Here is a 57,671-nt window from a genome sequence, read left to right as displayed (position 1 = left end):
AGAACTCGGAACTGTCGGTAATGCATTATTAGAACCAACAAAAATCTATGCAAAACCAGTTCTTCAAATGCATAAAGAATTAAATGTTCACTCAATGGGGCATATTACGGGTGGCGGATTCTTCGAGAATTTACCGCGTATGTTACCTGAAGGATTCGCAGCTACTATAGATTTAGATTCATGGCCAGTTCTTCCAGTATTCAACATGCTAAAGGAAAAAGGCGAGCTATCTGATAAAGATTTATATAGTGTTTTCAATATGGGAATAGGTTTTGTTGTTGCATTACCAAAAGCTGATGCTGATAAAGCGATTCAAATTGCCGCTGAACATGGTGAACAAGCATTTATTATTGGTCATGTCGCAAAGGGTGATGGCGTCGTATTTAACGGTAGCCATGACGGGAGCCTTACGAAATGATTCAGAAACCTAAAATTGCCGTTTTCGCATCTGGAAGCGGCAGTAATTTTAGCGCACTAGAAGAAGCGTGTAGTGTTGGGGAATTAAACGCGGAAGTTGTACTTATGGTGACGAACAAACCTGAAGCTTATGTTGTTGAACGTGCAGAACAAGCAGGAATTCAAGTTGCTTCATTTCAACCGCAAACATTTGAAACGAGAGAAGCTTATGAAGAAGAAGTTCTGACCGTACTTCATGAAGTAGGTGCTGAGTGGATTGTGCTAGCTGGTTATATGCGTCTTGTAGGTCAGACACTTTTGTCTGCTTATCCTTCACGTATTGTAAATATTCATCCGTCACTTCTTCCTTCATTCCCAGGAAAAGACGCCATTGGTCAAGCTGTTGTACATGGCGTGAAAGTGACTGGGGTTACTGTACATCTAGTTGATGAGGGTATGGATACTGGTCCTATTCTCGCGCAGCGTGCTGTTGATATTGTAGATGGAAATATAGAAAAAACGGCGGAAGCTATTCACGCTGTAGAACATGACTTGTATAAGGAAGCATTAAACGAGCTTTTTGGTCGTTAATAAAAGAAGACAATTGGAGGATTTTATTCGTGAATAAACGTGCATTGCTTAGTGTGTCAGACAAAAGTGGTATTTTAGAATTTGCGCAAGAACTTGTTGGTCTTGGTTATGAACTATTATCTACAGGTGGAACGATGAAACATTTAGCGGATAACGGCGTTGCAGTAACGGCTGTAGATAGCGTAACTGGATTCCCTGAAATTATGGAAGGGCGCGTAAAAACACTTAACCCGATGATTCACGGAGGACTACTTGCGAAGCAGGATAATCCGGCACACATTGCTCAAATGAAAGAACATGGTATTCAACCAATTGACGTTGTTTGTGTAAATTTATATCCTTTCAAAGAAACGATTTCAAAGCCAGATGTATCTGTTGACGATGCGATTGAAAATATTGATATTGGTGGACCAGCAATGCTTCGTGCATCTGCAAAAAATCATGCGTACGTTACAGTTATTGTTGATGCAGAGGATTATACTCAAGTTCTTGTAGAACTAAAAGCAGATGGTAAAACAACAGATGAAACACGCAGACGACTTGCGGCAAAAGTGTTCCGTCACACAGCGGCATACGATGCACTTATTGCAGGTTTCTTGACTGACCTCACAGGTGAGGAATTCCCAGAGACAATTACAAATACATATGAATTAAAACAACCACTTCGTTATGGTGAAAATCCGCACCAAAAAGCTGCTTTTTATAGCCGTCCACTTGGTTCAGATTTCTCTATCGCATATGCGAATCAATTACATGGTAAAGAACTTTCTTATAATAATATTCAAGATGCTAACGCAGCGATTCAAATCGTTAAGGAATTCGATCTTCCTGCAGCAGTTGCAGTTAAGCATATGAATCCTTGCGGAGTAGGTACAGGTGAGACAATTTCCGAAGCTTTCAATAAAGCTTATGAGGCAGATTCAATGTCAATATTTGGCGGCATTGTTGCTTTGAATCGTGAAGTAGATGTGGCAACAGCTGAAAAACTATCGACTATATTTCTTGAGATTGTAATTGCACCATCATTTACAGAAGAAGCACTTGAAGTATTAACAAAGAAACAAAACATTCGTCTATTAACGATTTCATTTGATCAACATAAAAAAGATCAATGGAATACTGTTTCAGTTGAAGGTGGCTTACTCATTCAACAACCAGACGCTTACGGTTTTAAAGATGCAGATATTCGTGTAGCAACAGATCGTGAACCTACTGAAGTTGAGTGGGAAGCACTAAAACTAGGTTGGGCAGTAGTGAAACATGTAAAATCAAATGCAATTGTTGTAACTGATAGTCAAATGACGCTTGGTGTTGGCGCGGGTCAAATGAACCGAGTTGGCGCAGCAAACATCGCACTTACACAAGCTGGTGAACGTTCTAAAGGGGCGGCGCTTGCTTCAGATGCATTTTTCCCAATGGATGATACGGTTGAAGCGGCAGCTAAAGCTGGAATTACAGCAATTATTCAACCAGGCGGATCGAAAAAAGATGAAGATTCTATTAAAAAAGCAAATGAATATGGCATAACAATGGTGTTTACAGGCGTTCGTCATTTCAAACATTGAGGAGTGAATTCATTGAAGGTCCTTGTAATTGGTAGTGGAGGTCGTGAGCATGCGATTGCTAAACAATTTAACAATTCTCCGTCTGTTGCCAAAGTATTTGTAGCACCTGGTAATGACGGTATGGAAAGTGATGCCGAATGTGTAAATATAGCGATTAATGATTTTAAAGGACTTACTTTATTTGCGAAACAAAATGATATAGATTTAACATTTGTTGGACCTGAGCAGCCACTTTCGGAAGGTATCGTTGATTACTTCAATGATAAGGGATTGAATGTTTTCGGTCCTACGAAAGCGGCTGCGCTAATAGAAGGAAGCAAGTCATTTGCAAAAGAGTTAATGAAAAAATACGATATTCCAACTGCTGGTTACGGCACGTTTACAGATGCTGAAGAAGCAAAGGCATTCATTAGGGAACAAGGGGCACCTATTGTGATCAAAGCGGATGGTTTAGCGGCTGGTAAAGGTGTTATCGTTGCTATGACGCTTAATGAAGCACTTGATGCTGTCGATGATATGATTGGCAATCAAAAGTTTGGGGAATCATCATCCAAGGTTGTCGTTGAAGAATTTCTTGACGGTGAAGAGTTTTCTTATATGGCTTTTGTTCATGAAGGTCAAATTCATCCGATGGTTATTGCACAAGATCATAAACGTGCCTTTGACGGTGATTTAGGTCCGAACACAGGCGGAATGGGTGCTTATTCACCTGTTCCACAAATCTCAGATAGTATTGTGGAAGAAGCATATGAAAAAGTCCTCGTTTCAACAGTTAAAGCGATGATTGCAGAAGGCACACCATTCACGGGGATTCTATATGCAGGATTAATATTGACTGACGACGGTCCTAAAGTGATTGAATTTAATGCGCGTTTTGGAGACCCTGAAGCACAAGTTGTGCTACCAAGAATGGCGTCAGATTTTGGTGAATTCATGACCGCACTAATGGCAACTAAATCATTCGAATTAAAATGGCATGATGAAGCAGTATTAGGAGTTGTCATTGCATCTAATGGATATCCAGGAGATATTGTAAATGGCGCATCGCTTCCGAATTTAGATGGTTTGGCAGACGTTGAACTTGACGTGTTCCATGCAGGCACAAAATTTGATGGTGAACATTTCATAGGCAATGGCGGACGTGTTATTCTTATTACCGCAAAATCAAATACTTTAAAAGAAGCACAGCAAAAAGTATATAAAGGATTGTCTCAACTCGAGTGGGACGGATTCTTTTATCGGAAAGATATTGGTTGGCGCACGTTTGAATGAAAACAGGCGATTTCCCATTTATGGGGAATCGCCTGTTTTGATGTTCGGTTTTTATAACTTAAAAGTTCCAAGTAATTGAGGGTCTTTTTAGATTCCCTTTCAAAGCGTATTACTCAACGGCACCTATACTTTGAATATCCATTTTAAAATCGATATTGAATTCTAAATCCGGATATATCTCTTCCCACTTTTTAACGGAATTTTTGTTATTTAATCTAGTTGCTCTATACCTGAGGCCAAAACCGATTGGGTCTAGTCCTTTTTCCTGCGCGGATGTAAATACATCCATGACTACTTTTTTCAAATCTTCAGCAGCTAACTTATTATACTCATCTAATTTGTGAATGGATAAGCGTTTACTTGATTCAATTACATTTGCGGTAACATTGATTTTAATATCAGCTGTTGGCGGTCGACCTTTTTCTGTTTTAATTTTATATTTCATTTTAAACTTACTAACATACAACAACAATGATTTGTCATCTAAATTTGCCTTATAACTATATCCAGTTGCATCATTTACAAGAGAATTATAGTAAAGCGTTTGGATTGAATTATATTCAAATGGTTCGTGACTTTTTTTGATAATGACTGCTTTATTAATAATTAACTCCGTCTTTTCTTCATTCGCTTCAACTATAGGAATAACAGCATCTATTCCGTCTGCAAAAAAATCACGTCTAAATTCAAAAAGAAATGTTGTTAAGATGAAAGGACTATCTGTACCGTTATTATCAAAGAAGTTAAATAACGCTACAGTTGCTGCAGATTCAGTTTTAGGTTCCACTTTTAAAACCTCTTCTGCCGTAGGTTTTGCAGCGGCTACCCATGAAATAAGCTGAATATCACCCCTTCTTGTAAAATAATCCATGAAAATTCCGATATTATCAGCACTTTCAGCTAATACCTTTTCATTGATTACGATAAGTCTTGTGTGCCCAAAATCGATTACTTTATCGTTATGCGTTTCCATCATGCGAATAGCATCTGACATAGAATCACTTACATGTGACATATAGGCATAAGCGGGACCGGCGGATTGCTTAATAGAGCCAATAGGTAGTGCAAGCTTTAAAGTGACTTTGAATTTCCCCTTTTCATTTTCGGCAGGATCAATACCAATTGCCACTACGAAACTTCTTTTATCAATATCTTTGAAGCTACAGCCAGAAAGAAGGAAACTTGACAGTAAAATAATAGAAGAGAAAAGGATGGTCATAACTTTACGAGAACTAGACATTATGATTTTGCCCCCCTATTTACAGCTAAGATAGATATTAAAAACAAAACGACAAATATAGGCAGTGTATTATAAAAATACCTTCCGTATTGAAAGAGTTCAGTTGCAGTTATTTCTTTAGTTATGATTATTGAAATTATGATAAATAATAAAGTAAATAAATGTAGAGTAAGATTTTTATCTTTCCACTTTAATTTCTTAAATTGAAAGATACTTTTTAGTAATTGAGCGCTTATATGCCAATGAATGACAATACTAATAAATGAAATCGACACGAAAAAGAACATAAAGATAAAAACAAGTCGTTCAATAATACCAAATCGCATCCTGACTGAATCGGTAGTTGAAATCCAGGGATAAAGTAGTTTGTCTATATTATCGAATCCACCTAATCCTATTGGCATAAAGTACGTTGTAAATAGGACGAGTAAACCTAATAAACTAACGAGGGTTAGGTGTTTCATGCCTATAGATTGCTTCTTCAAAAAGTAACGATTAAAAATAAATAGATTGAAGACACCCATAAATAGGAATGTTGAAGCCGTAATAGAGCTGAAATCTGGATAATTATTGACATGCATCATGGCTACTTTTACAAAATCCCAGCTAAACTGTTTGCTACTGTATGCTTTTAAAAAAATTAAAACACCAATAGGAATATACATGATTAGTATAATTTCAATCGTGTGTAGTAAGTTTTTTGATTTTATTAAGACGCCGTATGACGCAACTATCAAAAAAGGAAGCGTCATAACAATGAGTGACATTTCAGGTGTTAAAAAAGTGATTAACATAAAGGTATAAGTAATAAGTGTAATGAGACCTGCGAGATACCACGTGATTGCAAAGTAAAAAAGGATAGGTGTATAAAACCATTTAGGTGTATTCATTTTCATTAATTCTGGTAAACCTTTACCCGGGTACTTGTTGAAGAAGAGAATAACGATATATATTAGAATCAGCCCTGTGACTAAGCCTAGTCCCATGGAGATGATTGCGCCATTTTTGCTTTTAGCAAGTAAAACCCTTGGCACGACAGATGAAATGTTCGATATCATATTGACGAGGATTATATAATAAATAAATCGATTCATCCGCTATTCACCTTTTTTTCTTCATCTTTATTCTTGTTAAAAAATTGTAGATAAGGTTCTCCGAAACTTTCGAAATTTACGAGATACATGATGATAAATACAAATCCGAGAATCAATCCAATAATTCCAAATAGTGATGAGAAGACAATCAGTATTAATCTAACTACTCTAACAGCAAAACTTAATTCATTAATAGGGATTACAAACGTTGCTATCGCTACAGCAGCTACAACGATAATCATGATGTTCGATGCAAGTGCTGCTTCAGTTGCTGCCGTGCCCAATATTAGACCACCAACAGTTGTAGCAGTAGCACTTATCGCTTTTGGAAGACGTATACTTGCTTCAGTTAAAAGTTCCATAAAAATGAGCATGAAAAGTACTTCAATATAGGAAGGATAAGGAACACCAATTCTACTTCCTGTAACGGTTAATGCAAGTTCTGTTCGAAGAATTTCTGGAGAAAATGAAGTGACTGCTACATATACACTTGGTAAAAGTACGCAAGTGAATAGTCCAAAATAACCAAGAACAGTTCCAAATAATGAAATCCAATACGTATGGTAGTTATCTTCCATAGATACCATAAAATCAAAAAAGACGACGGGCATAATAATGGCGTGAGGACTACCATCTACTAAAATAATGACTTTCCCGGCTGTCAAATTATAAATCATGCGGTCGGGACGTTCGGTTAATATAGTTGCTGGAAAAAGATTGAACCTTCCATTAGTTAAAAAGAGGTTGAGTTCTCCTGCGGATTGCACAAGTGGAGCGTCTAATTTATTCAGTTTGTCTTGAACTATTTTTAAAACCTTTCTGTTAACTGTTGTTTCATCGTAGAGAATTGCAATAGCCCGATGTGATTTATCTTTTAGCTCCATTACTTCCATGGCCAAGTTAGGTGTGTGATATCTTTGTCTTAATATATTTATATTTGTTTCTAAGCTTTCACTTAGCGCAAGCTGTGGTCCATGGATTGTTGATTCCATAACGGTATCTAAAACAGTGTCTGAGTTAACTTTTTTTAAATCTAGAAGAACAAGTCTGTCTTGTATTACTATGAGAACGAAACCTCTTGTTAGTCTTAAAATAAGTTCCTCTTTGGGTGGTATATCTGTTTTATCTGGAAGTAAATTGATATACGTTTCAAAATGTTCTTGTGAAGACATTTCAAAAAAAGGCTTTATAATCATGTCCTGTATTTTATCGCCATCAACTACCGATTTAAGGTAAAAGAGAAATGCCTGTTTTTCATCTATTTTTAAAGGGATTTGAATAATATCAATTGTAGGTTGTAGTTCAGCAACTAGGTCTAGTACTAGTTGTGGTGGTTTTTGTTCATCTGTAGAACGATTCATGTTTAACAGACCTCCTGTCGATATACCTTTTTTCTGCCTGGAATTAGTTCAACATAAATAGGTTGTCCGAAATTATAGAAATTCAACCCTAAATAGATAGAATCGGGTTAAAAAAGTCACGACTTAATGACATAAAAAAGACTTTAAGTTATTAGGATTAAACAGTGAAGTACTCTACTTTTATGATGACTGCTATGCTACTATTGAAGAGAATGAAGTAGATTAAAATGGATTCTTCTTGATTAAAATTATCAGGGTAGTGTTAGACATGGTGTAATAAAAAATACATTTTCCGATTACGGAAAGATTGGGGAAATCATGAACAATAAAAGGGGCCTGTGGATTTACATAATGATTGTAATGCTTTTATTGGTAGCTTGTTCAAAAGAAGAGCAAGGGGAGAAGCCTGATCTATTACCTCCAAATGATGAAAATGTAATAAAAGATCAAGAGGAAGCAGAAGAGCCTGAAGAAGCAGGACTTAAATATATGGCGCCTCTTACAGGTGTGATGACAGATAAAGAAAATAAAATGCGTCCAGTACTTGCGACAATTAATAATCATCCCGAAGCAAGACCGCAATCTGGCATAAGTGATGCAGATATAGTTTATGAATATCTTGCAGAGGGAAATGTTACCCGTCTACTCGCTTTATACCAAAGTGAATTACCTGAAGAAATCGGACCAATTAGAAGTGCGCGTGATTATTTTATTTATACTGCAAAAGGTTTAGATGCATTTTACGTGGCACATGGTTATAGCCCTGACGCGTTGGAACTCCTTCAATCAAAATACGTTGACCATATAAATGGTATGCAGCATGATGGGACACTGTTTAAAAGGTCGAAAGAACGTAAAGCACCACATAATTCTTATACATCAAATGAAAGTATTCTTACTGGTATGAAAGACTTGGATGTATCAATGGAAATAAGTAAGATGCCATCTCTTTCTTTCCATGAAGCGCTTGGAAGTGTTAAAATAGGTGATAGTGCGAAAAGGATAGTTGTTAAGAACGGAACGCATCCGAATTACACGAGTACATATACGTATGATGATGCGATTGGGATGTATAATCGGTCAGTAAATGATATTTTAACGATAGACAAAGCAAATAATAAACAGGTGGAACTAGCAAATATTCTAGTTTTTGAAACAAATTATAAAACCATTGATACGGAAGGGCGCCAAGCTGTCGATATTGAATTAGGCGGCAAAGCGTTGCTATTCCAAGCAGGGGTTACAACAGAATTAGATTGGGCAAATATTGACGGCGTTCTCGTGCCGATTGAAAATGGGGTACCTGCAAAACTTGTCCCTGGAAAGACATGGATCCATATCATTTCAAATACACCAGGTACTGAATCAGCCGTTTCTTTCACCCCTTGAAAAAACCAAATAGAGAGAGGGAGAAATCATGCAAGTAGATAAAATACGCGGACCTCATACTGACCAATTATTTAAAGCAATTCTTGAACTAAAAGATTTAGATGAGTGTTATCAATTTTTTGATGATCTCAGCACAATTAGTGAAATTCAATCGCTTACACAACGCTTAGAAGTAGCGCGTATGTTGATGACGAAAAAAACATATGATACTATCCAGCATGAGACAGGTGCAAGTACAGCTACAATCTCACGAATACGTCGCTGTGTCGATTATGGTTCAGGTGGATATGAAAAAATATTAACTAGACTTTCTTCAAATGATGAAGATTTAAATACTTAATAGCGACAATACCTATTTGAAATAACAGCCGGACGGGTCAAGAATCCGTTTGGTTTTTTTGTTATAATAAGGAGAGGTTACTAAAATTGGAGTATACAACATGGCGTCATGCCTTTAAATTAGATCCTGCTAAGGAATTATCAGATGAAACGTTAGAACAAATTGCTGAATCTGGTACTGACGGAATTATTGTTGGCGGAACTGATGATATTACATTAGACAATGTGCTTCATTTACTCGTTAGAATTCGTCGATATGCCGTTCCAGTTGCATTAGAAGTATCGACTGTTGATTCGGTTACACCAGGATTTGATTTTTATTTTATTCCAACAGTGCTGAACGCAACAAAAGTTGAATGGATTAACGGTATTCACCACAGTGCGCTTCGGGAATATGGACATATGATGAATTGGGATGAAATTATAGCTGAAGGGTATTGTATTTTAAATCCTGACTGCAAAGCTGCAAAATTAACTGGTGTTCAAAGTGTACCGGATGAAGAAGATGTTATTGCATATGCACGCATGGCGGAACATCTTTTCAAGTTACCCGTCTTTTATATGGAGTATAGCGGAACTTACGGCGACCCAGAAATTGTACGAGCCGCTTCGAAAGTGTTGAACAACACGAAGTTGTTTTACGGCGGTGGAATTAGAAATGTAGCTGATGCTAAAACGATGGCTAAAATTGCAGATACAGTTATAGTCGGAAATGTCGTTTACGAAAATTTAAAGGATGCACTCTTAACTGTTGAAGCTGTGAAATCTATTGCTTTAACTGATTTCAGCGGGGGGTAAACCCCGCTAAAAGCAGTTAAAGCCTCCGGAGAGGAATGAAACCCAATTCCTCTTGGATGTCACAGATTTTCAGGGGAGATTTGGAAGGTAGTCTAAGCTCGCGACATCCTGTCGCAACGACTGCATGACCTACTTCCTGTAGTCCTCAAGCTCGAAAAAAATCTGGACGCAATTAAGCCAAAGCGTAATTGATTTTATAAGTAAGAAAGTATACAATAAAAGAACAAATGTTCCGAAAGGGCGATATAATATGAAAACAATTGCAGAAAACTTACTTATAGGTATGAATCCTGAACAAGCACGTGCAGTGAAAAAGACAGAGGGCCCCCTCCTTATTATGGCAGGTGCAGGTTCTGGGAAGACACGCGTACTTACGCATCGCATTGCTTATCTCGTCGTTGAAAAGGAAGTGTATCCCTCTAATATACTTGCCATTACATTTACGAATAAAGCGGCGCGTGAAATGAGAGATAGAATTGATGGGCTACTAGGTTCAGGAACGGGCGAGCGGATGTGGGTCTCAACATTTCACTCTATGTGTGTCCGTATTTTACGTCGTAATATTGACCAAATAGGCTTTTCAACATCATTTTCAATCCTCGATTCTTCGGATCAGTTGACAGTCGTTAAAAATGTTTTAAAGGAATTAAACTTGGATCCAAAACAAAATGAACCGCGCACTATGCTCAACGCCATTAGTTCTGCAAAAAATGAATGTATGGATGCAAAGGCGTATCGTGCACAAATTAATAACTTTAATCCATATGAGAAAACGATTGCTGATGTCTACGATGCTTATGCTAGAAGATTGCGTCAAAACCAATCACTCGATTTTGATGATTTGATTATGATGACTTTAGTTTTATTTGAAAGTATTCCAGATGTACTTCAATTTTATCAAAATAAATTCCAGTATATACATGTTGACGAGTATCAAGATACGAACAATGCGCAGTATCGACTTGTGAATATGTTAGCGTCGAAATTTAATAATCTTTGTGTAGTTGGAGACTCGGATCAGTCAATCTATAGATGGCGTGGTGCAGATATTGGCAATATCTTATCATTCGAAAAAGATTATAAAGATGCTGAGGTTATTATGCTGGAACAAAATTATCGTTCTACAAAGCGGATATTACAAGCAGCAAATGACGTAATTACTAATAATAGGACACGTTATGATAAAAAACTGCATACGGATAATGACGAGGGTGACTCGATTTACATATACAAAGCGAGTGATGAAAAAGATGAATCACAATTCGTTGTAGGAAAAATTTTAGAACTTCAAAAAGAAGAGCAGTTGAAGCTTGATCAGTTTGCTATTCTTTATAGGACAAACGCTCAGTCTCGTCAAATTGAGGAATACCTAGTGAAATCGAATATTGACTATACGATTGTTGGTGGAACAAAGTTCTATGAGAGAAAAGAAATTAAGGACTTACTATCTTACTTACGGCTTATTGCGAATAACGAAGATGACTTGGCATTAGCTCGTGTTATTAATGAGCCAAAGCGTGGAATTGGTGCGACTTCATTTGAGAAAATGGCACACTTTGCGATTATGCAGGACCGGTCTATATTTGATTCGCTTCAAGAAATCGACTTCATGGGCGTAACAGGAAAAGCAGCAAATGAAACTGCAAAATTCCGCGATTTGATTGCTGGATTTACAAAAATGCAAGAATTTTTATCGGTTTCAGAACTAGTTGATGAAGTACTTGATAAGTCCGGTTATCGCGAGGCGCTTCAACGTGAGAAAACAATTGAATCTGAAAGCAGACTTGAAAATATTGAAGAGTTTCTTTCGGTTACAAAATCATTTGAAGGCAACGCTGAAACAGAGGATAAATCACTTGTTGCATTCCTAACAGACTTAGCACTTATCGCAGATATTGATTCACTTGACGAAGAAGAAAATAAAAATGCTGAAAAAGTCGTCTTAATGACAATGCATGGTTCTAAGGGACTTGAGTATCCAGTCGTATTCATTATTGGAATGGAAGAGAATGTGTTTCCGCATTCCCGTTCAATGGGTGATGACGAAGAAATGGAAGAGGAGCGCCGTCTTGCTTATGTAGGGATAACACGTGCAGAGCAGAAGTTATACTTGACATCTGCAAGGTATCGAACACTTTACGGTCGTGCAAGTTATAATAGACCTTCACGTTTCATAGCGGAGATATCTGATGATATAACAGAAGAGATTTCAGAAAATGATGGCTTTGCTAGTAGTAACAAGAAGCCGGGACGACAAATTTCTACTGAAAGACGTTCCGCAGTTACAAAACCTGTATATAAAACGAGTGGTGGAGAGAAGATGGGATGGAATGCGGGTGACAAAGCAGTCCATAAAAAGTGGGGCACAGGCATGATTGTTAGCGTTAGAGGATCTGGCGAGGAAGTTGAGCTTGATATCGCGTTTCCTGAGCCTGTAGGTGTAAAGCGACTGCTCGCAAAATTTGCCCCAATCGATAAGGCATGATTTGCCAAGGAGGAGATAGGTAAATGGAAAAGATTGAACTTGAAAATCGAGTGGAAGAGCTAAATAGTCTCCTCCATAAGTATGGCCATTCATATTATGTACTAGATAAGCCGCTCGTTCCAGACTCAACTTATGATGACTATATGCAAGAATTACTTAGAATTGAAGCCGAGTTTCCAGATTTAATATTTCCTGATACCCCGACTAGTCGTGTTGGGGGGGAAATATTAACTGGATTTGGTAAAGTGACACATGAAACGCGTATGCTAAGCTTATCGAATGCATTTAATGAAGCTGACATACGTGATTTTGATAGACGTGTTCAAGAAGCTACAGGACCTAAAGTGTCTTATATATGTGAGTTGAAAATTGATGGACTTGCGATTTCACTTAGATATGTAGATGGGGTATTTACACAAGGTTCAACGCGTGGTGATGGTGCTATTGGTGAGGATATAACCGAGAACTTGAAAACAATACGATCGATACCACTTCGACTAGCTGAACCCGTATCAATCGAAGTTCGTGGAGAAGCTTATATGCCGAAAAAGTCTTTTGTTCAATTAAACGAAGCACGTGATGAGGCAGGCGAAGAACCATTTGCTAATCCTCGAAATGCAGCGGCTGGCTCACTTCGCCAGCTCAATCCAAAAATTGCTGCAAGTCGCAACTTAGCAATTTTTGTTTATGCAATCGGTGGGGATGCTAGTGAATACGGATTGGATGGCCATTTAGATGCACTTAAGTATGTAGATAGGTTAGGTTTTGAAACGAATAAAGAACGACAGCAATGTCAGTCAATTGATGAAGTAATTAAATACATTGAAAAATGGACTGAACATAGGACATCTCTTAATTATGATATTGATGGGATTGTCATTAAAGTAGAAAGTTTTGAAGACCAAGAACAGCTCGGTTACACAGCGCGTAGCCCGAAGTGGGCAACTGCATTCAAATTTCCAGCAACTGAAGTATTGACAAAATTACTTGATATTGAGCTAAGTGTTGGACGGACAGGTGTTGTCACACCGACAGCGATACTCGAACCAGTTCTCGTTGCAGGATCGACAGTTGGACGAGCTTCTCTTCATAATGAGGATTTGATTAAAGAAAAAGATATCCGTATAGGAGATACCGTTATTATTCGAAAAGCAGGAGATATCATACCAGAGGTTGTTGCACCTATTATTGATAGTCGAACTGGCGATGAAAAACCGTTTACGATGCCAGAGGTATGTCCAGCATGCGAATCTACACTTATTCGTTTTGAAGAAGAAGTCGCGCTTCGTTGTGTAAACCCTAAATGTCCCGCACAAATGAAAGAAGCGATTTTTCATTTCGTCTCTCGAAACGCAATGAATATTGAAGGAATAGGGGAACGAGTAGTAGACCAGTTGTATAAGGAAAGTCTTGTTCATGATATATCTGATTTATACACTTTAACAAGGGAACAGTTGATTGAATTGGAGCGAATGGGTGAGAAGTCGGTTTCTAATTTATTGACAGCAATTGAAAGATCTAAAGAAAATTCGCTAGAAAAGATGTTGTTTGGATTGGGTATACGGCATGTGGGTGAAAAAGCGGCAACTATTCTTGCTGAAGAATATGGATCACTTGATATGCTCATGCAAGCTACACCAGAACAACTAATTTCAATTCACGAAATCGGTGATAAAGTTGCAGAGTCTATTACAACTTATTTTAGTAATGAAGATGTACTAGAAGTTCTGCGGAAGTTAGAATCATATGGATTGAATATGGCATACAAGGGGCAACTTAGAGAAAATGTACCAACAGATGGTGTCCTTGCTGGGAAAACGATTGTTTTAACAGGAAAGTTATTTGAGCTAACACGTGGAGAAGCTAAAAAAAGAATTGAAATGCTTGGTGGAAAAGTAACGGGCAGTGTTAGTAAGAATACAGATATTGTAGTTGCAGGAGAAGATGCTGGTTCAAAACTTGTCCGCGCCGAAGAATTAGAAATTACAGTGTGGAATGAAGAAAAGTTACTTGATGTACTAGGTAAAAAGGAGTCGGATTAATGAAGAAAATTAGTGTGTTACTAGGATTAATCGCTGTACTCTTATTAGGTGGATGTATTCCATCATTCGGTGAACAAGATAAAGAATTGATTCAAGACAACGAAGAAAGTGTAGAAGAAACGGTAATTATTCCAGATATACAGCTGAAAGAAGAATTTTACCGTACGCTTTTACCATTTAAGAAAAGTGCAAGTCGTGGCTTAATACTTAACAATGTTCGAACTAAGTACGATATTCAAGAGTCAGAAGAAGGTTTGTTACGCCTTTCTACACAACATTTTGATCCTAAGAACCACTTTTTCCAAGAAGGGCAACATATTGATGAAGAAATGGCAACCTCTTGGCTGAGAAGAAAATCTGCCGACAATCGAGAAGGACTGAATCCTGAAACAACTGAAAAAATGTCAGAAGAAGAAATTGCGGAAGAAGCACCGAATTACCTTGCGCATATCGTCGAACAAAATTTCCTTGTGATGACAGATGATAAGAAAGTTAGATTAGACGGTATATCAATCGGTCTTGCACTTAATTCAATCTATTATTCGAGAAGTGGAAAAGAAACCGATATTCCCGATAAAGTATTAGAGGAACAAGGAACATTAATAGGAGAAGAAATTGTAAAACGGTTACGTTCACAAGAAGGCCTCTCAGAAATACCAATCGTCATAGGTCTATTTAAGCAAGAAAGCCGAGAATCAATTGTTCCGGGCTATTATTTTGCAACGACATATGCTGAAAAAGGTAAGGCACCATCAGGTTGGAAGCTCGTAGACGAGAAATACGTCCTTTTTCCAACTGGGAATAATGATGAGAAATACCGAGAAATGAACACTTCATTCAAAAACTTTAAGCAAGCAATTGATGATTATTTCCCTAGCTTTGTAAATACAATTGGACGTGGATTTTATAAAAATGGAACAGTCAATTCTTTAGAAATTGAAATCCCAATTCAGTTTTACGGAACAAGCGAAACAATTGGCTTTACACAATACTTAACAGGGCTAATTATAAAATATTTCCCGAATATATATACAGAAGTTAGTGTGACGTCTGTAAATGGACCAGAAGCGCTAATCGTTAAAAAAGTCGGAGAAGATAAACCGTTTGTCCATATATACGGCTACTAAAACAGTAGGACTTTCCATCATATTTTTTTGATGCTATAATTGAACGTACAATGCAATAAAGAGGAGGAGAAGAAATGACTAAATTTACAAAAGAAGAACTACTAACTGTTGCTGGTTTTAGCTTTATATTCATCTCAGATGAAGAAGCAGAAGTCTATACAGCACAGTTGGCACCTAAAATAAGTAATCATCTAGATAAAATGAATGAACTCGATACAGAAGAAGTCATTCCGATGATGCATGTGAAGCAAAATGTAAACGTGATGCGTCAGGACATAGTCGCTGAAGTACTAGACCGTGAAGAAATGTTGACAGGCATTATTGAACATAAATCTGGCGGGATTAAAGTACCAGCGGTTCTTTAATCAGTAGAAATAGGAGGGAAAAAGATGACATTATTTTCTAAAACAGCAACAGAACTTCAGTCGTTGTTACATAATAAAGAAGTTTCCGTTAAAGAATTAACAGAGGAATCATTATCTCGCGTTGCGAAAATTGATGGCGATGTAAAGGCGTTTTTGTCCGTGAATGAAGGACAAGCTTTAGCGACAGCAGAAAGATTAGACAATGAACCTATGGAAAACCGCGGACCACTTTTCGGTTTACCTATTGGTATAAAAGATAATATTGTAACAAAAGGAATTATTACAACAGCTGCAAGTAAAATGTTGGAAAACTTCATGCCTATATATGATGCAACAGTTGTGGAGAAAGTTAACGCGGCAGGGCTCGTAACAATTGGGAAATTAAATATGGATGAATTTGCAATGGGTTCTACTACAGAAACATCAGCATTCCAAAAGACACATAATCCATGGAATTTAGATTACGTTCCAGGTGGTTCTTCAGGTGGTTCAGCTGCAGCAGTTGCTGCGGGAGAAGTTCTATTTTCACTCGGAACAGATACAGGTGGTTCTGTAAGACAACCAGCTTCATATTGTGGTGTAGTAGGAATGAAACCTACATATGGTCGTGTTTCGCGCTTAGGCTTAATTGGGTTTGGTTCTTCTTTAGATCAAGCAGGACCGATAACTCGTACAGTTGAGGATAATGCACTACTTCTTAGCGCAATTGCTGGTTTCGATAAAAGAGATAGCTCGTCATCAAATAAGGAAGTTCCGAATTATAAAGAACAACTTACTGGCGATATTAAAGGCTTGAAGATAGGCGTTCCAAAAGAATATATGAGTGATGAAATGGGAGAAGAAGCTAAACAGGCAGTACTTGATGCATTGAAAGTACTCGAATCACTAGGTGCTGTTTGGGAAGAAGTATCTCTTCCACATGCATCATATGCACCTTCTGTTTATTATTTTCTTTCTTCAGCAGAAGCATCATCGAATCTTGCACGCTTTGACGGTGTTCGTTTCGGTTACCGTTCTCCAAATGCAAAAAGTTTAGATGAGGTTTATAAACTATCTCGAAATGAAGGTTTCGGCGAAGAAGTGAAACGACGTATTTTACTTGGCACATACGCTTTAGGTGCAAATCAATATCATCCTATTTATAAAAAATCACAGCGTGTTCGTGCATTGATTGCACAAGATTTTGCGGATGTATTTGCAAAATATGATCTCATTATCGGACCAACTACACCAACGCCTGCATTAAAATTAGGCGACAAAACTGTTAGCGAAACAATCCATAACGCTGGTGATGTACTATCTACACCTATCAATCTTGCCGGCGTTCCAGCAATTTCAGTACCGTGCGGATTTTCAAACGGATTACCACTTGGCTTGCAAATTATCGGAAACCATTTCGATGAGGCAACGATTTATAAAGTGGCACATGCATATGAAAAAGCAACTGATTTTCATACCCGCACTCCGGCCATATGGGAGGAGAAGTAAATATGAATTTTGAAACTGTAATTGGACTAGAAGTCCATGTAGAACTTAAAACAAACACTAAAATATTTTCATCAGCGCCATCTCATTTTGGTGCTGAACCAAATGAAAATATCCATTTAACAGATCTTGCTTATCCAGGGGTTTTACCTGTACTCAATGAGGCGGTTGTTGAATTCGGAATGAAAGCATCAATGGCTCTAAACTGTGATGTTGCAACAGATATGCACTTTGACCGCAAACACTACTTCTATCCAGACAACCCGAAAGCTTATCAAATTACACAAGAAGATCGTCCAGTTGGTAAAGGTGGATGGGTTGAGATTGAAGTAGATGGTAAAAAGAAGAAAATTAGACTAAATCGAATTCATTTAGAAGAAGATGCAGGGAAACTAAACCACACAGATTATGGCTATTCACTTGTCGATTTAAACCGTCAAGGAACGCCACTTATTGAGATTGTTTCTGAGGCAGATATCAGTTCTGCAGATGAGGCATATGCTTTCCTTGAAAAGTTAAAAGCAATTATTGAATATACAGGCGTTTCAGATTGTCGTATGGAAGAAGGATCACTTCGTTGTGATGCGAATATTTCCCTTCGTCCGGTTGGACAAAAAGAGTTTGGTACAAAGACAGAGATTAAAAACATGAACTCATTTAATTTTGTTCGTAGAGGTATTGAAGTTGAAGTTGAACGTCAAAAGCAACTGTTATTAGCAGGAGAAGAAATCGTTCTACAGACGCGTCGTTATGAAGAGGCTACTGGAAAAACGACACTAATGCGTATTAAAGGTTCATCCGATGATTATCGCTTCATTAATGATCCGGATCTTCCAGAAGTTCATATCGATGAAGAGTGGATGGCGCGTGTCCGTGCTGAAATTCCAGAACTTCCTGACGCTCGTAAAGAACGTTATATAAATGATTGGGATCTACCAAAATACGATGCTATGGTTCTAACTTTAACGAAGGAAATGGCTGATTTCTTTGAAGCAACGGTTGAAGCCGGTGCTGATCCAAAACTTGCTTCCAATTGGCTTATGGGTGAAGTGTCTGCGTATCTTAATTCAGCACAGAAGCAACTTGCTGAGACCGCATTAACTCCTGCTGGATTAACAAGTATGATTAAGCTCATCAAAGACGGTACAATTTCTTCGAAGATTGCGAAGAAGGTATTTAAGGAACTTATCGAAGAAGGCGGAGACGCTAACGATATCGTCAAAGCGAAAGGTCTTGTTCAAATTTCAGATGAAGGCACACTTCGAACAATGGTTTCTGAAACACTCGATGCAAACCAACAATCGATTGCTGACTACAAAGAAGGAAAAGACCGTGCAATTGGCTTCCTCGTTGGGCAAATTATGAAGGCGTCGAAAGGTCAAGCGAATCCACAACTCGTCAATAAAATTCTTTTAGAAGAAATAGGGAAACGATAACCTTTTAGAAACGTTCTATGTAGTAAGCAGAAGCTTGCGACATAGGGCGTTTTTTTATGTTAAAGAAATTAAAATCAGTCATAATTCTGTTTCAAGAATTTGCTACAATCAGTTTGGAATCGTACAATAAAAGAAAAGGAGTGTGTTTGTTGAATGAAGTCAGAAAAACAATATTTCGATGAAGCAATATCACTCGTAACATATATGACTAAAATGACTACACATAAGGACAATTCTTTATTGATATACGAACAATTTGAATGTCCAGAGGACGATGAATTTATTGCAACATTAAAAAACGTTAAGCCAAATATCCTTGTCATTACGGAAGATTGGTGTGGTGATGCGATGATGAACAATCCAATTCTAAGGAAAATATCTGAAGCTTCTAATTTAGATGTCCGCGTGGTATATAGGGACGAAAACCCTGATTTAATTAATCGACATTTAACGAATGGTGGTAAGTCAATACCGATATATTTAATGCTTAATCCTGAAGGGGAAGTCATTGCGAAGTGGGGGCCACGTGCTTCATTAATTCAAGACTACGTACTAGAATTGCGCAAATCATTACCAGCGGCTGATGCCCCTGAATATAAAGATGAGCAACAAAAAATTATTAAAAGAATTACGGCAGAATATACATCCAAACCTGAATATTGGTTAACTGTTTACGAAGATATACGTAAAACATTTTTTCCGGTATTACAAAAGGCTGTTTAACATAACTATTTAATTTAAAAGTCACTAATATAGTGAAGAGAGAAAGGGAATTCTTATGAAACGTGCTAGAATCATTTATAATCCGACAGCCGGTCGTGAAGCTTTTAGAAAGAATATAGGCGATGTATTAGAGAAGTTAGAGCTTGCAGGCTATGAAACATCATGCCATGCAACAACGTGTGAAGGCGATGCTACAGAAGCTGCAAAAGCTGCAGTAGAAAGAGGCTTTGACCTTATTGTTACGGCCGGTGGAGATGGAACGTTGAATGAAGTGATTGCAGGTGTTAGTCCATTTGAAAATCGACCGAAGATTGGACTTATTCCAATGGGGACGACAAATGATTTTGGACGTGCGTTAAAGATACCCCGCGATATTGATAAAGCGCTAGATATTATTATTAAAGGCGACTCAATCCCGGTAGATGTTGGACTTATGAATGGTCGTCATTTTATTAATATTGCTGGTGGTGGAAGAGTAACGGAGCTTACTTATGATGTGCCAAGTAGATTAAAAACAGTACTAGGACAGCTTGCGTATTACTTAAAAGGGATTGAAATGTTACCTTCAGTTAAATCTTCTCGTGTAAAAATAGAATATGATGGAGAAGTTTTTGATGACGAAGCGATGTTGTTCCTTGTAGGATTAACGAATTCAGTCGGTGGATTTGAACGACTTGCCCCAGATTCAAGCTTAAATGACGGTAAGTTTACTTTGCTTATTTTAAAAAAGTGTAATATTGCGGAATTTATACGTATTGTATCGCTTGCATTACGCGGCGATCATTTAGATGATCCGCTTATTATTTCTAGTAAAGCAGAAAAAATTACAGTAACATCACCCGAGAAAGTGCTTTTGAACTTGGATGGTGAATACGGAGGACAACTGCCAGCTGAATTTCAAAACTTGTGCCGTCATATTGAAATGTTTGTACCATTGGATAAAATACGAAAACAAGATTTAATATAAAAAACTGCATGTCCGTGAGTATTCACGGGTACATGCAGTTCTTTTTTTAAAGTATAAGCGCGATAGCTTGATCTTGATTTAACGCAAGTTTAGGGAGTTCACTAATGGGTACAAAATAATGGCAATAGGTTTGTTTAGCATCTTTCCCATCGCCTTCAACACGGTATTCCCATTCTGTGCGATTCTCTCCTATATAGGAGAGATGAAAAATGGTTCGTTCGTATATTTTATTTTTACTCTTAGGATAGTGATTTGTTTTATTTACTTTTCCTTTAAGTTCAAGCTCGTTCCGAGTAATCCCAGTTTCCTCTTCGATTTCTCTATAGAGGGCATCAATGATTAACTCATCATTTTCAATGGTACCACCTGGAACTTGCACTCCAGCTTCTTCATTATCCTTATGCTTGAACACAAGGATTTCCAAATTCGGTTCTTCACCTCGGGTAATGTAACCTAATACTTTTCTTTTTATTTCCAATATGTTCACCTCTTTTACTGTGTTATTACATATTACACAATATTTCAAATACTAACAAGTAAGAAGTTCATACAAAATTCATTGAACCTTACTTGAAAGGTCATTATTTATCGTTATATTAAGGTGGAAATGGGTATAAATTAAAAGAGAGCTTGTTACTGAAAGGAAGTGCAAGATGTATAAGGTGCATGAAAAACGCCTAATGTGGCTCGCATTTATCATAGCGGGAATTATATTACTTTCAATAGTCGGCAGACTGTTTTGAAAATTAAGGAGGTTTATTCCTATGGGAAACGAGGAAGCTGTATTTTTTTCACGTGTTTTAACTGAATTAACCCTTTCATTTCATATTATTTACGCCACAATAGGTGTTGGTGTTCCACTTATGATTATGATTGCTCAGTGGGTCGGAATAAAGAATAACGATGAACATTATATATTGCTCGCAAGAAGATGGGCACGTGGATTTATCATAACAGTGGCAGTTGGTGTAGTAACAGGAACAGCAATTGGTTTGCAGCTATCGTTATTATGGCCAAACTTTATGGAACTAGCCGGAAATGTTATTGCGTTACCGCTTTTTATGGAAACTTTTGCATTCTTTTTTGAAGCTATTTTTTTAGGAATATATTTATACACATGGGATCGATTCGAAAATCAAAAAAAACATTTGCTTATATTGATTCCAGTCGCAGTTGGGGCATCTTTTTCTGCAGTATTCATTACGATTGTAAATGCATTTATGAACGCACCTCGAGGATTTGATTTAGTAAATGGCGAATTAATTAATATTAATCCGCTGCTTGCGATGTTTAATCCTGCGATGCCTACTAAAGTGGCTCATGTTGTTGTTACAGCTTATATGACATCTGCGTTTGTACTTGCATCTATTGCAGCATTTAGATTATTAAAAGGTTCCAATCATGAATACCATAAAAAAGCACTTTATCTAACGATGAAAGTTGGGCTTGTGTTTGCTATTGCGACCGCACTTATCGGTGACTTATCAGGTAAGTATTTGGCAGAGTATCAGCCCGAAAAGCTAGCGGCAGCAGAATGGCATTTTGAAACTGAAAAAAATGCACCACTTATTTTATACGGTGTACTATCTGATGGTGAAATAAAGTATGCGATTAAAATACCTTACGCGCTTAGCGTTTTAGCGCATGCTAACCCAACAGCAGAAGTAATGGGGCTAGATCAGTTTCCTGAAGATGAGGTTCCGCCGCTTTATATTCACTACTTATTCGATATTATGGTAACGATTGGTATGTGGATGGTATTATTGTCTGCGGTATTCTGGTTCGGTACGAAACGTCGTTGGAAAATGGTTACGACGAAGTGGTTCCGTTGGTTAATCTTTTTCGGAGGCCCACTGTCAATCTTAGCAATTGAGACTGGCTGGTGGTTGGCTGAAGTCGGCAGACAGCCTTGGATTTTACGAGGCATTATGAAGACGTCTGATGCAGCAACGACGAGTGGTCAAGTGAGTACAATGCTTGTATTGTTTGCATTGCTTTACCTTGTTCTCGGAGTCGGTAGCATCGTAGTTCTAAGACGGATGTTCCGTAACAATCCAGTTGAACGTGAAATAGAAGATCGTGAAATGGAAAAAGGCGGTGACGTAAGATGACACTTGAAATTATAGGAATAACAGTCTTATGGACTTTCTTATTTGGTTATGTACTGGTGGGTGCAATCGATTTCGGTGCAGGTTTCTTCAATGCATATAGTGTACTAACAGGTCGCCAGAGAATATTAACAAATATTATTCAGCGCTATTTATCACCAGTATGGGAAGTTACAAATGTATTTCTAGTTTTCTTCTTTGTAGGCATTATCGGTTTTTTCCCGAAAACTGCTTTTTATTACGGAACGGTCTTGCTAGTCCCAGTCAGTTTTGGGATTATTCTGTTAGCAATACGCGGTTCTTATTATGCGTTTGAAAATTATGGTACACGAGGGCATAAAGGATATTCATTTATGTATGGACTTGCGGGAATATTAATACCTGCCTCTTTATCAATTGTGTTGACGATATCAGAAGGTGGTTTCGTAACAATTGTGGACGGTAATCCAGTGCTTGATTACTGGTTGTTATTTACAAGTCCGCTTACATGGGCAATCGTTGTGTTAAGTGTAGCAGCAACATTATATATTTCAGCAGTGTTTTTAACTTGGTATGCAAATAAAGCTCGAGACGTAGAAGCAACAAATTTACTACGTAAATACGCGCTTATCTGGGCATTGCCAACGATGATTACAGCGGGCGGTATAATATTCGAATTAAGAAAACATAATCCTTTACACTACGAAAATATACAAAACTTTTGGCCGATGTTCTTAATTTCATTTCTTATGTTCATTGGAACAGTAGTACTAATATTACAACGTCGTAAATACGGATTTGCTTTTTTATTACTTGTAGGGCAATTTATTTTTGCTTTTTTCGGATACGGTGCATCACATTATCCGTATTTGTTATATCCTTATTTGACGATATACGATAGTTTTACGAATCCCGCAATGGCGATTTCCTTAATCGTTGTATTCCTACTAGGACTCGGGTTATTAATTCCATCACTATACTTGCTCATGCGTTTATTCTTGTTTGATAAAGATTATGTCCGCGGAAAAGGCGATTACCACGCATAAAGGAGGAGTCATTTATGAATCACTTTTTAATGTTCTATGCACCTTTTCTTGTCTTATTTCTAGCAATCGCTTTTGCCTTCTTCATTGCGCCTAAAGACGAAGCTGTTTTGAAGCAAATTGAAGAGGAAGAATAAGTAATATACAGGAGGAGCATCGCATTACGCGAAGCTCTTTTTTATATATTTACTTTGTTCTCGTTTGAAGGATATTAATTGATAAATTAACTTTTTTCTGCATTCAATCTGATGCTTATCGTAATGCTAAAATTAATCCAGTGTCTGTTTTTTAACCGAAGGCGTGGTAAACTAAAGACATATGAAATATGGAGGAAAAAATATGTCTTTTATAGTAAAACGAAATGATCGTTTAAATGTAATAGTTGAAGATTTGACGCATGACGGTGCAGGAGTTGCGAAGGTAGAAGGATACCCGCTGTTTATTCCAGGTGCTTTACCAGGTGAAGAAGTTGAGATTCATGTGCAAAAAACAATGAAAAATTATGGTTTTGCGCGGTTAATAGAAGTAACGAAAGCATCGCCAAATCGTGTGGAACCACCTTGTCATGTGTTTTCTGAATGCGGCGGATGCCAACTTCAACATTTATCTTATGAAGGACAACTTATCCAAAAACAGAAAACCGTTCGTGATGCTCTAGAGCGTATCGGAAAATTACCAGACGTGCCGGTTCATGCTGTGAAAGGGATGGACAATCCTTGGCGTTACCGCAATAAATCACAAATACCTTTTAACGAACGTGAAGGCAAAGTGGTCGCTGGATTTTATCAAACGCGTACGCATTATATTGTCGATACTGACGTGTGTATCATTCAAGGAGAAGAAGCCGATGAGCTGATGGCTACTTTGAAAAATGAACTGCATGCGATTGGTATGGATGCTTATGATGAGAAAACGAACCGCGGTCTATTACGCCACTTAATCGTACGTAAAGCGCGTGCAACGGGCGAATTAATGGTCGTCCTTGTCACACGCTCTAAAAAGTTTAAGCAAAAGGAAGAAGCGATAGCACTTATTAAACGTGTTGTACCTGAAGTCACTTCTATTATGCAAAACGTAAATAGTCAACAAACGAATGTCATTTTTGGTGATGAAACGATTTTACTTGATGGAAAGTCATTCATCGTTGATACAATCGGCGGCATTGACTTTGAAATTTCTGCGCGCTCATTTTACCAAGTAAATGCAGAACAAACTGAAGTTCTATATAAACAAGCGCTGAATTATGCTGGTTTAACAGGGGACGAGTCTGTCATTGATGCGTTTTGTGGTATTGGCACAATCTCTTTATTCCTCGCTCAGCAGGCAAAGGAAGTATACGGTGTAGAAATCGTTCCACAAGCTATTAAAGATGCGAAGCGTAACGCTGAATTAAACGGTATCCAAAATGCATTTTTTGAAGCAGGTCCAGCAGAAGTTGTCATTCCAAATTGGTATGCAGAAGGAAAACGGTTTGATGTCCTTGTAGTAGATCCACCGAGAAAAGGCTGCGATGCAGAGTTATTAGAGACAATATTGAAATATAAACCTAAACGGGTTGTCTACGTATCGTGTAACCCAGCAACTTTAGCACGTGATCTTCGTATACTTGAAGATGGTGGTTATAAAACGCAGGAAGTACAGCCTGTTGATATGTTCCCACACTCCTCACATGTGGAGTGTGTATGCTACATGGATTATGAAGTGTAGCTCCAAAATAAACTCCAGCACTTTATAATAAACTCGCACCATCCATTTTCAACTTTTTAAAACAAAGTTCTTTATCCAAAATCTCTTTAACCCTTACCACACCTGCTTTTCTTCGAACCCTTATCTCTACTATCTTTATTATAAAGAGAGAAAAACGTGAACAAAAAGCGTGAAAAAAGGGTGAAAAAGCGGTCAAAACGTGAACGGAAAAGGGTGAAAACGGGGGAAAGGTATGGGGACTTTATTATAAATGGAAACGAAGGAATGCGGGTTTGCGGTGTTTTTTGTGTGGCAACTTAATTTTAATTGGTCATAGTAGGAATGAAAAACGGGAAAAAGTTGAATCTTTTTTCCGTTTTTTTAGGGTTTAAGGGTTTGGGAGGGTCATGCTGTTGTTAAACCAAGTAATTTCTTATGTTACTGAAGAATTGTGATTGAGAAAATGGTAGGTTTGTCGTATTCCTAAAAATTTCCGCTCTTGATGCGAAATTAGAAATCCTTCGGACTTTTTAGTTAGATGAAGAAAGGTTTTTAGTAGCCTAAGTAGTGGAAAAGTATTGTGAAGGGTTTTGTTCTATTTAATAGAAGTTTAACCTATTATCAAAATAGGGGGTGACATTATTGGCAAATCAAACTTTTTTCGAAGAGGGATATTTTTATGAACAAAGTGAATTGCTTAAAGATTTTAAGGTAATTCCTTCTATTGATTATTGTATCCCTTGGCTATTTACAAATGGTTTAATGAAACATGCGAAGGAATTAAAAGTTAGAAATGGTAAGGAATTTGTAGAAGCCAAGGAATTGCTATATGGACTTTCCACAGAAAGAGCTAAGAAGATGCCTAAATCAGAGATAGATATAATCTTAAAAAAATTTAAAAGTATATCTACTGAAAATGAAGTTTCTAAAGAACAAATGGAAGAGCTATGGATTCATTTGAAAAACCCTAAGTCATTTCATTTTTATGATGTAAATAAAATTTCTCCCGATGCTCTTGGATTCTACAAACCATTCCATTTCTATCGTTATGAGGAATGGGGGATATATTTATTAGTAGACAAAATATTAGAATACTATAATAGACTTCGAATTAGGTTAGGTTTAAATAATGTCTTTTTCCAAAGTGATATTCTATTGGGTTACATTATTTTTGAAATCTTTCATCATGAATTTTTTCATCATATTGTGGAATCAGCGGCCACTTCGTTAGAAATAATATCATCTGGTTTTGGTAAGCCAAAACCGCTTTATATTAATTACTTTTACTCGAATTATCATGAAGCAATGGGTCTGGGTGTTCATAAACATGACCCATTAGAGGAAGCATTAGCTAATGCTTATGCTTACAATTCATTTTCTTTTTCATCGAGAGTCAATAAAGGCTATAAGTCTATGTTAGTTAAATCATATCAGCAGGCATTGTTGAAGGAATGGAAAGATGCTCCTCCAGGTTATTGCTTTGCGGGAAATTACATTAACACTGGCTATATACATGGAGCAACACAACTAATGGCAATGATATTGAATTCCAGTATGATAGATCCCTTACCTTCTTCAATAGTGGCGAAAAATGTATTATTAAATGGACATACTGCATTTTGTGCTAAGCCAGATATACCTACTTACATAGTAGGTTCGGAATCCGCATTGGAATACTTTTATAAACTAATTCCAGCTCCGAATGCAACATATACAAATTTATTTTGGCATGAAGATTTAAGTGAAATAGACAAATTTATTGAAGGAAGGAAAAAGGAAGAAAAGATACTGAAGAAAACTGGGGAGATAAAGGGACAGTAATTGAAAGAATCAAGAAATATATTTGGGAATTGGTTTGTCGGGTAATTTCAATTTTTAAGGTTTAAGGGAAAAGGAAAAGATTGAGCGAAATCCGGATACTCATTACGATATTGAAGGTAGGAAAATCATGATGTTGTTTTTAAGTGTCAAATTGACTTGAAATATTTGTGGGAATAGAAAGAGCGGATAGGAAGAGGTGCATACGACGAAAACGATATGGATGATTTTTTAATAGACGAGGGGATTATATTATCAAACTTTGTTTCGCTCGGGGCTTATTCATCGAAAGAAGAGGCGGAGAAACAAATAGCATTACTACCCCAGAGGCAATCTTATCAACTTTTTGAACTTCCAGTGGACAAGTTTTTTGGTGAAATAACCGAGGACGGTAAATGGGTGAAGAGTGGGTTAGGAAGGCTCATGCAGATACATTACGAAGCCGATGAAGAGGGCAAATGATGGGTTAGATAGTAGAAGATACAGATCCTTCCTTCACCCCCTTCAACCGTCAGACGGCAGTAGGAAAGTCAGTATCAAGGATATTATTGACGATTTCACTGGTATGAATTATTATTAAGTAAATGCAATAAAAATAATTGGTTATAGGTGATTGATATGTTGATTTATCTACCAGCTATAATTGAATATAAAAGTTGTCCAAGTCACTCGAAATTCCGAGTGACTTTTTTTCTGCCGTTTTTAAGGTAACAGTATTACAAATTCAGTGTGAAGGGGGAGAAACAAAGTGAGGTATTTAGCTGAAAAGTTTGGATCACATGAATATATGCGTGGATTCTTTGCTGAACACATAAGTAATTTAATTGTTCTTATTATCGGGTTACTGGTGGGGGCATTCATAAAACTTTGGATATTTCAAGCTCTTGGTGTTTTCTGGATGGTATAAGGTTGGAGAAGGTATGGATATGGAAGTAATCTCAAAGAAACGATTCGTATTTGAATAGGAGTGATCTAAGGTGAAACATAAGGAAAGCAAGAATGGGTGTAGGAAGAAAGCGGGAATTAAAAGCGGGAAATTAAAGAACCCCAATCTTCCCAAAACAACCATAAAAGATTGGGGAACGGATAAGATCTTGTCACGAATCAACAGGGCGATAGAATTGATTTATAGAAGAAGATAAAATTTGTGATTCAGATAGCTTAATTGTAGAAATGGAGGAAGCCGTTTTGAGTACAAACAATGAACTTGATCCAATTAAATTAAAAGAGATTTATGATAGTGGAATGAAAGAACTGTCTGAGTTTATTGAGGAAAAACTTATAAAGATCTGACGGTAGAGGAATTTAAAGAAGAAGTAAAACTTTTCTGGAAGAGGAGTGATATTTGGAAGAAAGCATTAGAAAATAGCATTTATCCTAATATAAAGTTAGATGATGACTTCAACTTAATTCGAGTTCATGCAAAGAAACTGTTGTTATGATAAAAGGTGAGTGGTCTTACCCAGGTGACTACGAAAATTATTAAAGGTGGAGGGTTACATGAGGATTTTATCGTTTTACCCGACCAAAACGTTCAAGCTAATCATAGAATTTGAAAATAAAGAATACCGAATCTTAGATATACAAAAATTTTTACAAAACGAAGAAGGGTTAATGGAAGACATACGTGGCGATATAGATTTGTTTATGTCGGCTGAATTAGATGAAATTGCAGGAACAATTCAATGGGTAAATGGCGTGGTTTTAGATCCTTATGTTTTATTCGAAATGAGCCAGGATTTAGATAAGGTGGTAAATAACCAAAAGAAGTTTCCAATTCCAAGAGGCATTACCAGGTTGCCAGCAAATTATAAATCTAAAGTCTCAAAACAGAATGAGCAATTAATCAAACATTTGAGGGGCTATTGAATAGTCCTTTTACTGTGTATACAAGAAAATCTCCCTTTAATGCTATGGGAGATTTTTTGATTGGTATCAATTAAAATAAAACGCCAAACCGCTCACTTCCACAACCATGGCAAATATCATTGTCAAAGCGATGTTCGATCGCAACTTTATCACCGCAAAATTGGCACTTCCTAAATTGCCTTTTTCGTGAGTTGATTGTCTTCATGAGTTTATCAAGAATCATTTCTTGCTGTTCATCTATACTTAATGACTTTAAGTCCTCCCATGGTTCAAGGGTTTTGTATGTTTTTGTCGAATAGACCCAATATAGGGTTATATATTGAGATTAATTAAGTGTAGGAGTTGTTACGTGAATGGCGAAACATGGAGACAGTGGGTTAGGATATGAGATTGTAAAAGCGGTTATTAATGGGGATATCATTGAACCGATTACATTTGAAAAAGTAAAACGCTTTTGTGAAAAAAATAAAATAGATGCAAGTGAGAATCATATGAGAGTTATTCTCTCAAATGCTACCGAGAATGCTCACAGTCCAACATACAGGAAATACTTTAAAAGGGTCGGTAGAGGGGAATATTTCGTTCTGCCTGAATATAAAGTGCAAATGGTTGGAGAGATAAACAATATTGTAGATACCGATGAAGAACTTTACCAAGCTGTAAAACGGGCAATGAAAGATGATAGCAAGAAAAGGGAAGCTCGATTGGAAAGAAGGAGCTCCGTTTATCCTGACAATTATGAAGTAACAACTAAGGTGTTTAAGCGTAATGCTGATGTAATTGCAGAAGTTTTAATTCGAGCAAAAGGTTATTGTGAGAAGTGTGGGAAGGTAGCCCCTTTTAAAAGGGCTACTGACGGAACCCCATACTTAGAAGTCCATCATATTGAGAGATTAGCAGATGGCGGGGAAGATACAGTTGAAAATGCTCAGGCTGTTTGCCCAAATTGTCATAGAGAACTGCATTTTGGCTGATAAGGACTATGTCCAAAGGGAGGTATTGCTTGGTAACCTGAGGTTATTGAAAAGAGAGAAATACCATTTCGGGGGTGATCATAAATGGATAAGATAGTAAAAGGAAAATATATTCCCTTACAAAATTATTTGAAACGATTAACATTATCACACGTCACATTGTCTTTCAGTGAACTTGAAGCCATTTTGAATGTCCCATTACCCCAATCTGCATATAAATATCAGGCCTGGTGGGTGAACAGTCCAAAGGCTCATTCCCATGCTTCAATATGGTTGGAAGCGGGTTACTTAGTAGGGAATGTGAAATTTGGTGAATATGTCGAGTTCATAAGAAAAGAAAATGCGGAAATGCAAACTCAAAAAGAAGATGCAGTAAAAGAGTTGGATATTAGGGATGGGTTATCCAATGAAGAGATGAACTATATTGAAAGTCTATCTGAAAAAGTGGATAAAGTTAGAGACTTTCTAATCAATGATATGCCATCGGATTTTTCCAATGAAAGTTTGATTGAACAGTATGAGTCAATGAAAACTTTTAGAAGAATCATCGGTAATATAGATAATGATATGGGCTTCATAGGTTGCTTGCTAATAAAAGAGTTTCTCAATCAAAGGCATTCATTTTCTAAGTTAAATATGGCTTTGAAGCCACAAGGCTCACCAGGATTAGATGTAGATGAAAAGACAACTGATGGAAAAAGGATAATCGGTGAGCTTAAAACAACATATCCATATAAAGAAAATGATCTCGGTGCTAATCAGAAGAATACTTTCATGAAAGACTTTGAGAAGTTACAGCAAAACGTAGCTGACTTTAAATACTTCTTTGTGACTGAATCCAAGACGTTTGACATTGTTCGTAGTAAATATAGTCAATACCTTAAAGGAATCAATCTTGTTTTATTGCCACAAGCCCTTTCCAATGGTGAGTTTGTTATTACATATTCTTAATATGGACAGAAATATAGGTCGGTGACTGGGTTCCTTCCCGCTTGCCTATTTTTTATTTATGTAACCAGTGCTTAAACTTAATCATGATTAACAGCGATTGTTAGCCGTTCATTTGATAGTAAATAGATAGTGCATAGCGAATCTTTAGATAGAGATATGCGATCTACTTACTAAATTGTTGATAATCCTGGATTATTTTAAGGCATTCGTATTGTTAATAGGAATTACTACAAGTCAAAAAGTATGTTTACGAATGAATGTTCTTGTGGTATTCTGTTGGAAATAACAGGAGGAGGAATGGGAAATGAGTGTGCTAAATAAGAAACTTCCAACTTTACATCAAAAAGTAAGACACTTTCCAATGGATGGAAGGTGTCTTTTTTAATCCTGTTATGTAGACAACCACATTAAACAAGGAGGTAGTTAAATGCGAAATAACTATGGATTATGGTCACTTTCAAAACATAAAATGCTGATGAATTGCGAGATGCAATGGGCTCTAAATTACTATTTATCGAATAGGGGTAAATTTGAGAGTAGACCAGCATACCTCCAACTTGCATGGCGATTGAAGCACCTTAAAAATGTGTATTTGCTCTTTGGTGATTTGATGCACCGAATGATTGAAACGGAAATAAACATCCTTTTTGAAACGGGAGAAGTGTTATCCAAAACTACAATAAAGAAAAGGCTGAGCGATATGCTTAATCAATCATACAGCCAATCGAAAAGTTTAGCTTTATGGTATAAAGACCCCAAAGTAAATCCAATGCTTTTTGAACTTTATTATTCTGGTGAGTTAAGCGATATTACTGTTCAGTTCATAAAGGAAAAAATGGATGCTTGCATTAGCGGGTTCATCCACTCTGACACAAGGAATAATCTTATCACTAATGGAAATGTCGAAATAATGGAGGTGGAGAAATTTCGCTCATTTTATTTGGATGGAGTGAGAGTTGTTCTTTCAGCCGATCTTATATACCATGACGACGAAAATGATATATGGGGAATCGTTGATTGGAAAACAGGGAAGCAGTCGCAGGGTAAAGATATATTACAGCTTACTTTATATGCAATGTATCTGGAAAAAACATTTGGTGCAAACTTATCAGACATCGTTGTAACAAATGAATACTTAGAAACTGGTACAAGTAAATCATACGTTTTAGAGGAATATCATACTCAAAATCTCCGAGATATAATTCTCCAAAGTGCGGAGAGAATGGCTGAATTAGAAGAAAAATTAAATAAACCAGATGATGAAGTTATGGATGTGTTTCACAAAACGGAAAACAAGGAACAATGCAATCGATGCAATTTTAAAGCTATTTGTTTACCTGAATACAAAGATATGCATATTAACAATTTCATAAAAGCTATTGGACGAAAAGAAGGGGAGAAAAAAGTGAAAGAAAGAGATATTGATATGATGCGGGAATGGGTGAGAAGTGGGATTCCAGTTGATGAAGGGTATGCTGAATTTGTAGAAGAAAGCCCGTATGAAACTGAGGATAGTTATACGTCCAAATTGGAGAGAATGTCGGAAATTATGGCATATTAGTCAGGGAAGAGTCATTCTGTTGTGAAGGCTATATGTATATATACCTTTCAATTAAGACCTGAAGAGTTTTTTCATTTATCCAGATGTCCCTTTCAATCCCTTCTGTGTCGTTGTCTATTGTGATAGCAAAGGAACCAAACTATTTACTATTTACGTTATAAAAACCTCCCCTCTATCTACAATATAAGGATCAAAATGATTATGAAAAAGGATTTCCTTACAGGAAAACAGAGAAAAGGGAGATGGTTGTTTTGCAAAAGGAACAAATGAGTGACGACTTTGGGAAAATGTTAAAGGGGCTTCGGGAAGAAAGAGGGTTCTCGCTTCACAAACTCTCTTTAATGACTGGAATATCCCCGTCCTATATAAATCGTCTTGAAAAGTCGAAAAGAAGGTCTCCAGGATTTACGAAACTTGTAGCCCTTGCAGAAGCGTTAAACGTTGAAGTGTGGGTACTTGCAGGTTCGAGCTTGGAATGGAATGAAGGGGAACCTATCGGTATAAAAGAACTTTTGTTCAATCACAAAGTTGAACACGAAGGAATCACCCTAACTTCCGATGAAAAGGAATTGTTATTGGAGATATTAGGAATAATCTTAAATGCTGAATGGAGTCTTGAAACAATATTGTCCGAAACCCAGGTAATTGGAGAACTAATCAGTGAGTTAAAAGTGCAATAACCTTTACAGCGGGGACAGTTCATCTGTTCGCCGTTACATATGTAAAAAAGTATAGAGGGGTTATATACAAAAGGCGACGAACGAATGATCGTTGTTAATCCTTGACTATAGCCTATATCTCCATTTATAATCCTCGGTAACACACTGTCGAGAGAGGTGAGTCCTTTTATGAGGCGATTGATACGAATAAATGACAATTACATCAGAAAAAAATCAGCACTTACCAATTCGAGAAACTTGGTGAGTGCTTTTTTTGTAAATTATTATTTACCAAATCCTTTAATGAACCTACCTCCAATGATGAAAGGGTGTAAGAAATGAGCAAAAACGGATCAATACGAGAGTCCATATTTTCGATATATGTAAAGGAAAACCCCGCCATACTATCTGAAACGCTTGGTTTTCATGTGGGAAATTTAAGTCTGGAACAACGACATGCTAATCGAAACATTGATATTCATGGAATTGATCCGCAACGTAGAATCGGTGTCTATGTTGAAGTTCAGTTGACTAAAGCCAATGAATCATATTTGGAAAGGATAAAGAAAATGATGGAGAGTTACCCCGAATCATCTATAGTTTGGATTGCCGAATCCTTCGATGACCAATTGCTTAAAGACTTAATGACTTGGATGGAGAAGAATGATAAAAGGTATATTGACTTTTATGCTTTGGCACTTAATTCAGCTGTCCATCCCGTATTAAAGCAACTCAATGAAATGTATAAGCTCGATATATATGATCATTTTCATTTAATGGATGAAATAGACGAACTGTTTAGCGTTCGGTATATGAAAAAACAGCTAAATCAGTTTCACTGTGGTCAAATGCACACAGCCCCGTTACCCCTTGACTCCAATCGCCCTGAAGATGTTAAACGTGAGTTGCTGGAATTTTTGCGAATACGCATCCCATATTTCCTTAACCTTCATTATGGAAAAAAGACGAATCAACATGACCGCATCCTGACGATAGGGGCAGGTAAATCGGGTATCATTTTTCGTTGCTCGGCCAGAAGTAACAATTATACTGCATTTGTAGAGTTGTTCTTTGACAAGTCGTGTGCAGACTGGTATGAATCTTTCAAGTGTAATGAACAGGAAATTCGTTCAACCATACATCCCGATATCTCTTTTGGTAAAAGACGAATCGGTGTCTACTTTAAGCCTTCACCCAATCAAGATAAAACATTTGAAAAGATAGCAGACATCTTTAAAAAGATGATTGATGGTTTCTCGCCGTATACTTTTGGTAACAAAAAAATCATCAATCATCAAAAAGTAGAAATGGATAGAAAAGTTTCAACCAAAAAGCGGTACGTTCAAGTTCAAGCACAGTTGCCCGAGCAACCTTGTCCAACTAAAGAGAGTTATCGCAGTATGATGGAGGAACTTTCGAAACAACTCTCATTTACACTATAATCTTATTGAAATGGCTTCGTATCTTAGTTGATGCGGAGCTATTTCCCTGAAAACTTCCAAGAAATCCATCGCATGTAATGGTAGAATGATACTATATGAAACGGCTTAGGGAGGGTTCGATAGTATGGGAACAACTTCTATTACATTGTATGATTTATTTGAAAAACATGGATTTACTCCGAATGACGGTCAAATGGAAGCAATCAAGTCGTTAGATGGCCCTTTATTCCTGATGGCAGGCCCAGGTTCAGGTAAAACGCGTGTTCTATTGTGGAGAACTGTAAATGCCATTGTGTTTCAGGGTGTAGTTCCTGAAAATATCTTTTTATCTACCTTTACGGAAAAGGCCGCTAAACAACTAAAGGATGGCTTGCAGTCGATATTAGGTTCAGTTACGAATATTACGGGTGTACCATATGACATTTCAAGGATGTACATTGGAACCGTTCATTCTCTTTGCCAGAGGATAATTGCGGATAGACGTTTTGTCAAACATCGTTCAAGGATGAAACCGCCAATTCTAATGGATGAATTAGATCAATACTTTTTTATTAATTCAAACTCGTTTTGGCAAGTGACGGAAGAAATACTATATGTAAATGAGAATGAATGGCGTTTAGAAATGAAGCAATACTTTTCAAGGCGATCAGATTCACGACACGAAACGACTTTATCGCTTATTTCAATATTTAATCGTTTTTCAGAAGAAAGTCTGCAAGTAGGAAAGATTATTGACCATGCAGTAAGTGGGCAAGACGAAATGTTGCATCAAATTGCAAGGCTATATGAATGGTACAAAAAGCGACTTCAGACGACTAATATGGTCGACTTTGCACTTTTACAGCAAAGAGCATTCACCCAGTTACTTGAAAGTGAACACGTTACAAATGAATTCGAGCATGTTATCATTGACGAATTTCAGGACACAAATCGAATTCAAGAACAGCTTTTCTTTCGACTCGCAAAAGGACGTAAAAACCTTTGCGTCGTTGGCGACGATGATCAAGCATTATATCGGTTTCGTGGAGCGACAGTAGAAAACTTTGTCCAATTCCCACAGCGATCTGAATTATATTTGCAAACACCGCCAAAAGAAATAAAGCTGAATATTAATTATCGCTCTAAGAAGCAAATAGTTACAACCTACAAAAAGTTCATCGAGAAGATTAGCTGGGTACGGGAAGACGGGAAGGGTTATTATCGGTTGCACGAAAAAGATATACAACCCCATCACCAGGATAATGACCTTTCAGTTATAACAACAACACCTGCTAAATCTGAGGATGTAGCGAAAGAGATTGCACAATTTGTTAGAAATTTGATTGATGAAAAAAAGGTTGAAGATCCGAACCAAATTGCATTCTTATTTCCAGCTCTAAAAAACAATGTGCATGTAAAACGAATGAAAAAAGCTTTGGAAGACGAAGGGATCAATGTATACGCTCCAAGGGCAGGGCGATTTTTAGAGGTCGAAGAAGCCGTAGCGATGTTTGGGCTCTTGACAAAAGTATTTGGGAAGCCAGCAAGACAAGACTTTTCGGGTGCTTATAAAGACTACCATGATTGGCTGGAGGTTACTGAAGGAATTGCCAAGGAACTCATGGAAAGAGATGAGCGATTAGAACGATTTGTTCATGTTAAGGTAGAAGAATTGAATAGATGTAAAGACGACTATATTCGTCTTCTGAAAACTGCCAATGATAATGGATGGTCATTGAGTGACATCTATGTACCAAAGACACATAAGAGGGCTTTTTCTAATACACCGCTTATTTCACAACAAACACTAAAGGGACTTGGTACAGATCGCTTAGACAAAATTATTGAGCAAAGAATAAAAGGTGGAAAACCATTTACACTTCAATACATTTTGAATCGGGCAACATCAGTTGACTGGAACATCTTGGACTTGTTTTATCGACTTTGTGGTTTTCCATACTTTACACACATGTTCAAGCTGGCGGAAAATGGTGAAGACGAGGGGCCAATCTCGAACCTCTCGATGATTTCGGAGTATTTAGCACGTTATATGGAGCAATCTCAGTCAATGCTTACAGGTGCAAGGTTAGTCGAAGACCGTTTTGCCAATGACTTTTTTGGCCGTTATGTATATGGTTTATTTAGGGTAGGCGAATCGGAAGTAGAGAACGAAGAGACACCATTTCCAAAAGGACGAATACCATTTTTAACGATCCATCAGTCAAAAGGATTGGAGTTTCCGTATGTTGTGCTTGGAAGTCCTGGTAAAAGAAACTGGGGTGTACCAAGGGTGGAGGAACTTGTTAGACCATTAATTGAAGCAGACAGTGAACCTTTGGAGAGAGTCCCTGAATTTGATACAATGAGGCTGTTTTATGTCGCTTTATCCAGGGCGGAAAATGGTTTGATTATCACTCACCTAAGAGGTCAAGGTCAGGTGGTTGACCCCGCTTTCAAAAAGCTATTCACTGAAATGAACTATCCGATGATCCCAAATATTGATGTCGCTAAGCTTTCGGATGTACAAGTGAAGGAAGATGAAATTCCCAAGGTTTACTCATATACAAGCGATTATCTTTTGTATATAAAGTGTCCGAGAAATTATATGGTCTTTAAAAGGTATGGATTTGTGCCTTCACGTTCTCAAACAATGCTTTTTGGTAATCTCGTACATCAGACAATTGAAGATATTCATAATCAAATCATTTCAATGCGAGGTGGGAATGATGAATAATGATGAGATGTTGCGTTTCATTGAGGAAGCGTTTGAAGAGAACTACGAACTTTTAAGATTGGATGGGGGTCACTCCCTTTCACCACATGTGAAGAAATTGGCATTGGAGCAAGTGAAAAACTATTGGAAAAAGTTTCGAAACGTTGCAGAGAATGTCTCAGATACAGAAGTGAAACTTACACTTCCGCAACAAAAAACACCGACTGGTAGACCGTATACCATTCAAGGTGTCGTTGACGTTGTAAAAGAAGACGACCGAATAGTGATGTACGATATTAAAACACATGATGTTGATTTTGTGAGAAACAATAAAAAAGATTACGAAGGACAATTGAATGTCTATGCCCATATTTGGCAGTCTGCTCGTGGTCAAGAGTTATATGGTACATCAATTCTTGCAACAGGCGAAACAGAAGCGTTAAGAAAAGCAAAGCAACGGTCTTTTCAGTCAAACAATGAGCAGTTTTTAAAAGAAGCATTTGAGGAGTGGAACCCAGAAGTGCCGATCGAATTAGATCCTGGGCGAGTAGAAACCTATATTGAGTCTTTTGGTGAAGTTGTCGATATGATAGAGGAGCATTTATTCCAAGCTCCCCCTGTTGAAAAATTAAAGACAAAAATGAAAGACAATAAAACTTTTATAGAGCATGCTTGTCGAAACTGTGATGTGCGTTTCTCATGTGAATCGTATAAGGAATATGCTTTTACATCAAGTCGTGCAAGAAGCGATTTTATGGCCTTTTACGATGACTATGGAACTGAGCAGGAGCGGGTAGAGATAACCGAAGCAACATTAGATGAAGAAGAGGTGTAAGGAATGTCAATTGAAGATTTGAAAAGACCAGAACGGATTGACGAAGAACGGATTGTGAATTTAAAGAGGCTTTTTCCAGAGGCCTTTGCGGATGGACAAGTGAATTTTGAATTACTAAAAGAAGAAATCACAGCACTGAACGGAGAAGGTATAGCTGAAGGTAATGATGAGTTTTTCACACTTAATTGGTCTGGAAAGAAGGAAGCAAAAAAACTTGCTTTCCTCTCCCCCCAAGGTACATTGAAAGTTTCAGAGGGTGAAGGTGTAAATGAACAGGATACAAAAAATATCCTTATAGAAGGCGATAACTTAGAGGTGCTTCGTATTTTACAGAAAAGTTATTCTGGAAAATTGAAATGCGTCTATATAGACCCCCCATACAATACGGGCAGGGATTTTGTGTATAAGGACGACTTCAAAGATCCAGTAGAAAAATATCTGCAAAAAACAGAACAAACTGATGAAGAAGGCATGCTTACGAGCAATCCAAAAGCAAGTGGAAGATATCATGCAAACTGGTTAAATATGATGTATCCCCGATTGAAATTGGCAAGAAATTTACTGAAAGATGATGGGGTAATCTTTGTAAGTATAGACGATACTGAGCATGCAAACTTGAAGAAAGTGATGGATGAAATCTTTGGGGAAGAAAATTTTGTCGCTAATATAGTTTGGCAGAAGAAATACTCCCCTCAAAATGATGCTACATATTTCAGTGATATGCACGATTTTATTGTGGTTTATGCAAAAAAGAAAAGACATAGTAAAAATGAAAAGATGGGATGGGTGAGAAATTTACTACCCAGAACTGATGAGCAAAATTCTTCTTACAAAAATCCTGACGATGATGAAAGAGGGCCGTGGAAGGCGGTTGATTTCTCAGTTAAATCATATACATCCCAATATGATTATCCAATTATCACCCCTGGAGGGAGAACTGTAGAACCGCCGAGTGGCAGATGTTGGACTACTTCTAAAGAAAACTTCGATACTTTCATCAAAGAAAATAGGATATGGTTCGGAAAAGAAGGTAATAACGTACCTTCCTTAAAAAAATTCCTGAGCGAAGTCCAGGATGGTACTGTGCCCACAACTTGGTGGAAAAGGGAAGACAACGGGGATAACCAGGAAGCAACGCAGGAATTAAGGGAATTATTTAAAGATACTGGTGTGCCATTTGAAACTCCGAAACCTGTAAGATTAATTAAGAAAATCCTGCAGTTATCGACAAGTAATGATGAAAAAGATATAGTATTAGATTTTTTCGCTGGATCGGGAACGACAGCTCAGGCTGTTTTGGAAATGAATGAGGAAGATCAAGGTAATAGAAAATTTATCTTAATTCAGCTACCAGATCCTACTGGTAACGAGTTTTATGAAACAATTGCAGATGTAACAAAAGAGCGAATACGTCGAGTTATTAACAAAATTTACGACAATAATAATAGTGAAAGTAATTCTGATCGGGGATTCAAAGTGTATGAGATGCATCAAACGAACATTAGAAAATGGGAACTATTTAAAAATGATAGTATTGTAAGTCTTGATAGCAAAATCGATTTATTTACCAATGCTCCACTTAAAGAAGATGTTGAAGGCGTAGATGTAGTAACTGAACTAATGCTCCATCAGGGCTTTCCCCTCGACAGTAGGATTGAGAATAATGAAAGTTATGGTAATTTGCTTTGGATTGTTCAACATGAGGATGTTCCATTCTCTTTAGTCATTTGCCTGGATGAGAAGTTAGATGAGAAATCAGAGGCTTTCCTGTCGGCTAATTTCGAAAAAGCAACATTCATTTGTCTTGACGATTCTTTGACCAATAAGCAAAAAATTCTTTTAAGTGAAGCAATGAATGTCAAAACAATTTAGAGGAGATGGACTAAATGGCTAAGAAACTTACGTTACAATATAATGCTGATCAACAATTCCAATTAGATGCCATCTCCAGCGTGGTCGATTTATTTGAAGGAGTGCCATATCAAGAGCAAAAAGAGCTTCTATCAGGCACTGTCAATGATATAATCCCCAACTATTCATCTGATGAAATATTGGACGAGATTTTATTATTTGAAAATCTACAGATGATTCAAGAGCGGAGTAATGATGAAAGCCGTGGCAGTGAGTTGGAGTTTTCAAGCGAGCTTGTTGTAGACGATGGTATGGTACTTGAAGTAGCGGGAAATGATTCAATTCGTGTACCTAATTTCACTGTAGAAATGGAGACTGGTACGGGTAAAACGTATGTCTATCTCCGTACGTTATACGAATTGAAAAAAAAGTACGGTTTCACAAAGTTCATTATTGTCGTGCCGAGTGTTGCAATTTACCAAGGCGTACTAAAGTCTTTGGACACAATGAGGAATCATTTTCGCCAGTTATATGATAATCAAGATGTCTCTGTTATTTCATATGACAGTGGTAAAATCGGAGAATTAAATAGCTTTGCAAGTGACAGTGATTTAACTGTAATGGTCATGACAATTGATTCATTTAACAAAGCAAGCAATAATATTTTTAAGCATACTGAGAAATTGCCAGGCGAGTGGAAGCCGTATGAGTACATTCAAGCGACAAGACCCATTATTATTTTGGATGAAGCACAGAACTTCGAAACAAGTAAGGCAAAAGAAGCGATCAGAACTCTGAAGCCTCTATTTGTGTTGCGATATTCCGCTACTCACCGAGAAATACCGAACTTAGTTTATCGTTTGACTCCAATCGATGCTTTTAGAAATAATCTTGTCAAACAGATTGAAGTGATTGGCGTTTCGGAACTGGATAATCTAAATGAACAGATGCTTCGTTTATTAGAAATCAAGAGAAATCCTTTAACAGCTATTGTAAGAGCTGTTGTTCTTGATCAAGGCGAGTCGGTAGAAAAAGATATTACTTTAAAACAAGGTGATGATTTATTTTCCAAAACGAAAAATCTTGATTACAAGCGGTTTAAAGTAGAAGAAATACGTTATGGTAAGCAGGATGATGAACAAATTATCTCGTTTGAGAATGGAATTATTTTATCAGTGAGCGATTCCATGCTATCCAAAGAGAGTATTTTTAGGGCTCAAATTGAACGGACAATTAGTGTTCATATGCAACGCCAACAAGACTTGAAGGCACAAGGAATCAAAGTGTTGTCATTGTTTTTTATAGACAGGGTGAAAAACTATACAGCTCGTGATGGCTTAATTAAACGCTTGTTCGATGAAAGTTTTGAAAGATTAAAGCGTCATTATGTTGAGTATAAAGACCTTTTTGCAAATGAGGTTAGGGAAGGTTATTTTGCGAAACCTAAAGCTGATTCACCTGAAGAGGATGCAGTAGATACGGAAGGAAGAACGAAGCCCCAAAGAGAAATGGAGAAATTGGCATTTGAACTAATTATGAAGGAGAAAGAGCGTCTTTTAAGCTTTGAAGAACCTGTATCATTCATTTTCGCTCACTCTGCGTTAAAGGAAGGATGGGACAACCCGAATGTCTTCCAAATCTGTACACTAAATCAAACAAGTTCAACGATGAAAAAGCGTCAGGAAATTGGACGTGGGCTTCGGTTAGCGGTGAATCAGGAAGGAAAACGTACAGAAAATCATGACATCAATATTTTAACTGTTGTAGCTAATGAACAGTATGAGTCCTTCGTGTCCCGTTTACAGAAAGAGTACATCGAGGATGGCACGAACGCACCTCCAGTACCCAAAAAGCCCGAGCAAAGCGAAGTGCGAAGAAAAGAAGAAGTTTACAATTCCGACGAGTTCAAGGAATTCTGGCAAAAGCTAAATAAAAAAATGACTTATAAAGTGGAAGTCAACACCGACAAATTGATTGAAGAGTGTGTGGATCGTCTTAACATTACAAAATTCCCATTACCATTTATAGAAATTACAAAGGGACGCTTTATCATTTGTGAATACAAGATTTCACTTACGGCAGTCGAGGGAGAGCGAGCGAAGCTAAAAATAGAGATGGAGGATTCAAAGGGAAGCCGTATTGAAAATGAGTTTTATGTACAGGGAAATGATGATTTAAAGAATGTAACAAAGGATGATCGGTTACGAGGGTTTAAAGTTCTTCATTTAGGTGAGGTATATGGAGAGCCATATGTTAAATTCACAAATGAAGTGACTGTGAAAAAGTTTGAACCATACAAATTCCATACCGAACGAGCAGAAAAGCCTAAAAAGCTCCCCCACGAACAAGCCGATAAGACTACTTATTCAATCCCAGATTTCATAACCCGTACTGCGAACGAGACAAAATTGACGAAGAAGACGATAGTGGAAATCTTCAAGCGGATGAATGAGAAGCAGAAAGAGAAGATTTTTTCAAATCCTGAAGGCTGGATTTCTGAGTTTCTGTCCCAGATTCGAATTACTTTAAGTGATCATATTGTTGATAATATTGAATTCGAAATTGATGAAAACGTAGAAATCTATGATTCAGAAGAATTATTCCCTGAAATGGTCAAACAACCGCAACGTGAGTTAATAGAAGCAGGGGTAGCTGGGTTATATGATAAGGTGCAAGTGGATTCAGATGTTGAGCGTGATTTTATTCAAGAACTTGTGCGGCCTGATGTTGAAAAAGACAACACTATTCTTTATTTCAAGTTTCCGCCAAAATTTAAAATACTCCTTCCGAAAATTATCGGGAATTACAACCCTGACTGGGCAATTGTACGGAAATACGAAGATAAATTGAAGTTGGAATTGGTGAGGGAAACGAAAGGCGGGGTCAAACTCGACGAGCTACGCTTCCCACATGAAAAAAGGAAAATCCTTTGTGCGATGAAATATTTTGAGAAAATTGGGGTTAATTATAGGGTTGTAACAGGGAAAAGTCATGACTGGATGGAGCCAATAGAGTCAGAGCAGTTGAGTTTGGAAACAAACTAAATAAAGAAGAAAAAACAATGGGTCGGGACTTGTGTTCCGATCCATTGTTGTCATATGTAATACATTTACTGTTTCTACAAATGAACAGAAAAATTATCTTATTAAAGGAAGTATTGAAATGACACTTAAAATGATTGATGTTCAAAATGTAGTTGCTTATATCGGGGGGAGTGGGGGTTACTTGGGGAATTTCTCTTATAGAACCCATGCTGAATTTTATCCATTATATTGTGATTTGGAGATAAATCCAAATGAGTATGAGGGTACAACAAGGGATCGATTTATGACGATTTTATCCAGTGTAAATGTAAAAGATCAACTGAAAATTTTGAGAGGGGTGTTAGATAAATACCCGTTAGAATACTTCGAAGACATGGGGGTGGATGAGACAGAACTAAAGCAGAAAATAAGATTACTGGATCGAATTACGGGATATATTGAATTGCTTGAAAAGCAAGGGTTTGTAGATCTCCCAGAACTGCATATTACAGCTTCTTTTGTTGAAGAGGCACTTAGCCAAGCAGAAACACTATTAAGGGGTCACGATTCTTACAGTGCATTAGATCGAATGCACACTGCTCTTCATGGATATCTCTTGCACATTTGTAAGGAAGCGAATATACACTTCACGATAACTGAGCCGAAAATTCAGGATGTTTATAGCAAGCTTAGACAAGAGCATCCAGTCTTTAAAAATGACTTACCGTACATTGCACCAATAAATCAAATGATGACAAGCATTTCAAAACTACTTGAAAATCTAAATGAAATTAGAAACCAACGAAGTATGGCACATCCAAATGATGAATTCCTTCCCGAAGAAGAGGCTCAATTTGTCATAAATACAGCCCGTATTATTTTACGTTACATAGACGGCAAGATGATGAAAGCGGGTCAGACGGTATAAATTAAATTTATGTAATATCTAAAAATTCAAGTGAAATAAAATTTATCAAGAAACGATTTACTATTTTTATTTTGGTTATTTGAGGAGGGAATGAAATGCACGATTCTGAACTCGTATACGAAATCGAAATGCTCATAGTATCCAAAAGAGAAGGAGACTACTGGGATTTCAAAGAAATGTATCATGAGAAGAATCCTGATCTGCTACATGATATTATCTGTATGGCAAATAACAGGGCTGATAGAGATGCGTTTATTATTTTTGGTGTGAGTGATGATTATGTTGTAAAGGGAGTTTATGGGGACGTTAATCGGAAAACACAGCAGAATCTAATTGACTTTCTAAAGGGTAAAAAGTTCGGTGGGGGCATAAGACCGACAATTGAATTGCACACTATATACATACGAGAAAAGGAAGTCGATGTATTAGTCGTAAAGAATAGTACAGATACGCCATATTTCCTGACTGATGATTTTCAATATCAGAAAAGGAAAGTCTGTGCAAACTATATATACACCCGAGTAGGCGATACGAATACAGATATTGATAAAAGTGCCGACATCAATCATATTGAGTATTTATGGCGAAAGCGGTTTTTGCTAAACAGGCCACCATTAGAACAAATCAAACAAAAGCTTCGGAATAAAAATGAGTGGAAAAGTGACGGTGATATGTATTACAACGTCTACAATCCAGAATATACAGTGAATATGGAAGACGATTGTGATAGGGGACATCCAGAATTCTATTCGTACTTAATGATGAATTCAAGCACATCATACGGAATGCTGGAATTAAGGTATTTTGGGACAAAGTTGTTCGGGCATCAGTTTGTCGTACTGGACAGTGGACGATATATTACAGCAGTTCCTGAATGGGGATTTATGGATTTTGACAAGTATAATCGGGATGAAACTTATTCTTATAAATACTTTGTGAGAGATAGTTTGGAATATATTCTTCATGAATTTCTGAGTGCAGACAATCATGAAGCAATTTGGGCAAGAGATAGGCTATATAGTGGAATAGTTATTTTTAAAGATGAATTGGAAAGAAATCTCTTTGAAGAATACCTTCTGGGAAATAAAAACCTCTTTTATGAAGAAATTTCTAATGTAGATGATTCACACGAGTGGATTGATGTTGCAAATGAACACGAGAAGCTACATTTACTACATAGTATCAAAACGGGAAAAACAATGAAAAGCCTATTAGAAAAGTTTCGAGAAGAGCTCAATTCATTTTTGGAAAAGTCGAACAAGAATCAATAACAATTTCACTTTTCCGCATACAGATTAAAATAAAGTATCAATAGCAGGTAAGCTTTCTTATAAAACGCAAAAAGACCTTGTGGTGTCTCTCAATACTGTTATCGATGCCCATTGAGTATGGAATAAAGGTGATAATAGGGAGGCCATTTACGGTCTCCCTTTTTCAATGCTCATTAAAACAATTGGTTAAGCAAATCTATATCTTCGCTACGGTGTTTGTCCCCATTTGAAGGTGTGTAAACGTCAAGTAGATTTGATCATTTTTCGACAAATAAGTTTGACCACTTTTCAATCAAAAAGTGTTTTCCTATTCTTCATTCGGTGACTGGGATCATCTCCGTATGAAATGATTTCACTCCTTGAAAATGAGGTTGTAAGCGGAACAGAGAAGTTTGATAAGTCGGGGGTTGGCTCCTATCGTGAAGCAAAAGAAAGCTTGGATACTGCATTCCGTTACTTCACAGCCAACAGCAAAAGCAAAAGCATTAGTAATGTAATTAGCACGAAAACGAAAGATTACCTCATGCATATAAGCGATCTTCAAGGCATCGGACTAACGAACGAACTGGCTATTGCTGAGTTGATTGGGTTATGTTCAAGTGCATTGAACAAACCTGTACAAGAAAGCACCGTTGTTATCGGTAATATGACTGTTGGAGGAACGATTGCAAAAGTAGAAGAGTTTGCGAACGTGTTGCAAGTATGTGTTGATGCAGGAGAGAAGAAAGTGTTGATTCCAGCATCGTCAGTAATGGACTTGCAGACAGTTCCACCTGATTTGTTGGTGAAGGTGCAACCCGTTTTTTATTCGGATCCGATAGATGCTGTGTTTAAGGCTTTGGGTGTGGGATAATAGGAAAAAGGAACTGGCGATTATACACCAGTTCCTTTTGCGATTTATAAGATTAAAATAGAGACGAAATAATGTCTCTTTGATCGTCGCTGATTGTAATTTCTTCATTTTTGGATGTGAAATTGGGAGAAAATTCATCATCCTCTCTAATCCTCTGAATAACCTTCTCCACTACTTGGTCAATATCGACATTGCCACGATAACTGCCATTCAAATCGCTTTTAATGAGGTTTCTAACATACTTACTAATCGTGGTATGTTTTTTTATATTTTCCAAGTGTTCAATAATGTCAATATCAGAGGGAAGTAGACTAATTGTGTATCTTGTTCGCTTGGACATTATATTTAACCTCTAAGATTTTTTGGAAACTGCGGACATTGGCAAATTGTGGATTAATGACGATGGCATTTGGGAACTCTTCTTTAATGAATTGTTGTAGTGCCAAAGATCCCCCACCACAGAAATTTATATTGCCAACAAAGGTGTAGCCTCTACTTTGGGCAAACTGAACAATTTGTTCGAAATGCTCTCTTTTAATCTTGGTAATAAGTTCTTTGCTTTCAAGATTAACTTTCCCTCTTAGTGTGAGGAATCCGTTGTGTAAGATTTGCTCTAAATCATTAGCAGAAACAGAGATTCCAAGTCTTTCATTTAATGCCTTTCCAATTTTCCCTTTCATTATATTTATCCCTAAATTTGATACGTTCATGCTGTCAAAGTTTGGTTGAATGCCAGAAAAAGTACAGAGTGTTGCGTTTAGTCCTCCGATATCCACCACGTTTGTAACAGTTAAATGGTTGGGGTTTTGTTCATACACTACTCCCATTCCTTCAAAAGCTATCGTTACATCGGTTAGCTGAAACACAAATTTCTTTTGGTTTATGCTGATTGAAATTTGTTCCCCATTGTTTTCAATGAAGTGTTTATATTTCTGTTTAAGATCAGCATTTTTGTACATATTGATTGGGATATTGCAACACAAACGGATGTCAAAATATTGAGGGTTTAGGCGGGCTTTTTGCAGGAGATCAGCAATACAAGTGTACGTAGCGATCTGTTGTTGCGGTGAGGTCTTGTCAAGGTCAAATAGGCAGTAATCCTCACTTACCATATCCCCGACCAGATAACTCTTACCGTTAAATGTGAGAAAGAATGAAGCAGGTTGGATATCTAAACCAAACCTCTCAACCTCCATGATTTTTGTTCTGAACATTGAGATGTAGGTTTTGCCATTATAGTTCATTATTGCTTTACTGGTGTGCCTACCTACATCGCAGGCAATTAGTAGTTTTTCTTTCATATCATTGCTCCTTTCAAGTATAGAATAACTTTGATCATCTATCATATGCAATTACGTCGTAAATATAAGAAATTTCATAAGTATTTATGTCGAACACTGCTTAAATTGATGAATTTTCATAAACTATGTTTTATCTGCTTTCGGGAAGGTATCGAACAGGGTAGAACCAAAACTGTGTTTCTAAGGCTTGTAATACCACCTATTATTAGACCTATAAAAACATAAGGTGGTCTAATAGAATGGAAAGCGAAATGATTAACTACTTTAAAGATTTGAGAGAACAAATCATGAATGAAGAAAAATGGTTAGAAGATAAGTTTGTCGTTTTTGGGTATCGGGCGGGGAGTGGCAAGTCGAGAAATACTTTCCGCTTTATTGCGGAGATGGCCAATGAAAAGCCGCACCGAATATTGTATGTACAAAAATTTGTAAGAGATGAAGAACTGGACAATACGGTCGCTACAATCAATCATCATGCGGGTAAGAGAATAGCTGAGGGATTTCATTCCAAAATGGGAGAGAGGGCTAAAAAGGAGGTAATTAATGCTCAAATTATGTGTATATCACATCAGATGTACTTACAGATATGTAAGGGCAACAGGTCGGAGCTGGTGAAAGGTCGTGATGTACTCATTATTGACGAGTATCCAGATTTAGTTGAAAAAATAACTCTTGATCAAGATGATATCGGCAATCTATGGATGTTGAGTTATGGGGATTATCAATTAGAAAATATGGCACACCTACTCAGACAGAAACGATATGAATGCAATAGTAAGGTAATGCAAAATATTATGGAACATATTGATTTTGGCGAAAAGGAATTTGAGCCATTCAAAAAAATGTTTTCTGGTAGGACTGACAAGATTGCTAAGATTATCGGTCAACAACTTTTGGAAAAACTTCAACAAATCCTCTCAAACGGTTGTCTCTTCTATGAAAATGCCTTCCACACCTTCAATAATCAACTAAAACTATATCCCTTAAAGAATAATATCATCTTGGATGCAAATGGCGAATTTGATTACCGTTATCGCCTTTCCTCTCAATTCATCGTAAAGATACAAGAAGAGTTTTACGACTACTCACCTTCTAAACTCCAACACTTTCAAATAAAAACAGACAAAACATCATTGAAAAAACAAATCAACTTAGCTAACAAAGTTTTCGAAAAGATAGCTCTTGAAAACAAAGGGAAAACTCTTATTGTTACGGATAAGGACAATTCAGATAGGGTAAAGACTATAGTGATAGAGTATTTAACTTCATATGGATTCAATAAAGGAGAGGTAGAAAACAAGGTGAAAATTGATCACTTCGGAAACCTCATAGGTGTCAATACGTATCGTGAATACGAAACCGTTATCATATTGAAAACGCCATTCTACGACTATCTCTCCTATGCCATAACCTACTTCTATTTCTTATCCATGGAAAAAATTGATATGGGGAATGTAGAGGTATTTAAAAACGATGTAGTTGAGATGCTTAGAAAATCAATGGTTGCAGGTGAAATCTATCAAGCCATGATGCGAATTAACCGCAATAACAGCCAGCCAGCTCTATTTGTTGTGTGTACAGATTATCAAGAGGCAGTGGACTTGGTGTTAGAACAATTACCAAACATTCAATATGAAAATGATACTTTGGAGATAAATAAAGAAAAGGTGAAGGAGCCAACTAAAAATTCAACCGTAGTAAGAGTGGCTAAAGCAGAAAAGTTCTTGCTTGATCAGATGGAGGCAGGCGTAAAGGATGTTCGAAAAAAGGATATTAAAGAGTTAGTTGGTATTGTTGACAGTGGGAATTTCAAACGCACTATATTGAACAACTTAGCCCTTTTTTTCAAGCAACATAACATTGAAGTTACGAATAACCGCATCATTTTGAACAAATAATCCATTGAGAAGAGGCATTTCTATAAGTGCTAATTTTTTTATGTAGAGTCATAGGATTAAAATTTAGTGACTAAACTCTGTCTTTCTTCTATTGAACAGTAGTTGTAAAGGACATTCGTCTGAAAAGGGAAACATTCAATATGCGATTTACTACATCAAATGAAGTAATGCTATATGAAAATTGAATTATAGAAGCTCTGTTTGTCTGCGAGGGATTTAGGGGGGGTATGTAATAACCTAAGAAGTATGGCGAAGTTTTGTGCTTACAATGGGTTTATTTTCAATGTCAGGAAGAACCGTATTCCCTTGATGACTAATAATTTGCGTTTTCAATTAGCTCTGGGGGAGGGAATACAACATTTAATTAAAATCTGTAAAAGGGCAAAATTCCATAGTGTATAAGCGAGTTCCGTTAGTAGAAAATTCATAGAGACTTCAAATTGCTTCATTTTGTATTCCCATGTATGCGTAAGCAGGTAATCTATTAACCAATAAGAGGAATATATTATATGTCAATTCTTTTCGCCTTTTTGCAAGCGACTACTGCAAAGTCCATTTGAATAATAAGTTTTATTGATGGAAAGAAACTGCGAACATACAATACAGATGGGGATGTTGGGTGAGCTCGCAAATATTTTCGGTATTCCGAAACCATGGAGTATGAAGAATGTTTTTATTCCAAATACAAGGAATACGTTAAAATTAGGTTTTTATTACAAGTGGAGTTTGAAAACAATGTTCAGTTTTCTTTGGAAAAGAATATTTCCAGTTGCAATCGGAGTTCAAATATATTTATCCTTACTTGACTGCAAGGAATAAAAGTTGTACAGAATTTGCTACCCTCCTTATAAAGAATAGAACAAACAACTTTTTGGAACATTTAAGTTTACTGAATAGATTCAAGTGTTTTTTCTAATCGAATGTCTGAGACAACTTTAGATGTGATGGGCATTAACTCCATATCAAGTAAGGTGATCTACGTTGCGATAAAATCATCCATAGGAAAGTGCATTCCATCTTAGGGATGTTCTTTCAAAGCATAGCTTTGTGATTAAAATTTGGTGTTAAAGAATTTGCGAGTAACAGATGGAATCTTCAATCACGTGCAAACGGATTTACTTAGAATCCTTTGGATATTATTGCGTTATGCAATTATCAATCTGAATTTGAAATGGATAATTTCGTTTAGAACTTCTGCGGTAAACAAGGATTTGCAGGCAATCAAATTTTTCTTGCGTATATATAGGGTTATGTTTTGACCAAGTTGATAAACACCTCAACATCTATTAGAAATCGTGACCTGGAAATTGCAATGTTAAGCTCGAACAAGCTCGAACCCAAAGGCTATTTCAAGGTGTTGCAAAATCCTTTACAATGAAATTAGTAAATCAGATTTCTATTTATGAAAAGGAGAAAATGAAATGAATCCACTAAATCATATTAACCAATTAAACATCCATCCAAAGTTCCCCCACCTTAATACGATATTCGAGGGAGGCAAGCAAGAAGGAATATATTTGCTTGAATATCATGACTCCTACTTGAAAGATTCCTTTATAAGCCAACTGGCTGAGCATTACATTGACCAAGGTCTATCAACCCTATTTGTTCAAGAGGAGTCCGATCTGTATTCATTCAGAGATTTATTTCTATGTCGTACCCTATTCAAACAAAACCCTCACGATTTTCCCTCCCTATCAAAAATCAAACACGAAGAAGAGCATTTAATTCCTCAAATGTTTAGTGAGCTACCCAATGATTATGACCAAGGAATATCAATCATTTCTTCGAACTCCAAGCATCCCAATGATTTCCTCAATCTCATTCGCCAATCATTAGAAAAAAAACCCTTAAATCAATTCGTAATAATAGACAGCCACACAGACTTCTTTTATTCTTCCAACCTAATACCACAGTTAGTTAGGATTGCATCCAATTATAAAGCTACTATTTTACTCACTTCAAAAGTTTCCACAGAGAAGTTCAACAACCTGCTATTACCCGCATTTCTGCAATCCTCCCTCCATCTACACTCGAAGCATCCCAATCTGTATTCCTTATCCGACTCTAAAGGAATTGCCTATGAATTTGAGCTTGAAGTTAGAAATAATGCGAACGAACGATCAAAAAGTTGGTTTACAATCCGACCTGCAAGTGCTTACTGTCAGGAAGGTTAGAGGTTGTTATAATAGCGACTTTTGACTTGAATCGGCAAGATTATGTAAATGTACTATCAGGTCAACAGACACTTCTACAGGACTTCGATCTAACGCCTCAATCATTGAAGGCTCACAATTATTATCACTTCGTGTACAAGACACCCAAACTGGGAGAAGGCAGACAGTTTCTTTAACACATCGCACAGATTTCGGCTATTACCATGAAGGCTGACCAAAAAAATGATCCGAACAAATTACTGATACGACTGAAGCTGTAAAGAGTCAGAAGACAATGTGGAGAGGAGCGAGGTTTAGTGGTGAAAAGGAAAGAATATGTGGGGGACTTTCGTAAATTAGTAGTATATAAAAAATTACTTCTATTTCGAAAGGAGGTATATAACATTGTAAAAACGTTTCCTGAATTCGAAGAGGAAAATATAAGTGAAGAATTTCGAAAAAAGGCGGTATCTGCAACAGCTAACCTGCCAGAGGGGAACGCTAATTTCTTCTATGGTAAAGAATATGATCGTCTCAATACAGCGTTAATGGCTGTTTCAGGAGTTCGGTCTCTATCTGATATAGCGTATGAAGAAAAATATATATCAAAGGAGAATTACGAAACGCTCGATGGAAAAGCAGAAGAAATAATTAAAATGATTATCGGTATGCTCAATCGTATCGAAAGGTTAATTGAAGAAAGTGAGGAGAGTATTTCCGATTCAATTAAAGCGAATTTAGCTATTGCCATTGTAGAATTAGAAGTGATGAAAGATGCTTGCTTGTTTAAAGGTAAGGTGGATTTAGTTGTGATGAATTTGCCGAAACACGAAAAGAATATATTAATAGATCAGTTTGAACGTGCATCTTCATCTGTGGTAGAGAACCTGAAGGGCTTGGAAGAGCAATCTAATAATCAGGTCTACAATTCTGCTAACACTTCTTTAGGGAGCGTTGCGGAGTGTCAGTCGTTTCTCGATACTATGGTGATGGAAGGGTATATTTCCAAAGAAAAATATCGTGAATTAGATAATATAGCGAATGTTATATATCGAAAGTTAGCCAAACTATTACAAACCCGTCAAGACAATGTAAGGGGCCAAAGGAAATGTGGATAGGGAATTTCCGAAAAAGTAAATTATATGGTCGTTCATCAGATCTTCGTGTTGAAATATATAAGTTTCTTGCTGAAAACCAAATGTTGCTTGAATGTGAAATTAAAGAACTTAGAAAATTAGCAAGCTCGATACCAGTAAAAATCGCATCTGCTATCGGTCAGCAAAATATCAAAATACAGTTCAGAAGAATAAACGAGGCAAAAAGCCAACTCCTAAAACTGATTAACAAGTTTCAGAAATTATTGGCAGAGGGTAGAGTTGGTGATTCGGAAGGACAAATTATCTTTTACTATTGTTCCCAGGTTCTTGCATTGATTAATAACTATTTTGGTAGAATGCGTAAACCTGTTTAAACACAAAAAAGATGTACTCTGAACATAAAGATTACATCTTTTTCGATCACCAAATTCCCAAGCAACAAGTTTATTAATACAAGTTGAAATATAACAGCCCACTATTTACCTTAGAAATGAACTGAATATTTATCCAACTATTAATAGTTTTATTACAATGGATATGATATGTTATTTTTAAATTCGATTAGAATATCTGAGATTTCAGAGGCTTTTTCTGTTGAAAATGTATTTGAATCTGACCCTATATTCAATAATTTAAAAGTGGAATACAATGTGAATAACTTCCTTATTTCTGCACTATCGTATTTTATTAACTCATATTTAATTTGATCAAATTCGGAAAAAAATAATGGCGGATTGAACTTTGAATGAATAGCCTTATTGTTTTTTGTCCTTTGTTCTAAACCTTCAAGGAAGCTGACTTCTTTGTAAATAGTTACTATATTTCTTTCTATTTCGTCGTTCAGAAAAAACGAAATAATATTGTTTATATACTTTTGTTTTTCCAGTGTCTCCGCATCATCTTTCTCAGAACTTTCCTTTTTATCCTCGATTCGAGCCTGCTCTACTTTGTTCATTTGCTGTTTCGCAATAAAATATGCCACAAATCCACCAATTATCCCACCAGAATAATTACCGAAAAATCCAACCCAAGAACTTTCATCACCAATTGTAAATCTACCACCAGGGATATTTAGAATTAATCCTAATATTATTGGAGTAACGAAAATTAATAATCCAATAATAACTACGTTTTTTACTTTCCAATCCAAATTTATCTCACCCTCCAATGTAATAAAAAATGCTATTACCGATTCAATTGTACCAATAAAATCGAATGATAGAAGATGAAAGATAATACATGAACAAGCTTATAAAATTCAGGTAAAAGGACTTTAATAGTTATGTAGAGAGATTTTGTATTCTTATTCTGTGTCAGAGGAGGAGTAGGTACGCATGCTTCAGCTTTGCAAACACAATAACTCTCTTCATAACTGATGATTACAAAGTAGCCCGTATTGTAATATTCAGACTATGTTTGTAGATGTGATAAAATAATAATAGATTCATTATATGTAAATCGTGGAGGAGGAATCTGTGTGAACTTCAATACGTCAGAATACAGTGGAAACGATAAAAAGGAGGCAAAATCAAGATCAAGAACCCATTCGTTTTTTGATGAAGAAACAGATTGGAAATTCAGAGACATTTATCAGCAGGATAATGATATAGACGGTGAAATCGAAATATTTGATGTACAAAGCGGGGGGCATCCTCAAACTACTGCAAAGTTTATTAAAGTACAGTTAAAGTCTACTGACAGTCCAGAGATTAGTATTGAGAAACAAGAGATTGTGTATGAAGCACCTGCAAAGTTTGTTCGGTTCTGTTTTCTTTGTGATCAACCAGTAATTTTACTTGTGCATGACATACCTGGAAAAAAAGCGTATTATCTGTGGATGCAACATCACATATTTGAGGTTCTTGAAAAAAATAATCCTTCTTGGAGGGGAAATACATCAAGTGTGACCTTAAGATTTAGTGCATCCAACCAATTAAGGTTAGATAGTTTGCCTAACTTGAAATCCATTGCTGTTAATGGAACGCAACTGATATTGAAAATGAGAGAAACATCCTCATATAAGAAAAACTATGACAAAGTGCAACAAAGCATAACAAAAGGAGGAGTGTATCTGGCCAATGTTGCCGAAACCATTAGACCAGTCTATGTAGCGGGATTTTTAAACCCAAGGAAGGTATTCGTGGCTCCCCTAACTTCAAATGTCATTCAAAAGAGAACAAAAATGGATGTTCCTTTGGAAAAAAAGAAAATACCACTATTGCCAAAGGATTCAACTATTTCTCTTAACGGCTTGACTATCCTTGATAAGGAAGAATTATTAGATTATTTCGGTAAAGTTCCTAATGATATTTATTACGCTATATCAAACAATGTAAAGTCTCTCTTTTAAGTATAAAGAAGCGATGGATAAACGTACTAATAAGTTTTTAGTAAATAAATAATTTTAAAACGTTTAAGGAGAGAATACAGTCGGATAGTGAAAGTGTTAAAAATATAGAGGTAAATATGTGCAAAGTTGCTCATTTGCAAAGAACAAACGTTACCTCAAAATTGTGTATCGAAGTGAAACTGATAATATAATAGAATTAGTAGAATCATAAATACAGGATGATTATCTGATGTAAGTATTTATTAGATAAACTATTTAACCACAATATAATATTATGGATGGTGATTCATATGTTAGATATATTAGAAGGTCTATACGATAAGGAAAAGGAAAATAAGGAACTTGAAAAGGAATTGGTGATTTTTTTAATACCTTATTTTCAAACTGAACAAAGTGCAATGGACTTCGTTGTTGAATGTTACAAGAACCCTACTCATGAATCGAAGCGGGCATTACACCAGCTGTATAGGTTTATGTCATTATCTAATGACTTTGAAACAATAAAAACGGGTTCTGTTAAAGATGGGTTTCAAATATTTTTTTGGATTGTGGCAATTGAGGCGATTAATAAAGCTATCACTCCTGTATTAAAGAAACAAAAAATCCAAATTGTTAGAGACTTTTTCAAGGAAAGCATTAGCGATAGCGATCAGAAAAGTCTAATAAGAAATGTTAGTAAACACACATCTCCTTTGGAAACAACAACTATTCAAGTTGTAGCTGACATGTTTAATACTGTTAGAAATATGGTTGCTCATGAAGGGATATACTGGATGTTTACATTTCCTACTAATTCAGGAGACTCAAATTTGTGTATTATCCCAAAAGAAAAAACTTCTCAACTTTCAACTTATACAATGGGGGAGGGGAATTTAGATACTTTTACTATTTCTTTAACAAAAGAAGAAGTGAGAGATATTATCATTAGAGGTGCGTTGAATTATATAAAAAAATGGATGGATGATAGAACGTGATTATTAGTAATCACTTCGTACTGTGGGTTTTATTGCATTAGGAGTTTTTCTATAAAAGAATTAGGCGGTGTATATTAAAATGTGAAGAATTAGTGTCACAAAATGTGTAGGTTTAGAGATTAGGCATAAAGGTGTCCCTAAATATCGTAAATGTACTTTAGGGACATCACTGGCCCTTTTAATACATTTTGAAACAGTTTATAATAAAATGCAAACGTATATTCTGAGTGGAGTGGATTGAAATTAAAATAGGATATTGTCGTGTTTCATCTGTCGGACAGAAATTGGATCGACAAATTCGTGCGATGGAGGAAAATAGGGTCGAGAAGATATTTGTAGAAAAACTAAGCGGAAAAGATACTAATCGTCCGCAATTGAAAGAGATGATGGGTTTTATTCGTGAAGGGGACACCTTGGTTATTGAGTCAATCTCACGAATAGCCAGGAATACAAGGGACTTTTTAAATATTGTAACAGAATTAACCGATCGGAATATAGAAGTTATTAGTTTGAAAGAATCAATTGATACGACAACACCCCAAGGAAAGTTTATTTGCACTATTTTTGGGGCGTTATATGAACTCGAACGGGAAAGTATCAAGCAAAGACAAATGGAAGGAATATTGATTGCCAAAGAAAAAGGCATTCAATTTGGAAGACCGCCAATTCAGATTGATGAAAGCTTCTGTAAAGAATATAACCTATGGAAAAATGGGGAGCAAACAGCCGTTGCAACCTATAAAAAATTACACATATCTCGAACGACTTTTTATCGTAAAGTCAAAGAGTTAGAAGAAAGGAATACTCATGAAAAGAATACGTCAACTAAATAATCTTAAAGAAACCACGATTTCTTAGTCAAAGCCTTAAAAAAAACAAAGGGCATTGACTAAAAGAAATTGTGGTTTTTATTTTGCCCTTTGGCAGGAGGCGGAGCAATGGTTTCATCGTATTATTCATCAAGTGCAAAAATCCAAAAGTTCATAAAAGAGGGACGAGGAGAAGGCTTTGGAATAAACTATCGACCATGGACAACGACGCATGACTACTCATCCTTGGGTAGAGCCACCCGTTTAAAAGGGACTGCAATTTCAAGGGTTTTTCATTTGCAATCAGATATCCAATATAGAGCGTTTTTGCTATTTGAATTTCAATCAAACAACATAAACACCTGTAAGGTCATTGACATTCGTGAAACATATCCCCTTTTGGATGTTCACGAAACGATAAATACTAATGATCTTAGGTTTGATAAGTTTCGAGATAAGGAGACAAATGAACCATTTGTAATCACGACCAACTTCTTGCTGACGGTTAAGGGAGAAGATGGAAAAGAAAGATATGTAGCCCGAACAGTAAAGAATACGTCCGAATTAAAAAGAAAAATCACATGGGAGAAGCTTGAAATTGAAAGGAGATACTGGGAACGTAAGGGAATTAATTGGCGGATCATTACGGAGAAACAGTTGCCAAGACAATTGGCAAAAAATCTCGAATGGGTAAGAGAGACCTTGCTGGAGGGAAGCGAGGAAAGCGTGGATAAAGAGGAATTGTCTATTCTGTTACTTCGAGAACTTTATAACAATGATGATCAGCCCGTGAAACAAGTTTTAAAAATATTTGATAAAAAAGTAGGGTTGCAGAAAGGGTCAGGTCTATTCTTGTTTCGTTATTTAA

49 protein-coding genes and 1 pseudogene (2 of these 50 only partly in view) are annotated in these 57,671 nt (G+C 36.7%); 43 read left to right on the top strand and 7 right to left on the bottom strand.

Annotated elements, in window-relative coordinates:
- The 4 genes in view from purM to purD are tightly spaced (at most 29 nt apart) and all read left to right on the top strand, a layout consistent with a single transcriptional unit that may run on beyond the window.
- Positions 1-418: the 3' end of a phosphoribosylformylglycinamidine cyclo-ligase gene (purM, locus tag AC3RV6_RS15680; RefSeq protein WP_489746905.1), read on the top strand. The gene continues 641 nt to the left of window position 1, outside the view; 418 of the gene's 1,059 nt are visible here — the last part of the coding sequence; the start codon falls outside the window, past its left edge; the stop codon is at positions 416-418.
- Positions 415-987: a phosphoribosylglycinamide formyltransferase gene (gene purN, locus AC3RV6_RS15675; protein WP_489746904.1), complete on the top strand. Its 573-nt coding sequence runs from the start codon at positions 415-417 to the stop codon at positions 985-987. Before purM ends, purN begins: the two co-directional genes overlap by 4 nt.
- Before the next feature lie 29 nt (positions 988-1,016).
- Positions 1,017-2,552 carry a bifunctional phosphoribosylaminoimidazolecarboxamide formyltransferase/IMP cyclohydrolase gene (purH, locus tag AC3RV6_RS15670; protein WP_489746903.1) on the top strand — a complete coding sequence of 512 codons (1,536 nt, stop codon included), beginning with the start codon at positions 1,017-1,019 and terminating at the stop codon, positions 2,550-2,552.
- Between the two features lie 12 nt (positions 2,553-2,564).
- On the top strand, positions 2,565-3,824 hold the full coding sequence (gene purD / locus AC3RV6_RS15665) for a phosphoribosylamine--glycine ligase (RefSeq protein WP_489746902.1): 1,260 nt from the start codon (positions 2,565-2,567) through the stop codon (positions 3,822-3,824).
- Between the two features lie 109 nt (positions 3,825-3,933).
- On the opposite strand, the gene AC3RV6_RS15660 is transcribed toward purD, so the two are convergent.
- Genes AC3RV6_RS15660 through AC3RV6_RS15650 form a run of 3 tightly spaced genes read right to left on the bottom strand, consistent with a single transcriptional unit; the run spans position 3,934 to position 7,519 of the window.
- The gene (locus tag AC3RV6_RS15660; RefSeq protein WP_489746901.1) at positions 3,934-5,064 is read right to left on the bottom strand and encodes a Ger(x)C family spore germination protein; all 1,131 of its coding nucleotides are present in this window, start codon (positions 5,062-5,064) and stop codon (positions 3,934-3,936) included.
- Positions 5,064-6,158, bottom strand: a complete 1,095-nt coding sequence (locus tag AC3RV6_RS15655) for a GerAB/ArcD/ProY family transporter (RefSeq protein WP_489746900.1) — start codon at positions 6,156-6,158, stop codon at positions 5,064-5,066. The genes AC3RV6_RS15660 and AC3RV6_RS15655 overlap by 1 nt, the downstream gene beginning before the upstream one ends.
- Entirely contained in the window at positions 6,155-7,519 is a 1,365-nt protein-coding gene (locus tag AC3RV6_RS15650; RefSeq protein WP_489746899.1) for a spore germination protein, read from the bottom strand. Before AC3RV6_RS15650 ends, AC3RV6_RS15655 begins: the two co-directional genes overlap by 4 nt.
- 351 nt (positions 7,520-7,870) lie before the next feature.
- On the opposite strand from AC3RV6_RS15650, the gene AC3RV6_RS15645 reads away from it, so the two are divergent.
- The 11 genes from AC3RV6_RS15645 (at position 7,871) to AC3RV6_RS15595 (ending at position 20,675) form a co-directional block, all read left to right on the top strand.
- Positions 7,871-8,908 (top strand): DUF3048 domain-containing protein, encoded by a 1,038-nt coding sequence (locus AC3RV6_RS15645; protein ID WP_489746898.1) that lies wholly within the window; start codon positions 7,871-7,873, stop codon positions 8,906-8,908.
- 28 nt (positions 8,909-8,936) lie between these two features.
- Complete coding sequence (locus AC3RV6_RS15640; protein ID WP_489746897.1) at positions 8,937-9,248, top strand: YerC/YecD family TrpR-related protein; 312 nt, start codon at positions 8,937-8,939, stop codon at positions 9,246-9,248.
- 86 nt (positions 9,249-9,334) lie between these two features.
- Positions 9,335-10,045, top strand: a complete 711-nt coding sequence (gene pcrB / locus AC3RV6_RS15635) for a heptaprenylglyceryl phosphate synthase (RefSeq protein WP_489746896.1) — start codon at positions 9,335-9,337, stop codon at positions 10,043-10,045.
- A 250-nt stretch (positions 10,046-10,295) separates the two neighbouring features.
- Complete coding sequence (gene pcrA / locus AC3RV6_RS15630) at positions 10,296-12,530, top strand: DNA helicase PcrA (protein WP_489746895.1); 2,235 nt, start codon at positions 10,296-10,298, stop codon at positions 12,528-12,530.
- A 23-nt stretch (positions 12,531-12,553) separates the two neighbouring features.
- Positions 12,554-14,572 carry an NAD-dependent DNA ligase LigA gene (gene ligA, locus AC3RV6_RS15625; RefSeq protein WP_489746894.1) on the top strand — a complete coding sequence of 673 codons (2,019 nt, stop codon included), beginning with the start codon at positions 12,554-12,556 and terminating at the stop codon, positions 14,570-14,572.
- Positions 14,572-15,699, top strand: a complete 1,128-nt coding sequence (locus AC3RV6_RS15620; RefSeq protein ID WP_489746893.1) for a CamS family sex pheromone protein — start codon at positions 14,572-14,574, stop codon at positions 15,697-15,699. The genes ligA and AC3RV6_RS15620 overlap by 1 nt, the downstream gene beginning before the upstream one ends.
- Before the next feature lie 74 nt (positions 15,700-15,773).
- A complete protein-coding gene (gene gatC, locus AC3RV6_RS15615) occupies positions 15,774-16,064 on the top strand; it encodes an Asp-tRNA(Asn)/Glu-tRNA(Gln) amidotransferase subunit GatC (protein ID WP_489746892.1) in 291 nt (96 codons plus the stop codon).
- Positions 16,065-16,088: 24 nt separating this feature from the next.
- A complete protein-coding gene (gatA, locus tag AC3RV6_RS15610) occupies positions 16,089-17,552 on the top strand; it encodes an Asp-tRNA(Asn)/Glu-tRNA(Gln) amidotransferase subunit GatA (protein ID WP_489746891.1) in 1,464 nt (487 codons plus the stop codon).
- A 2-nt stretch (positions 17,553-17,554) separates the two neighbouring features.
- Entirely contained in the window at positions 17,555-18,985 is a 1,431-nt protein-coding gene (gene gatB / locus AC3RV6_RS15605) for an Asp-tRNA(Asn)/Glu-tRNA(Gln) amidotransferase subunit GatB (RefSeq protein ID WP_489746890.1), read from the top strand.
- Positions 18,986-19,138: 153 nt separating this feature from the next.
- Positions 19,139-19,708 carry a thioredoxin family protein gene (locus AC3RV6_RS15600; RefSeq protein WP_489746889.1) on the top strand — a complete coding sequence of 190 codons (570 nt, stop codon included), beginning with the start codon at positions 19,139-19,141 and terminating at the stop codon, positions 19,706-19,708.
- A gap of 55 nt (positions 19,709-19,763) precedes the next feature.
- Positions 19,764-20,675 (top strand): diacylglycerol kinase, encoded by a 912-nt coding sequence (locus AC3RV6_RS15595; RefSeq protein ID WP_489746888.1) that lies wholly within the window; start codon positions 19,764-19,766, stop codon positions 20,673-20,675.
- A gap of 46 nt (positions 20,676-20,721) precedes the next feature.
- Here AC3RV6_RS15595 and AC3RV6_RS15590 read toward each other — a convergent pair whose 3' ends face one another.
- On the bottom strand, positions 20,722-21,162 hold the full coding sequence (locus AC3RV6_RS15590; RefSeq protein WP_489746887.1) for an NUDIX hydrolase: 441 nt from the start codon (positions 21,160-21,162) through the stop codon (positions 20,722-20,724).
- Positions 21,163-21,439: 277 nt separating this feature from the next.
- On the opposite strand from AC3RV6_RS15590, the gene AC3RV6_RS15585 reads away from it, so the two are divergent.
- The 20 genes and pseudogenes from AC3RV6_RS15585 to AC3RV6_RS15490 form a co-directional block, all read left to right on the top strand.
- Complete coding sequence (locus tag AC3RV6_RS15585) at positions 21,440-22,786, top strand: cytochrome ubiquinol oxidase subunit I (protein ID WP_489746886.1); 1,347 nt, start codon at positions 21,440-21,442, stop codon at positions 22,784-22,786.
- The gene (locus AC3RV6_RS15580; protein WP_489746885.1) at positions 22,783-23,808 is read left to right on the top strand and encodes a cytochrome d ubiquinol oxidase subunit II; all 1,026 of its coding nucleotides are present in this window, start codon (positions 22,783-22,785) and stop codon (positions 23,806-23,808) included. Before AC3RV6_RS15585 ends, AC3RV6_RS15580 begins: the two co-directional genes overlap by 4 nt.
- Before the next feature lie 14 nt (positions 23,809-23,822).
- Entirely contained in the window at positions 23,823-23,942 is a 120-nt protein-coding gene (cydS, locus tag AC3RV6_RS15575) for a cytochrome bd oxidase small subunit CydS family protein (protein ID WP_489746884.1), read from the top strand.
- A gap of 202 nt (positions 23,943-24,144) precedes the next feature.
- Positions 24,145-25,512 carry a 23S rRNA (uracil(1939)-C(5))-methyltransferase RlmD gene (rlmD, locus tag AC3RV6_RS15570; protein WP_489746883.1) on the top strand — a complete coding sequence of 456 codons (1,368 nt, stop codon included), beginning with the start codon at positions 24,145-24,147 and terminating at the stop codon, positions 25,510-25,512.
- A 621-nt stretch (positions 25,513-26,133) separates the two neighbouring features.
- On the top strand, positions 26,134-27,312 hold the full coding sequence (locus AC3RV6_RS15565) for a hypothetical protein (protein ID WP_489746882.1): 1,179 nt from the start codon (positions 26,134-26,136) through the stop codon (positions 27,310-27,312).
- Between the two features lie 216 nt (positions 27,313-27,528).
- Entirely contained in the window at positions 27,529-27,771 is a 243-nt protein-coding gene (locus AC3RV6_RS15560) for a hypothetical protein (RefSeq protein WP_489746881.1), read from the top strand.
- A 286-nt stretch (positions 27,772-28,057) separates the two neighbouring features.
- Positions 28,058-28,216 carry a hypothetical protein gene (locus AC3RV6_RS15555; protein WP_489746880.1) on the top strand — a complete coding sequence of 53 codons (159 nt, stop codon included), beginning with the start codon at positions 28,058-28,060 and terminating at the stop codon, positions 28,214-28,216.
- A gap of 593 nt (positions 28,217-28,809) precedes the next feature.
- Positions 28,810-29,178, top strand: a complete 369-nt coding sequence (locus AC3RV6_RS15550) for a hypothetical protein (RefSeq protein WP_489746879.1) — start codon at positions 28,810-28,812, stop codon at positions 29,176-29,178.
- A 353-nt stretch (positions 29,179-29,531) separates the two neighbouring features.
- Complete coding sequence (locus AC3RV6_RS15545) at positions 29,532-30,152, top strand: HNH endonuclease (protein WP_489746878.1); 621 nt, start codon at positions 29,532-29,534, stop codon at positions 30,150-30,152.
- An 84-nt stretch (positions 30,153-30,236) separates the two neighbouring features.
- A complete protein-coding gene (locus AC3RV6_RS15540) occupies positions 30,237-31,103 on the top strand; it encodes a DUF7662 domain-containing protein (protein WP_489746877.1) in 867 nt (288 codons plus the stop codon).
- A gap of 427 nt (positions 31,104-31,530) precedes the next feature.
- The gene (locus AC3RV6_RS15535; RefSeq protein WP_489746876.1) at positions 31,531-32,664 is read left to right on the top strand and encodes a PD-(D/E)XK nuclease family protein; all 1,134 of its coding nucleotides are present in this window, start codon (positions 31,531-31,533) and stop codon (positions 32,662-32,664) included.
- A 251-nt stretch (positions 32,665-32,915) separates the two neighbouring features.
- Positions 32,916-33,344 (top strand): helix-turn-helix domain-containing protein, encoded by a 429-nt coding sequence (locus AC3RV6_RS15530; protein ID WP_489746875.1) that lies wholly within the window; start codon positions 32,916-32,918, stop codon positions 33,342-33,344.
- Between the two features lie 317 nt (positions 33,345-33,661).
- The gene (locus tag AC3RV6_RS15525) at positions 33,662-34,765 is read left to right on the top strand and encodes a hypothetical protein (RefSeq protein ID WP_489746874.1); all 1,104 of its coding nucleotides are present in this window, start codon (positions 33,662-33,664) and stop codon (positions 34,763-34,765) included.
- Between the two features lie 124 nt (positions 34,766-34,889).
- Positions 34,890-37,478, top strand: coding sequence for an ATP-dependent helicase (locus tag AC3RV6_RS15520; RefSeq protein ID WP_489746873.1), 2,589 nt, complete (start codon positions 34,890-34,892; stop codon positions 37,476-37,478).
- Positions 37,468-38,292, top strand: a complete 825-nt coding sequence (locus tag AC3RV6_RS15515) for a PD-(D/E)XK nuclease family protein (RefSeq protein WP_489746872.1) — start codon at positions 37,468-37,470, stop codon at positions 38,290-38,292. Before AC3RV6_RS15520 ends, AC3RV6_RS15515 begins: the two co-directional genes overlap by 11 nt.
- Positions 38,293-38,295: 3 nt before the next feature.
- Positions 38,296-40,164, top strand: coding sequence for a site-specific DNA-methyltransferase (locus AC3RV6_RS15510; protein WP_489746871.1), 1,869 nt, complete (start codon positions 38,296-38,298; stop codon positions 40,162-40,164).
- 14 nt (positions 40,165-40,178) lie between these two features.
- Positions 40,179-43,187 carry a restriction endonuclease gene (locus tag AC3RV6_RS15505; protein ID WP_489746870.1) on the top strand — a complete coding sequence of 1,003 codons (3,009 nt, stop codon included), beginning with the start codon at positions 40,179-40,181 and terminating at the stop codon, positions 43,185-43,187.
- Positions 43,188-43,305: 118 nt separating this feature from the next.
- A complete protein-coding gene (locus AC3RV6_RS15500) occupies positions 43,306-44,094 on the top strand; it encodes an abortive infection family protein (protein ID WP_489746869.1) in 789 nt (262 codons plus the stop codon).
- Positions 44,095-44,189: 95 nt separating this feature from the next.
- Positions 44,190-45,365 carry an AlbA family DNA-binding domain-containing protein gene (locus AC3RV6_RS15495; protein WP_489746868.1) on the top strand — a complete coding sequence of 392 codons (1,176 nt, stop codon included), beginning with the start codon at positions 44,190-44,192 and terminating at the stop codon, positions 45,363-45,365.
- Positions 45,366-45,723: 358 nt separating this feature from the next.
- Positions 45,724-46,218 (top strand): annotated as a pseudogene (locus tag AC3RV6_RS15490) (S16 family serine protease); the annotation flags it as partial.
- Positions 46,219-46,270: 52 nt separating this feature from the next.
- Here AC3RV6_RS15490 and AC3RV6_RS15485 read toward each other — a convergent pair.
- Together AC3RV6_RS15485 and AC3RV6_RS15480 are read right to left on the bottom strand one after the other, a co-directional pair.
- Entirely contained in the window at positions 46,271-46,558 is a 288-nt protein-coding gene (locus tag AC3RV6_RS15485; protein ID WP_489746867.1) for a hypothetical protein, read from the bottom strand.
- A complete protein-coding gene (locus tag AC3RV6_RS15480; RefSeq protein ID WP_489746866.1) occupies positions 46,530-47,519 on the bottom strand; it encodes a ParM/StbA family protein in 990 nt (329 codons plus the stop codon). The genes AC3RV6_RS15485 and AC3RV6_RS15480 overlap by 29 nt, the downstream gene beginning before the upstream one ends.
- 239 nt (positions 47,520-47,758) lie before the next feature.
- On the opposite strand from AC3RV6_RS15480, the gene AC3RV6_RS15475 reads away from it, so the two are divergent.
- The 4 genes from AC3RV6_RS15475 (at position 47,759) to AC3RV6_RS15460 (ending at position 53,044) form a co-directional block, all read left to right on the top strand.
- A complete protein-coding gene (locus AC3RV6_RS15475) occupies positions 47,759-49,417 on the top strand; it encodes a hypothetical protein (RefSeq protein WP_489746865.1) in 1,659 nt (552 codons plus the stop codon).
- Between the two features lie 1,421 nt (positions 49,418-50,838).
- A complete protein-coding gene (locus AC3RV6_RS15470) occupies positions 50,839-51,594 on the top strand; it encodes a hypothetical protein (RefSeq protein WP_489746864.1) in 756 nt (251 codons plus the stop codon).
- A gap of 296 nt (positions 51,595-51,890) precedes the next feature.
- Positions 51,891-52,691 carry a four helix bundle protein gene (locus AC3RV6_RS15465; RefSeq protein WP_489746863.1) on the top strand — a complete coding sequence of 267 codons (801 nt, stop codon included), beginning with the start codon at positions 51,891-51,893 and terminating at the stop codon, positions 52,689-52,691.
- On the top strand, positions 52,682-53,044 hold the full coding sequence (locus AC3RV6_RS15460) for a hypothetical protein (RefSeq protein WP_489746862.1): 363 nt from the start codon (positions 52,682-52,684) through the stop codon (positions 53,042-53,044). The genes AC3RV6_RS15465 and AC3RV6_RS15460 overlap by 10 nt, the downstream gene beginning before the upstream one ends.
- Positions 53,045-53,196: 152 nt before the next feature.
- On the opposite strand, the gene AC3RV6_RS15455 is transcribed toward AC3RV6_RS15460, so the two are convergent.
- Positions 53,197-53,820 (bottom strand): hypothetical protein, encoded by a 624-nt coding sequence (locus tag AC3RV6_RS15455; RefSeq protein WP_489746861.1) that lies wholly within the window; start codon positions 53,818-53,820, stop codon positions 53,197-53,199.
- Between the two features lie 327 nt (positions 53,821-54,147).
- On the opposite strand from AC3RV6_RS15455, the gene AC3RV6_RS15450 reads away from it, so the two are divergent.
- The 4 genes from AC3RV6_RS15450 to AC3RV6_RS15435 form a co-directional block, all read left to right on the top strand.
- Positions 54,148-55,020, top strand: a complete 873-nt coding sequence (locus AC3RV6_RS15450) for a DUF4365 domain-containing protein (protein ID WP_489746860.1) — start codon at positions 54,148-54,150, stop codon at positions 55,018-55,020.
- 290 nt (positions 55,021-55,310) lie between these two features.
- On the top strand, positions 55,311-55,994 hold the full coding sequence (locus AC3RV6_RS15445; protein ID WP_489746859.1) for a hypothetical protein: 684 nt from the start codon (positions 55,311-55,313) through the stop codon (positions 55,992-55,994).
- Between the two features lie 227 nt (positions 55,995-56,221).
- Entirely contained in the window at positions 56,222-56,827 is a 606-nt protein-coding gene (locus tag AC3RV6_RS15440) for a recombinase family protein (protein ID WP_489746858.1), read from the top strand.
- A 105-nt stretch (positions 56,828-56,932) separates the two neighbouring features.
- On the top strand, positions 56,933-57,671 hold the 5' portion of the coding sequence (locus tag AC3RV6_RS15435; RefSeq protein WP_489746857.1) for a TnsA endonuclease N-terminal domain-containing protein. Its footprint extends 77 nt past the window's final position; 739 of the gene's 816 nt are visible here — the first part of the coding sequence; the start codon lies at positions 56,933-56,935; its stop codon lies off the right edge, out of view.

Source organism: Sporosarcina sp. So3-204 (assembly GCF_058068165.1).
The sequence above is the reverse complement of the archived record's forward strand: the minus strand, read 5'-3'. Positions and strand labels throughout refer to the sequence as shown.

Bases quoted from the DNA above. Each gene is read 5' to 3' on its own strand.
- purN (WP_489746904.1), top strand. From the start codon at position 415: ATGATTCAGAAACCTAAAATTGCCGTTTTCGCATCTGGAAGCGGCAGT.
- AC3RV6_RS15660 (WP_489746901.1), bottom strand. From the start codon at position 5,064: ATGTCTAGTTCTCGTAAAGTTATGACCATCCTTTTCTCTTCTATTATT.
- AC3RV6_RS15655 (WP_489746900.1), bottom strand. From the start codon at position 6,158: ATGAATCGATTTATTTATTATATAATCCTCGTCAATATGATATCGAAC.
- AC3RV6_RS15650 (WP_489746899.1), bottom strand. From the start codon at position 7,519: ATGAATCGTTCTACAGATGAACAAAAACCACCACAACTAGTACTAGAC.
- AC3RV6_RS15645 (WP_489746898.1), top strand. From the start codon at position 7,871: ATGATTGTAATGCTTTTATTGGTAGCTTGTTCAAAAGAAGAGCAAGGG.
- AC3RV6_RS15640 (WP_489746897.1), top strand. From the start codon at position 8,937: ATGCAAGTAGATAAAATACGCGGACCTCATACTGACCAATTATTTAAA.
- pcrA (WP_489746895.1), top strand. From the start codon at position 10,296: ATGAAAACAATTGCAGAAAACTTACTTATAGGTATGAATCCTGAACAA.
- ligA (WP_489746894.1), top strand. From the start codon at position 12,554: ATGGAAAAGATTGAACTTGAAAATCGAGTGGAAGAGCTAAATAGTCTC.
- AC3RV6_RS15620 (WP_489746893.1), top strand. From the start codon at position 14,572: ATGAAGAAAATTAGTGTGTTACTAGGATTAATCGCTGTACTCTTATTA.
- gatC (WP_489746892.1), top strand. From the start codon at position 15,774: ATGACTAAATTTACAAAAGAAGAACTACTAACTGTTGCTGGTTTTAGC.
- gatA (WP_489746891.1), top strand. From the start codon at position 16,089: ATGACATTATTTTCTAAAACAGCAACAGAACTTCAGTCGTTGTTACAT.
- gatB (WP_489746890.1), top strand. From the start codon at position 17,555: ATGAATTTTGAAACTGTAATTGGACTAGAAGTCCATGTAGAACTTAAA.
- AC3RV6_RS15600 (WP_489746889.1), top strand. From the start codon at position 19,139: ATGAAGTCAGAAAAACAATATTTCGATGAAGCAATATCACTCGTAACA.
- AC3RV6_RS15595 (WP_489746888.1), top strand. From the start codon at position 19,764: ATGAAACGTGCTAGAATCATTTATAATCCGACAGCCGGTCGTGAAGCT.
- AC3RV6_RS15585 (WP_489746886.1), top strand. From the start codon at position 21,440: ATGGGAAACGAGGAAGCTGTATTTTTTTCACGTGTTTTAACTGAATTA.
- AC3RV6_RS15580 (WP_489746885.1), top strand. From the start codon at position 22,783: ATGACACTTGAAATTATAGGAATAACAGTCTTATGGACTTTCTTATTT.
- cydS (WP_489746884.1), top strand. From the start codon at position 23,823: ATGAATCACTTTTTAATGTTCTATGCACCTTTTCTTGTCTTATTTCTA.
- rlmD (WP_489746883.1), top strand. From the start codon at position 24,145: ATGTCTTTTATAGTAAAACGAAATGATCGTTTAAATGTAATAGTTGAA.
- AC3RV6_RS15560 (WP_489746881.1), top strand. From the start codon at position 27,529: ATGGATGATTTTTTAATAGACGAGGGGATTATATTATCAAACTTTGTT.
- AC3RV6_RS15550 (WP_489746879.1), top strand. From the start codon at position 28,810: ATGAGGATTTTATCGTTTTACCCGACCAAAACGTTCAAGCTAATCATA.
- AC3RV6_RS15545 (WP_489746878.1), top strand. From the start codon at position 29,532: ATGGCGAAACATGGAGACAGTGGGTTAGGATATGAGATTGTAAAAGCG.
- AC3RV6_RS15540 (WP_489746877.1), top strand. From the start codon at position 30,237: ATGGATAAGATAGTAAAAGGAAAATATATTCCCTTACAAAATTATTTG.
- AC3RV6_RS15535 (WP_489746876.1), top strand. From the start codon at position 31,531: ATGCGAAATAACTATGGATTATGGTCACTTTCAAAACATAAAATGCTG.
- AC3RV6_RS15525 (WP_489746874.1), top strand. From the start codon at position 33,662: ATGAGCAAAAACGGATCAATACGAGAGTCCATATTTTCGATATATGTA.
- AC3RV6_RS15520 (WP_489746873.1), top strand. From the start codon at position 34,890: ATGGGAACAACTTCTATTACATTGTATGATTTATTTGAAAAACATGGA.
- AC3RV6_RS15515 (WP_489746872.1), top strand. From the start codon at position 37,468: ATGATGAATAATGATGAGATGTTGCGTTTCATTGAGGAAGCGTTTGAA.
- AC3RV6_RS15510 (WP_489746871.1), top strand. From the start codon at position 38,296: ATGTCAATTGAAGATTTGAAAAGACCAGAACGGATTGACGAAGAACGG.
- AC3RV6_RS15505 (WP_489746870.1), top strand. From the start codon at position 40,179: ATGGCTAAGAAACTTACGTTACAATATAATGCTGATCAACAATTCCAA.
- AC3RV6_RS15500 (WP_489746869.1), top strand. From the start codon at position 43,306: ATGACACTTAAAATGATTGATGTTCAAAATGTAGTTGCTTATATCGGG.
- AC3RV6_RS15495 (WP_489746868.1), top strand. From the start codon at position 44,190: ATGCACGATTCTGAACTCGTATACGAAATCGAAATGCTCATAGTATCC.
- AC3RV6_RS15485 (WP_489746867.1), bottom strand. From the start codon at position 46,558: ATGTCCAAGCGAACAAGATACACAATTAGTCTACTTCCCTCTGATATT.
- AC3RV6_RS15480 (WP_489746866.1), bottom strand. From the start codon at position 47,519: ATGAAAGAAAAACTACTAATTGCCTGCGATGTAGGTAGGCACACCAGT.
- AC3RV6_RS15475 (WP_489746865.1), top strand. From the start codon at position 47,759: ATGGAAAGCGAAATGATTAACTACTTTAAAGATTTGAGAGAACAAATC.
- AC3RV6_RS15470 (WP_489746864.1), top strand. From the start codon at position 50,839: ATGAATCCACTAAATCATATTAACCAATTAAACATCCATCCAAAGTTC.
- AC3RV6_RS15460 (WP_489746862.1), top strand. From the start codon at position 52,682: ATGTGGATAGGGAATTTCCGAAAAAGTAAATTATATGGTCGTTCATCA.
- AC3RV6_RS15445 (WP_489746859.1), top strand. From the start codon at position 55,311: ATGTTAGATATATTAGAAGGTCTATACGATAAGGAAAAGGAAAATAAG.